The 57,671-nt window shown below is 70.8% G+C and carries 45 protein-coding genes and 1 riboswitch (2 of these 46 cut by a window edge); of the genes, 26 read left to right on the top strand and 19 right to left on the bottom strand.

Going from position 1 to position 57,671, the window contains the following annotated elements; genetic code table 11:
* The 4 genes from ACIPFH_RS38050 to ACIPFH_RS38035 all read left to right on the top strand — a co-directional run.
* On the top strand, positions 1–1,297 hold the 3' portion of the coding sequence (locus ACIPFH_RS38050) for a sensor histidine kinase (RefSeq protein WP_401833889.1). It extends 110 nt beyond the left edge of the window; only the last 1,297 of its 1,407 coding nucleotides appear in the window; the start codon falls outside the window, past its left edge; it ends in the stop codon at positions 1,295–1,297.
* 291 nt (positions 1,298–1,588) lie between these two features.
* Positions 1,589–2,260, top strand: coding sequence for a response regulator transcription factor (locus ACIPFH_RS38045; protein WP_329220140.1), 672 nt, complete (start codon positions 1,589–1,591; stop codon positions 2,258–2,260).
* A gap of 283 nt (positions 2,261–2,543) precedes the next feature.
* The gene (locus ACIPFH_RS38040) at positions 2,544–4,490 is read left to right on the top strand and encodes a 2-oxoacid:acceptor oxidoreductase subunit alpha (RefSeq protein ID WP_401833886.1); all 1,947 of its coding nucleotides are present in this window, start codon (positions 2,544–2,546) and stop codon (positions 4,488–4,490) included.
* The gene (locus tag ACIPFH_RS38035) at positions 4,483–5,562 is read left to right on the top strand and encodes a 2-oxoacid:ferredoxin oxidoreductase subunit beta (RefSeq protein ID WP_401833883.1); all 1,080 of its coding nucleotides are present in this window, start codon (positions 4,483–4,485) and stop codon (positions 5,560–5,562) included. The genes ACIPFH_RS38040 and ACIPFH_RS38035 overlap by 8 nt, the downstream gene beginning before the upstream one ends.
* A 13-nt stretch (positions 5,563–5,575) precedes the next feature.
* Here ACIPFH_RS38035 and ACIPFH_RS38030 read toward each other — a convergent pair whose 3' ends face one another.
* Positions 5,576–5,971 carry a winged helix-turn-helix transcriptional regulator gene (locus ACIPFH_RS38030; RefSeq protein WP_401834019.1) on the bottom strand — a complete coding sequence of 132 codons (396 nt, stop codon included), beginning with the start codon at positions 5,969–5,971 and terminating at the stop codon, positions 5,576–5,578.
* A gap of 195 nt (positions 5,972–6,166) precedes the next feature.
* On the opposite strand from ACIPFH_RS38030, the gene ACIPFH_RS38025 reads away from it, so the two are divergent.
* From ACIPFH_RS38025 to ACIPFH_RS38010, 4 genes are all read left to right on the top strand, one after another.
* On the top strand, positions 6,167–7,021 hold the full coding sequence (locus tag ACIPFH_RS38025) for an SDR family oxidoreductase (protein ID WP_401833881.1): 855 nt from the start codon (positions 6,167–6,169) through the stop codon (positions 7,019–7,021).
* A gap of 203 nt (positions 7,022–7,224) precedes the next feature.
* Positions 7,225–8,340, top strand: coding sequence for an EamA family transporter RarD (rarD, locus tag ACIPFH_RS38020; protein WP_401833878.1), 1,116 nt, complete (start codon positions 7,225–7,227; stop codon positions 8,338–8,340).
* Between the two features lie 70 nt (positions 8,341–8,410).
* On the top strand, positions 8,411–8,896 hold the full coding sequence (locus ACIPFH_RS38015; protein ID WP_356247369.1) for a VOC family protein: 486 nt from the start codon (positions 8,411–8,413) through the stop codon (positions 8,894–8,896).
* 344 nt (positions 8,897–9,240) lie between these two features.
* Complete coding sequence (locus ACIPFH_RS38010; protein WP_401833876.1) at positions 9,241–10,194, top strand: M28 family metallopeptidase; 954 nt, start codon at positions 9,241–9,243, stop codon at positions 10,192–10,194.
* A 12-nt stretch (positions 10,195–10,206) separates the two neighbouring features.
* Here ACIPFH_RS38010 and ACIPFH_RS38005 read toward each other — a convergent pair whose 3' ends face one another.
* Positions 10,207–12,093 (bottom strand): hypothetical protein, encoded by a 1,887-nt coding sequence (locus ACIPFH_RS38005; protein WP_401833873.1) that lies wholly within the window; start codon positions 12,091–12,093, stop codon positions 10,207–10,209.
* Between the two features lie 232 nt (positions 12,094–12,325).
* On the opposite strand from ACIPFH_RS38005, the gene ACIPFH_RS38000 reads away from it, so the two are divergent.
* From ACIPFH_RS38000 to ACIPFH_RS37990, 3 genes are all read left to right on the top strand, one after another.
* Positions 12,326–12,829 (top strand): hypothetical protein, encoded by a 504-nt coding sequence (locus tag ACIPFH_RS38000; protein WP_356247363.1) that lies wholly within the window; start codon positions 12,326–12,328, stop codon positions 12,827–12,829.
* A 107-nt stretch (positions 12,830–12,936) separates the two neighbouring features.
* On the top strand, positions 12,937–14,394 hold the full coding sequence (locus ACIPFH_RS37995) for an amidase family protein (protein WP_401833871.1): 1,458 nt from the start codon (positions 12,937–12,939) through the stop codon (positions 14,392–14,394).
* On the top strand, positions 14,391–14,978 hold the full coding sequence (locus ACIPFH_RS37990) for a flavodoxin family protein (protein WP_401833868.1): 588 nt from the start codon (positions 14,391–14,393) through the stop codon (positions 14,976–14,978). The genes ACIPFH_RS37995 and ACIPFH_RS37990 overlap by 4 nt, the downstream gene beginning before the upstream one ends.
* 33 nt (positions 14,979–15,011) lie before the next feature.
* On the opposite strand, the gene ACIPFH_RS37985 is transcribed toward ACIPFH_RS37990, so the two are convergent.
* The 4 genes from ACIPFH_RS37985 to ACIPFH_RS37970 all read right to left on the bottom strand — a co-directional run bounded on the left by ACIPFH_RS37985 (position 15,012) and on the right by ACIPFH_RS37970 (position 19,774).
* The gene (locus tag ACIPFH_RS37985; RefSeq protein WP_401833865.1) at positions 15,012–15,989 is read right to left on the bottom strand and encodes an ABC transporter permease; all 978 of its coding nucleotides are present in this window, start codon (positions 15,987–15,989) and stop codon (positions 15,012–15,014) included.
* Complete coding sequence (locus ACIPFH_RS37980) at positions 15,976–16,944, bottom strand: ABC transporter ATP-binding protein (protein ID WP_401833864.1); 969 nt, start codon at positions 16,942–16,944, stop codon at positions 15,976–15,978. The genes ACIPFH_RS37985 and ACIPFH_RS37980 overlap by 14 nt, the downstream gene beginning before the upstream one ends.
* 74 nt (positions 16,945–17,018) lie before the next feature.
* Entirely contained in the window at positions 17,019–18,284 is a 1,266-nt protein-coding gene (locus ACIPFH_RS37975; protein WP_401833862.1) for an outer membrane lipoprotein carrier protein LolA, read from the bottom strand.
* 479 nt (positions 18,285–18,763) lie between these two features.
* A complete protein-coding gene (locus tag ACIPFH_RS37970; protein ID WP_401833859.1) occupies positions 18,764–19,774 on the bottom strand; it encodes a polyprenyl synthetase family protein in 1,011 nt (336 codons plus the stop codon).
* A 644-nt stretch (positions 19,775–20,418) separates the two neighbouring features.
* A riboswitch (cyclic di-AMP (ydaO/yuaA leader) is annotated at positions 20,419–20,657 on the top strand.
* A gap of 3 nt (positions 20,658–20,660) precedes the next feature.
* Here ACIPFH_RS37970 and ACIPFH_RS37965 point away from each other — a divergent pair.
* Complete coding sequence (locus ACIPFH_RS37965; protein WP_401833856.1) at positions 20,661–21,134, top strand: transglycosylase SLT domain-containing protein; 474 nt, start codon at positions 20,661–20,663, stop codon at positions 21,132–21,134.
* A gap of 9 nt (positions 21,135–21,143) precedes the next feature.
* On the opposite strand, the gene ACIPFH_RS37960 is transcribed toward ACIPFH_RS37965, so the two are convergent.
* Positions 21,144–21,968, bottom strand: a complete 825-nt coding sequence (locus tag ACIPFH_RS37960; RefSeq protein WP_401833855.1) for an HAD family hydrolase — start codon at positions 21,966–21,968, stop codon at positions 21,144–21,146.
* 404 nt (positions 21,969–22,372) lie between these two features.
* Here ACIPFH_RS37960 and ACIPFH_RS37955 point away from each other — a divergent pair, with 404 nt between their 5' ends.
* The 6 genes from ACIPFH_RS37955 to ACIPFH_RS37930 all read left to right on the top strand — a co-directional run bounded on the left by ACIPFH_RS37955 (position 22,373) and on the right by ACIPFH_RS37930 (position 30,327).
* Positions 22,373–23,437 (top strand): GNAT family N-acetyltransferase, encoded by a 1,065-nt coding sequence (locus tag ACIPFH_RS37955; RefSeq protein WP_401833854.1) that lies wholly within the window; start codon positions 22,373–22,375, stop codon positions 23,435–23,437.
* Positions 23,438–23,598: 161 nt separating this feature from the next.
* Positions 23,599–25,047 carry a glycosyltransferase gene (locus tag ACIPFH_RS37950; RefSeq protein WP_401833852.1) on the top strand — a complete coding sequence of 483 codons (1,449 nt, stop codon included), beginning with the start codon at positions 23,599–23,601 and terminating at the stop codon, positions 25,045–25,047.
* A gap of 230 nt (positions 25,048–25,277) precedes the next feature.
* A complete protein-coding gene (locus tag ACIPFH_RS37945) occupies positions 25,278–26,033 on the top strand; it encodes a polysaccharide deacetylase family protein (protein WP_401834018.1) in 756 nt (251 codons plus the stop codon).
* 189 nt (positions 26,034–26,222) lie between these two features.
* Positions 26,223–28,163, top strand: coding sequence for a hypothetical protein (locus ACIPFH_RS37940; protein WP_401833851.1), 1,941 nt, complete (start codon positions 26,223–26,225; stop codon positions 28,161–28,163).
* A gap of 53 nt (positions 28,164–28,216) precedes the next feature.
* A complete protein-coding gene (locus tag ACIPFH_RS37935) occupies positions 28,217–28,825 on the top strand; it encodes a hypothetical protein (RefSeq protein ID WP_401833848.1) in 609 nt (202 codons plus the stop codon).
* A 431-nt stretch (positions 28,826–29,256) separates the two neighbouring features.
* Complete coding sequence (locus tag ACIPFH_RS37930) at positions 29,257–30,327, top strand: glycoside hydrolase family 26 protein (RefSeq protein ID WP_401833845.1); 1,071 nt, start codon at positions 29,257–29,259, stop codon at positions 30,325–30,327.
* Here the strand turns inward: ACIPFH_RS37930 and ACIPFH_RS37925 are convergent.
* Together ACIPFH_RS37925 and ACIPFH_RS37920 are read right to left on the bottom strand one after the other, a co-directional pair.
* Entirely contained in the window at positions 30,248–32,758 is a 2,511-nt protein-coding gene (locus tag ACIPFH_RS37925) for a lipopolysaccharide biosynthesis protein (RefSeq protein WP_401833843.1), read from the bottom strand. The two genes, ACIPFH_RS37930 and ACIPFH_RS37925, sit on opposite strands and share 80 nt — an antisense overlap.
* Entirely contained in the window at positions 32,751–33,986 is a 1,236-nt protein-coding gene (locus ACIPFH_RS37920) for a DegT/DnrJ/EryC1/StrS family aminotransferase (RefSeq protein WP_401833840.1), read from the bottom strand. The genes ACIPFH_RS37925 and ACIPFH_RS37920 overlap by 8 nt, the downstream gene beginning before the upstream one ends.
* Before the next feature lie 301 nt (positions 33,987–34,287).
* On the opposite strand from ACIPFH_RS37920, the gene fahA reads away from it, so the two are divergent.
* The 8 genes from fahA (at position 34,288) to ACIPFH_RS37880 (ending at position 44,149) form a co-directional block, all read left to right on the top strand.
* Positions 34,288–35,511: a fumarylacetoacetase gene (fahA, locus tag ACIPFH_RS37915; RefSeq protein WP_401834016.1), complete on the top strand. Its 1,224-nt coding sequence runs from the start codon at positions 34,288–34,290 to the stop codon at positions 35,509–35,511.
* A 434-nt stretch (positions 35,512–35,945) separates the two neighbouring features.
* Positions 35,946–36,884 (top strand): M56 family metallopeptidase, encoded by a 939-nt coding sequence (locus ACIPFH_RS37910; protein WP_401833838.1) that lies wholly within the window; start codon positions 35,946–35,948, stop codon positions 36,882–36,884.
* 122 nt (positions 36,885–37,006) lie between these two features.
* Positions 37,007–37,795 (top strand): GntR family transcriptional regulator, encoded by a 789-nt coding sequence (locus tag ACIPFH_RS37905; protein ID WP_401833835.1) that lies wholly within the window; start codon positions 37,007–37,009, stop codon positions 37,793–37,795.
* 157 nt (positions 37,796–37,952) lie between these two features.
* Positions 37,953–38,180 carry a ferredoxin family protein gene (locus tag ACIPFH_RS37900; protein ID WP_020130156.1) on the top strand — a complete coding sequence of 76 codons (228 nt, stop codon included), beginning with the start codon at positions 37,953–37,955 and terminating at the stop codon, positions 38,178–38,180.
* 30 nt (positions 38,181–38,210) lie between these two features.
* Entirely contained in the window at positions 38,211–39,551 is a 1,341-nt protein-coding gene (locus tag ACIPFH_RS37895; protein ID WP_401833831.1) for an ABC transporter substrate-binding protein, read from the top strand.
* Entirely contained in the window at positions 39,548–40,429 is an 882-nt protein-coding gene (locus ACIPFH_RS37890; RefSeq protein ID WP_401833830.1) for an ABC transporter permease, read from the top strand. Before ACIPFH_RS37895 ends, ACIPFH_RS37890 begins: the two co-directional genes overlap by 4 nt.
* A complete protein-coding gene (locus ACIPFH_RS37885; RefSeq protein WP_401833828.1) occupies positions 40,413–41,228 on the top strand; it encodes an ABC transporter ATP-binding protein in 816 nt (271 codons plus the stop codon). The genes ACIPFH_RS37890 and ACIPFH_RS37885 overlap by 17 nt, the downstream gene beginning before the upstream one ends.
* Positions 41,229–41,239: 11 nt before the next feature.
* Positions 41,240–44,149, top strand: a complete 2,910-nt coding sequence (locus tag ACIPFH_RS37880; protein WP_401833825.1) for a fumarate reductase/succinate dehydrogenase flavoprotein subunit — start codon at positions 41,240–41,242, stop codon at positions 44,147–44,149.
* Between the two features lie 98 nt (positions 44,150–44,247).
* Here the strand turns inward: ACIPFH_RS37880 and recQ are convergent, their stop codons facing one another.
* The 10 genes from recQ to nuoF all read right to left on the bottom strand — a co-directional run.
* Positions 44,248–46,293, bottom strand: a complete 2,046-nt coding sequence (recQ, locus tag ACIPFH_RS37875; RefSeq protein WP_401834014.1) for a DNA helicase RecQ — start codon at positions 46,291–46,293, stop codon at positions 44,248–44,250.
* 221 nt (positions 46,294–46,514) lie between these two features.
* Positions 46,515–48,173, bottom strand: a complete 1,659-nt coding sequence (gene nuoN / locus ACIPFH_RS37870; RefSeq protein WP_401833822.1) for an NADH-quinone oxidoreductase subunit NuoN — start codon at positions 48,171–48,173, stop codon at positions 46,515–46,517.
* Positions 48,170–49,741 carry an NADH-quinone oxidoreductase subunit M gene (locus ACIPFH_RS37865; RefSeq protein WP_401833820.1) on the bottom strand — a complete coding sequence of 524 codons (1,572 nt, stop codon included), beginning with the start codon at positions 49,739–49,741 and terminating at the stop codon, positions 48,170–48,172. The genes nuoN and ACIPFH_RS37865 overlap by 4 nt, the downstream gene beginning before the upstream one ends.
* A 5-nt stretch (positions 49,742–49,746) precedes the next feature.
* Positions 49,747–51,711 carry an NADH-quinone oxidoreductase subunit L gene (gene nuoL, locus ACIPFH_RS37860; RefSeq protein WP_401833818.1) on the bottom strand — a complete coding sequence of 655 codons (1,965 nt, stop codon included), beginning with the start codon at positions 51,709–51,711 and terminating at the stop codon, positions 49,747–49,749.
* Between the two features lie 15 nt (positions 51,712–51,726).
* Positions 51,727–52,026, bottom strand: a complete 300-nt coding sequence (gene nuoK / locus ACIPFH_RS37855) for an NADH-quinone oxidoreductase subunit NuoK (protein ID WP_020130147.1) — start codon at positions 52,024–52,026, stop codon at positions 51,727–51,729.
* Entirely contained in the window at positions 52,023–52,865 is an 843-nt protein-coding gene (locus ACIPFH_RS37850; RefSeq protein ID WP_356247315.1) for an NADH-quinone oxidoreductase subunit J, read from the bottom strand. Before ACIPFH_RS37850 ends, nuoK begins: the two co-directional genes overlap by 4 nt.
* Positions 52,862–53,503 (bottom strand): NADH-quinone oxidoreductase subunit NuoI, encoded by a 642-nt coding sequence (nuoI, locus tag ACIPFH_RS37845; protein WP_401833816.1) that lies wholly within the window; start codon positions 53,501–53,503, stop codon positions 52,862–52,864. The genes ACIPFH_RS37850 and nuoI overlap by 4 nt, the downstream gene beginning before the upstream one ends.
* Entirely contained in the window at positions 53,496–54,857 is a 1,362-nt protein-coding gene (nuoH, locus tag ACIPFH_RS37840; protein WP_401833814.1) for an NADH-quinone oxidoreductase subunit NuoH, read from the bottom strand. The genes nuoI and nuoH overlap by 8 nt, the downstream gene beginning before the upstream one ends.
* Complete coding sequence (locus ACIPFH_RS37835) at positions 54,854–57,358, bottom strand: NADH-quinone oxidoreductase subunit G (RefSeq protein WP_401833812.1); 2,505 nt, start codon at positions 57,356–57,358, stop codon at positions 54,854–54,856. Before ACIPFH_RS37835 ends, nuoH begins: the two co-directional genes overlap by 4 nt.
* On the bottom strand, positions 57,355–57,671 hold the end of the coding sequence (nuoF, locus tag ACIPFH_RS37830) for an NADH-quinone oxidoreductase subunit NuoF (RefSeq protein ID WP_401833811.1). The gene runs 1,033 nt beyond the window's last position; 317 of the gene's 1,350 nt are visible here — the last part of the coding sequence; its start codon lies off the right edge, out of view; its stop codon occupies positions 57,355–57,357. The genes ACIPFH_RS37835 and nuoF overlap by 4 nt, the downstream gene beginning before the upstream one ends.

The raw sequence follows: 57,671 nt of genomic DNA, 5'->3' as shown, positions 1-57,671 counted from the left end.
GCGCCGCCATCTGCTGCCGACGGGGTTGCGGGAGCCGCTCACGGCACGCCACTGGCGTGAACTCGTCTATGTCCTGCTCGGGCTGCCGATCGGCATCGTGCTGTTCACCTTTACGATCACGATGCTGTCGCTGGGGGCCGGCCTGCTGGTGACCTTCCTCGGCATCCCGGTGCTGGCGGCGGGACTGGCCGCGGGCCGGGGCTTCGGAGCACTGGAGCGGGCCCGGGCGCGCGGGCTGCTCGGCCTGGAGGTGGCCGATCCCGAGTCGCTGCGGCCGCGGGGCAGGGGCGCGATGGCCTGGATGGCCGCCGTCCTGAAGAGCGGCACGTCGTGGCGGCAGGCGCTGTACGCGGTGGTGCAGTTCCCGTGGGCGGTGTTCTCCTTCGCCGTCGCCGTGACCGTGTGGTCGTTCGGCTGGAGCATGCTGACGTATCCGCTGTGGTTCTGGGTCTTCCCGATGTACGGCGGCCAGGGCGGCCTTCAGCTGTACGGCGACGAGCAGCACAGCGTCTACCTCGACAACCCCTTCGAGATCGCGGTGACGGCGCTGGTGGGCCTGCTGATCACGCTGGCCACGCCGTGGATCGTGCGGGCACTGACGACGGTGGACCGGCTGCTGGTGCACGGGCTGCTCGGGCCGTCGTCGTTGGGGGCGCGGGTGGTGGAGCTGGAGTCGGACCGAGGGGTCGTGGTCGACACGGCGTCCGCCGATCTGCGGCGCATCGAGCGCGATCTGCACGACGGGGCGCAGGCGCGGCTGGTGGCGCTTGCGATGGATCTGGGGCTGGCGAAGGAGAAGCTGCGGGAGGATCCGCGGGCGGCGGCGCGGATGGTGGACGAGGCGCACGGTGAGGTGAAGACGGCCTTGCAGGAGCTGCGGGATCTGGCGCGCGGGATCCATCCGGCGGTGCTGACGGACCGGGGACTGGACGCGGCGCTGTCGGCGGTGGCGTCGCGCTGCACGGTGCCGGTGCGGGTGGATGTGGATCTGGTGGAACGGCCGGCGCCAGCGATCGAGGGGATCGCGTACTTCACCGTCTCGGAGTTGCTTCAGAACATCAGCAAGCACAGTGGGGCGCGGTCCGCCTCGGTCGATGTGTGGCGGGTGGAGGACCGGTTGATGTTGCAGGTGGTGGACGACGGGGTCGGCGGGGCGGACGCGTCCGGCGGGGGGTCGGGGCTGGCCGGGCTCGCGGGGCGGTTGGACGCGGTGGACGGGATTCTGGTGGTGGACTCGCCGGCGGGCGGGCCCACCCGGGTGACCGCGGAGCTGCCCTGGCGGACGGAAATCGTCTGAGGCGCGGCCTTCTCCGCCCCGCCCTTCCGTATCCCCTTCCCCCTTCCCCCTTCCCCCTTCCCCCTTCCGTCTCTCCCCTACCTCCCCTACCTCCCCTTCTCCCCCTCTCGCCCCTTCTCCCCCTCGTCTCCCTCCTCTCGCCCACTCCCCCAGCGGCCGAAAACATGTGGGTCGAGGCCGTGTTCCCGCCGTCCTGGCCGTGGTCGTGCCCCTTTCCGGGTGCAGACGGGCTCGTTGCTGGAATGCTTGACTGGTTCTACCAACGGGTGGACGGCTGGGGGGCCGAGGATCGTGGAGGACAGGGTGCGGGTGGTCATCGCCGAGGATTCGGTGCTGTTGCGGGAGGGACTGACCCGGTTGCTGACGGACCGGGGGCATGACGTGGTGGCCGGGGTCGGGGATGCCGAGGCACTGGTCAAGACCATTACGGAGCTCGACGACGAGGGCGCGCTGCCCGACGTCGTCGTCGCCGACGTGCGGATGCCGCCCACACACACGGACGAAGGGGTGCGTGCCGCCGTGCAGCTGCGCAAGGCGCATCCCGGGCTCGGGGTGCTGGTGTTGTCGCAGTACGTGGAGGAGAGGTACGCCACCGAACTGTTGGCCGGTTCAAGTCGCGGGGTGGGGTATCTGCTCAAGGACCGCGTGGCAGAGGTGCGGGAGTTCGTGGACGCCGTGGTGCGGGTCGCCCAGGGCGGGACCGCGCTCGATCCGGAGGTCGTCGCGCAGCTGCTCGGGCGGAGCAGGAAGCAGGACGTGCTGGCCGGGCTCACCCCGCGGGAGCGGGAGGTCCTCGGGCTGATGGCCGAGGGGCGGACGAACTCCGCGATCGCCCGGCAGCTGGTCGTCAGCGACGGGGCCGTGGAGAAGCACGTCAGCAACATCTTCCTGAAACTCGGCCTGTCGCCGAGTGACGGGGATCACCGCCGAGTACTCGCGGTCCTCACCTACCTCAATTCCTGACGAGATGGCACTGTGCCTTCGTCGAGCGGGGGAACTCGGAGGAGGCGGCGAACAGACAGCGACTGTGGACACGTGCAGAACCGCGGTGTGATTCCGGAGCGTCTACCGGGCCGGCGCCGGGGTGCGGGAAATCATGAAAAGCGGGGGTGCCGGGCCGTCTCGGGACAGCGACCGTCATGCGAATGGCCGAGGTAAGGCGACCCTTACAGACGTAGGGTTGATCCGTGGTGGGCCTTCTCGGGAAGGCTCACCGGGACAGCCACCTCGAGGGAGGTCCAGTTCAGTGACCAGTCAGGTCAGCAGTCCAGCCGAACAGGCCGACGGAACCGACGGGACCGACGGGACCGTCGTGGGAGAGCAGCGCAGATCCGGTGGGACGAAGGACGTCCGTCGTCTCGACCGGGTGATCATCAGGTTCGCGGGCGACTCGGGTGACGGTATGCAGCTCACCGGCGACCGCTTCACCTCGGAGACCGCGTCGTTCGGCAACGACCTCTCCACCCTGCCGAACTTCCCCGCCGAGATCCGCGCACCCGCCGGCACCCTCCCCGGCGTCTCCTCGTTCCAGCTGCACTTCGCCGACCACGACATCCTCACCCCGGGTGACGCGCCCAATGTGCTGGTCGCGATGAATCCGGCGGCGCTGGCGGCCAACATCGGTGATGTGCCGCGCGGTGCGGAGATCATCGTCAACACGGACGAGTTCACCAAACGGGCGATGCAGAAGGTGGGGTACGCGGCCTCGCCGCTGGAGGACGGGTCCCTCGACGGTTACCAGCTCCACCCGGTCCCGCTGACCACCCTGACCGTCGAGGCACTCAAGGAATTCGACCTCACCCGTAAAGAGGCCGAGCGCAGCAAGAACATGTTCGCGCTCGGCCTTTTGTCATGGATGTACCACCGGCCCACCGAGGGCACCGAGAAGTTCCTGAAGTCGAAGTTCGCGAAGAAGCCCGACATCGCGGCCGCCAATATCGCCGCTTTCCGTGCCGGGTGGAACTTCGGTGAGACGACCGAGGACTTCGCCGTCAGTTACGAGGTCGCCCCGGCCACGAAGGCGTTTCCCGTCGGCTCCTACCGGAACATCTCCGGGAATCTCGCTCTGTCGTACGGGCTGATCAGCGCCTCCCGGCAGGCCGATCTGCCGCTGTTCCTGGGGTCGTATCCGATCACGCCGGCCTCCGACATCCTGCACGAGCTCAGCAGACACAAGAACTTCGGCGTGCGTACGTTCCAGGCCGAGGACGAGATCGCGGGGATCGGCGCGGCGCTGGGGGCGGCCTTCGGCGGGTCCCTCGCCGTCACCACCACCTCCGGACCCGGGGTGGCACTGAAGAGCGAGACCATCGGGCTCGCTGTCTCGATGGAGCTGCCGCTGCTGATCGTCGACATCCAGCGGGGCGGGCCGTCGACCGGCCTGCCGACCAAGACCGAGCAGGCCGACCTGTTGCAGGCCATGTACGGGCGCAACGGCGAGGCCCCGGTGCCGATCGTCGCGCCCTGCACGCCCGCCGACTGCTTCGACGCCGCCCTGGAGGCGGCCCGGATCGCGCTCACCTACCGCACGCCGGTGATGCTCCTGTCCGACGGCTACCTGGCCAACGGCTCCGAGCCCTGGCGGATCCCGGAACTGGACGAGCTCCCGGACCTGACCGTGCAGTTCGCCCAGGGCCCCAACCACACGCTGTCCGACGGCACCGAGGTCTTCTGGCCGTACAAGCGCGACCCGCAGACCCTCGCCCGGCCGTGGGCGGTCCCGGGCACCCCGGGGCTGGAGCACCGCATCGGCGGGATCGAGAAGGAGGACGGGACGGGGAACATCTCCTACTCCCCGGCCAACCACGACTTCATGGTCCGCACCCGCCAGGCCAAGATCGACGGCATCGACGTACCCGATCTCGAGGTCGACGACCCGCACGAGGCGGACACCCTGGTACTGGGCTGGGGCTCCACCTACGGGCCGATCACCGCCGCGGTACGGCGGCTGCGCACCGCCGGGGAGGCTGTCGCGCAGGCGCATCTGCGGCATCTGAACCCGTTCCCGCGCAATCTGGGCGCGGTGCTGAAGCGTTACGACAAGGTCGTCATCCCCGAGATGAACCTCGGCCAGCTCGCCACCCTCGTACGGGCGAAGTACCTGGTCGACGCCCATTCGTACAACCAGGTCAACGGCATGCCGTTCAAGGCGGAGCAGCTCGCCGCGGCGCTCAAGGAGGCCATCGATGGCTGACACGGCAACGGAAGGCGCGGGCACGATCGAGGCACTTTCGCTCGTCCCCAAGGCCGAGGCCCGGCAGTCCATGAAGGACTTCAAGTCCGATCAGGAAGTGCGCTGGTGCCCCGGCTGCGGCGACTACGCGATCCTGGCGGCCGTCCAGGGCTTCATGCCCGAACTGGGCCTGGCCAAGGAGAACATCGTCTTCGTGTCGGGCATCGGCTGCTCGTCGCGCTTCCCGTACTACATGAACACCTACGGCATGCACTCCATCCACGGACGCGCGCCGGCGATCGCGACGGGGCTGGCCGCCTCGCGGCGGGACCTGAGCGTGTGGGTGGTCACCGGCGACGGCGACGCGCTGTCCATCGGCGGCAACCATCTGATCCACGCGCTGCGGCGGAACGTGAACCTGAAGATCCTGCTGTTCAACAACCGGATCTACGGGCTGACCAAGGGCCAGTACTCGCCCACCTCCGAGGTCGGCAAGATCACCAAGTCGACGCCGATGGGCTCGCTGGACGCGCCGTTCAACCCGGTGTCACTGGCGATCGGCGCGGAGGCGTCGTTCGTGGCGCGGACCATCGACTCCGACCGCAAGCACCTGACAGAGGTGCTGCGCCAGGCCGCCGCCCACCCCGGCACCGCGCTCGTCGAGATCTACCAGAACTGCAACATCTTCAACGACGGCGCGTTCGAGGCGCTGAAGGACCGGCAGTCGGCCGAGGAGGCGGTGATCCGGCTGGAGCACGGGCAGCCGATCCGGTTCGGCGCGGACCGCGCGCGGGGCGTCGTGCGCGACCCGGCGACCGGTGATCTGCGGGTCGTCACGGTGACCCCGGAGAACGAGGCGGACGTCCTGGTCCACGACGCGCACGCCGCTTCCCCGACCACCGCCTTCGCCCTGTCCCGGCTGGCCGATCCGGACACCCTGCACCACACGCCGATCGGCGTGCTGCGCTCGGTCGAGCGGCAGGTCTACGACACGCAGCTGGCGGACCAGCTGGACGCGGCGGTCGAGCAGCACGGCAAGGGCGATCTGGCGGCGCTGCTGGCGGGCGGGGACACCTGGACGGTCGTCGGCTGAGACGTGCGGCGGTTCACGAGGCCCGGGAGCGGGGTTCCCGGGCCTCGTCGTGTGTCCGGCGGGACTCGTCGTACGCGTCGCGGGCCTTCTCGACGTCCGGCATCCGCGTGTGCGTCCACTTCGCCAGCGCGCGTACCTGCTCGGCCGCCTCCCGGCCGAGGTCGGTCAGGGAGTAGTCGACGCGGGGCGGGATGACGGGCTTGGCGTCGCGGTGCACCAGACCGTCGCGTTCGAGGTTCTGGAGGGTCTGGGTGAGCATTTTCTCGCTGACGGGCCGGCCGGTCCCGCTGACCCCGCCGATCGCCCGGCGCAGTGCGCTGAACCGGTGCGAACGGTCGAGCAGCTCGATCAGCACCAGGACCCCCCACCGGCTGGTGACATGTTCGAGGACGAGCCGGTGGGGGCACATGCCCTCGGCCTCGGAGGGACCGATCCGGCGCACCCGCTCGCCCACCCGCTCGCCCAGCTGCTCGTCTACCAGCTCGCCTACCTGCTTACTTACCGCCATGCCAGTACCTTACTTCAAAGTGGGTACTTTCGCTTGGTTAGTGCACCTCCTAGGGTCGGTACCAGACCCGCAACCCCCACTAGGAGTTTCTGAGCCATGAGCATCGTCGTCACCGGAGCCACCGGAAACCTCGGCCGCCACGTCGTGGAGCAGTTGCTGGAGAAGGTTCCGGCGGAGCAGATAACGGCCGTCGTGCGCGACGAGGCCAAGGCCGCCGACCTCGCGGCCCGCGGCGTGAAGCTGGCCGTCGCCGACTACAACGCCCCCGAGACTTTCGGCAGCCTCTTCGCCTCCGGCGACAAGGTGCTGCTGATCTCGGGCAACGAGTTCGACAAGGGCCGCCCGGCACAGCACCAGGTCGTGATCGACGCCGCGAAGGCGGCCGGGGTGGCGCTCCTCGCGTACACCAGCGCGCCGGGCTCGCTGAGCGCGGCGCTGGCGGACGACCACCGCGCCACCGAGAAGGCCCTGCTCGCCTCCGGTCTGCCGTACGCGCTGCTGCGCAACGGCTGGTACCACGAGAACTACACCGAGCAGCTCGCCCCGGTGCTGGAGCACAACGCCGTCGTCACCGCCGCCGGTGAGGGCCGGGTCTCCTCGGCCTCCCGCGCCGACTACGCGGCCGCCGCCGTCGCCGTGCTGACCGGCGAGGGCCACGAGAACAAGACGTACGAGCTGGGCGGCGACGAGGCGTGGAGCTTCGCCGAGTACGCGGCCGAGCTGAGCAGGCAGACCGGCAAGGAGATCGCCTACAACTCCGTGCCCGGCGAGGTGCTCACCGGCATCCTGACCGGCGCCGGGCTGCCCGAGGGGTTCGCCACGATCCTGGTCGGCGTGGACGCGTCGATCGAGAAGGGCGAGCTGGTCGTCTCCAGCGGCGACCTGTCCCGGCTGGCGGGCCGCCCGACCACCCCGCTCGCCGAGGCGATCACGGCCGCGCTCAAGGGCTGACACCTCTGGCGGGGCCCGACGCTCCTGGTAAGACCCGACGCCTCTGGTCGGGCCGGCGCCCCTCGCCGGGCCTGACGCCGATGGTCGGTCTCACGTCACCCCACCCCTGCCTGTCATGACCGTATGCCGATACGGGCATGACAGACAGGGGTGCCCGGCGTTACCTTCGTCCACGCATGCCTGACGTGAGAAGGAGGGGCCCCGTGGCCGGGACGTCGAAGAGTGAAGGCCGGACAGGCCTGCTGAACGGCCTCGCGGCGTACGGGATGTGGGGGCTCGTGCCCCTCTTCTGGCCCCTGCTCAAGCCGGCCGGAGCGACCGAGATCCTGGCCCATCGCATGGTGTGGTCCCTGGCCTTCGTCGCCGCCGCGCTGCTCGTCGTACGGCGCTGGGCATGGGCCGGTGAGCTGCTGCGGCAGCCGCGCAGGCTGGGACTCGTCGTGATCGCCGCGGCCGTCATCACCGTGAACTGGGGCGTCTACATCTGGGCCGTGAACAGCGGCCACGTCGTCGAGGCCTCCCTGGGCTACTTCATCAACCCGCTGGTCACCATCGCCATGGGCGTGCTGATCCTCAAGGAACGGCTGCGGCCCGTGCAGTGGGCGGCGGTCGGCGTCGGCTTCGCCGCGGTGCTGGTCCTGACCATCGGCTACGGCCGCCCGCCGTGGATCTCCCTCACCCTCGCCTTCTCCTTCGCCGTCTACGGGCTGGTGAAGAAGAAGGTCAACCTCGGCGGGGTCGAGTCGCTCGCCGCCGAAACCGCCGTCCAGTTCCTGCCGGCGCTGGCCTACCTGGTGTGGCTGTCCACGCACGGCGACCTCACCTTCGCGACCGAGGGCGGCGGGCACGCGGCCCTGCTCGCCTCCACCGGCATCGTCACCGCGATCCCCCTCGTCTGCTTCGGCGCGGCGGCGATCCGCGTACCGCTGTCCACGCTGGGCCTGCTCCAGTACCTGGCGCCGGCCTTCCAGTTCCTGCTCGGCGTCCTCTACTTCGGCGAGGCCATGCCGCCGGAGCGCTGGGCCGGGTTCGCGCTGGTGTGGCTGGCGCTGGTGCTGCTCACCGGGGACGCGCTGCGCACCTCGCGCCGGGCGGCCCGGGCACTCGGCTCCGAGACCGCCCGACTCACCGGGCCTCCGAGTGCGTCCCGCCCGAATGCGTCCCGCCCGAGTGCTTCCGGTCCGGGTGCTTCCGGCCCGGGTGCTTCCGCCGCCTCCGCCGACTCCGCTGCCTCCCGCGCGCCGGATGTGGCGGATGTGACGGGTGTGGAGGGTGCCCCCGCTCCGGAGGCGGGAGTGTCTCCCCTCGCCAAGCCGTAGGCCACGGTCACCGTCACGAAGTACGGCGTGCGGGAGGCCGGGCCGGGGCGGGCCTGCTAGAAGTGATCGCATGACCGAGACATCTGGAGTACCCGAGGCACGGCCCACGCCCGTGCACTGGAAACTCGTAGTCGACTCCGCCGACCCGCACGCGCAGGCCGACTTCTGGGCCGGCGCGCTGCACTACGAGGTCGAGGACAACAGCGCCCTCATCGAGCGGCTGCTGGAGCTCGGCGCGCTTCCGGGGGCGGCGACGGTGGAGTTCCACGGCCGGCCGGCCTTCCGCGACCTGATCGCCGTACGCCACCCCGACGACCCGTACGACCCCGACAGCGGGACCGGCCTCGGGCGGCGGCTGTTGTTCCAGCGGGTACCGGAGGCCAAGACGGTGAAGAACCGGCTCCATCTGGACCTGCACCCCGGTGCGGAGTCGCGCGCCGCGGAGGTCGAGCGGCTGACGGCGCTGGGGGCGGGTGTCCTGACGGAGGTGAAGGAGCCGTCCGGACAGTGGGTGGTCATGGCGGACCCGGAGGGCAACGAGTTCTGCGTCCATTGAGAGACGCAGGAGACTTTCGTCAGGCTCCGTGGATCTTGGCGGGGCCTTTCGTACGTCTTGGAGGGGCCTTCGGGGGGCTTGGCGAAGCCTTCATGACTTTCGGATGGGCCTTCATGGGCCTTCGCGGGCCTTCATGAGCCTTCGCGGGCCTTCATCTGTCGTCATGGGCTTCACCGTTTTCGTCTGGCTTCGGTATGTGAACCCGCTGTCCGGATAGCGCTCTTGACGGAGTGTTGACCCCGGCTTCACCATCCAGTCACCCCATTCACTGTGGATTACCTGTGGGCGTCCAGGTGCTCGACGGTCGCCCCCGGGTGTCCCGCTGGAATTCGGAGCCCCCCACCATGAAGCTCCCCGTTTCCGGCCGCGCGACGGCCACCGCCGTGGTCGCGGCCCTCACACTGCTCGCCACCGGATCCATAGCAGGGGCGGCGCCCGCCCCCGAGTCCGGGACGATCGCCGCCGCTCCCGACCTCCCGGTGGCCAACGTCAAGGCCCACCTGGCCCAGCTGCAGTCCATCGCCACCGCCAACGGCGGCAACCGGGCCCACGGCCGCACCGGCTACAAGGCCTCGCTCGACTACGTGAAGGCCAAGCTGGACGCCGCCGGATACACCACCGTCATCCAGCAGTTCACCTCCTCCGGCCGTACCGGCTACAACCTCGTCGCCGACTGGCCCGGCGGCGACACCGGTCAGGTCCTGATGGCGGGGTCCCATCTGGACTCCGTGACGTCCGGGGCCGGGATCAACGACAACGGCTCCGGCTCGGCGGCCGTCCTGGAGACGGCACTGGCGGTGTCCAGAGCCGGCTACCACCCCACCAAACACCTGCGGTTCGCGTGGTGGGGCGCGGAGGAGCTGGGCCTCGTCGGGTCCCGGAACTACGTCAACAGCCTCTCCTCGGCGAACCGGGCCCGCATCAGCGGCTACCTGAACTTCGACATGATCGGCTCGCCGAACCCCGGCTACTTCGTCTACGACGACGACCCGGCCATCGAGAAGACCTTCAAGGACTACTTCGCCGGCCTCGGCGTCCCGACGGAGATCGAGACCGAGGGCGACGGCCGCTCCGACCACGCCCCCTTCAAGAACGCGGGCGTGCCGGTGGGCGGCCTGTTCAGCGGCGCCGACTACGTCAAGACGGCGGCGCAGGCGGCCAAGTGGGGCGGCACGGCCGGGCGGGCCTTCGACCGCTGCTACCACTCCTCCTGCGACACCACGGCCAACATCGACGACACCGCGCTGAACCGCAACGGGGACGCGCTCGCGTACGCGGTCTGGACCCTTTCCTCCTGACCGGCCAGGTCGCTACGCGCCCGACCTACGGGCGCGTTCGGCCAACCTGAGCATGCGCGCGCGGGCCGACTCCAACTCCTCGACGTCGTCGGCGGCCGGACCCTCCTCGGTGGTGAGCTCGGTCCACAGGCCGAGGAGTTCGGTCCCCAGGTTCAGTCCCTGCAAGGGGTCGCGTACGGCACGCCAGGCCGCCGCCGCGCTCTGGACGTTGCCGTACGCGGCCTCCGCGTCCCTGGCCCGGCGGCGGATGCGGGCCAGGTCGAGGGAGACATGGAAGGAACGCAGCGGGTCGCCCCCCAAGTAGGCGATATACGCGGCGAGTTCGCGCAGGGCGAGCACCTCGGGGTGCTCCGGGCCCAGCGTTCCGGACGCCTCCAGCACGGTCCGCTCCGCGAGAGCGGCCGCGGTGTCCGTCCGGCCCGCCCGCACGGCCTCGTTGATCCGCGCGATCGGTTCCGCGAGGAGGGCCGGCGCGCCCCCCTCGCCGTGCAGGGTACGGGGGTCGTCCCCGAGCACCGCCTCGGCGACGGCGTCGAAGCCACGGGCGGGGGTGGGCTTGGGAACGGGATCCGGATCGAAGGCCGAGTCGGAGATGAGGCCTTCGGGGAGGAAAGGGGTGGGCGCGGACCTGCGTGAGGGGGCGGGAGAGGGAGGGGAAGAGACGGTGGAAGCGGGAGTGGGGTTCGAGGTGGAGGCCGGGGTCGGGAGGGGGAGCGGGATGGGGGTGGAGACGGTCTGGGCCGGGGTGGAGACCGGGGCCGGAATCGGGGCCGGGGTCGGGGTGGGGGCCGGGGTCGGGGTGGGGGCCGGGGTCGGGGTTGGAACCGAAGCCTGTGTCGGGGTCGAAACCGGTCCCTGAGTCGGAGTCCGAGTCGGGGCCGGGGGGCTGTACGCCGGGATTGAGGCCGGGGGCGAGGCGAGGGTTGTGTCCGGGTTCGGCTGCTCGTCCATCGTCGGGGGCGGTCCGAACACGCCCGTCGGGGCGGTGACCGTACCCGGGGCCGCGGTGTCCCCCGCGTGCCTGAGTGCCGACCGGGGTTCCTGCTCCGCTTCCGGCTCGGGCACCGCGCGCAGCGGGAAGGTCGGGGCCGACCCCCGCACCGGCTCGGGCACCTGGCGCAGGAGATGCGTGGCCTTGTCACGTCCCGACTGAGCGGACTGCCCGTCGTCGACGGGCGCGGGCCGGCCGGCGGGCGCGATCGGGTCGGTGGGCGCGGGCCTGTCGGCGGGCGCGATCGGGTCGGTGGGCGCGGGCGTGTCGGCAGGCGCCGGGCTGTCGGTCGGCATGGCGGCAGACGAGGGAGCGCCGGCGGGTACGGCCGGGCCGGCAGCCGCGGCCCGGTCGGCGGGTGCGCGCGCGTCGGCAGGTGCGGCCAGGTCGGCATGCTCGGGCGTGTCGGCGGGCGCCGACCCCTCACCTGGCGTGGCGGCAGACGAGGGAGCGCCGGTGGAGACGGCAACGCCGGTGGGCGCGGGCCTGTCGGTGGGCACCGGCATGCCGAGGGGCGCGGGGGCGTCGGTCGGCGCGGGGCTGTGCGCGTTCCGTGCCGCGGTCTCCCCTGCCGTCTCCGCCCTGGCCGCCGCCGGGGTCGCCGGCGTTCGCCGGGGCTCCGCCGTGAAGTGGCTGGAACCGTCCGGGTCGACGCGCAGGGCGACGACGTAGCCGATGCGTTCGTCGTGGACCGTGGCGCGGACCGGGTGACCGGTGGCGAGTGCGATGCGGTGCAGGTGGCTCAGGACGGCGCGCTGGATCTCCTCGCCGTCGACCGCCACGACCGGTACACCGCCTATCGTCGCCGTCCCGCCCTCGCGGACATGGACATCGAGCGGGGCCGCCACGGCGGCCGTACCGCCGGCGTGCTTCTGTTCCCGCTTCTTCTCGCGGCTGAGTCGAGACATCGGTTCCTCACTCGGATGCGTCGTCACGATCCGGTCGTCCAGGTGCGTGTACGTGTACACGTACTGTTGAGTCTCTCCGAGCGCTCCCTGTCCACGCGTCACCACGACGTCACAGCCTCGTTCCAGGAACCCACGCCCCGCTTCCGGGGCGGCTCCGGGACCACCGGGATCGAGGGACCACCAGGATCGGGGCGCCCCGGAGCGACGGCGACGACTGGGAGGAACGCGGGTCATGCGGACGACGGACGGGCAGCGGGGGCCGGAGATCTGGATCCGCGGGCCGGTGGCCGCACCCGATCCGGTGCCGATGCCGTACGCCTCCACCGCCGCGCCCCGGCGCTTCTCCTGGGTCGCCACGCACGGCGGGGCGGGCGGCTCCACGCTCGCCGCGGTCTACGGCGGTCACGACTGCGGACGCGCGTGGCCCGGCGCCGGCGATCCGCCGTCCGTGCTGCTCGTGGCCCGTACCCATGCGGCTGGGCTGGAGTCCGTCCTGCGGACCCTGGAGGTCTTCCGGCGCGGGGAGGCTCCGCACGGGCTCGACCTGGACGCCGTGGTCCTCGTCGCGGACGCACCGGGCCGGCTGCCCCGGCCGCTCGTCCAGCGGGTTCGGGTGATCGAATCGGTCATCGACGTGTACCGCGTCCCGTGGGTGACGAACTGGCGCCTCGGTGACCTGGGCGGGAACCCGCCACGCGAGACGCAACCGCTCTCCCGGCTGACCGGGGCACGCTGACAGGGCGCGGTGGGACGGGGGCGAGAGGTGCGGGGTGAGGGGTGAGGTCCGGGACCACACCAGGACCCGGAGCGGGGCCCCCCGGGTTCCCGGATTGGCCGCCGGCCGTGGACATCGCGGCGGCCGTGCGGGCGGGCCGGCTGCCGGCCGTGGACGTGGTCGGCGAGGCGCTCGGACGGATCGCGCGGATCGACCGTTTCCTGTGCGCCTTCTCCGTGGTGTGGGAGGAGCGGGCCCGGGCATGGGCGCGTGAGGTCGATGCGCGGGTCGCCGCGGGCGAGTGGCTGCCGCTGGCCGGGGTGCCGATCGGTGTGAAAGGGCGTCATGGGTTGCGGGCGGCGGGCCCGCTGGTCGCCGCCGGATGCGTGCCGGTGGGGACGACCGCCGTGCCCGGGCCCGGCACCCCCTGGCAGACCTGGGGTGTCGGCGCCCACGGCCGGACCGTGAACCCCTGGCGCGCCGACCGCACACCCGGCGGTTCCTCGGCCGGGTCCGCGGCGGCGGTGGCCGCCGGTCTGGTCCCCCTGGCGACCGGCAGCGACGGCGCGGGCTCGGTGCGGATCCCGGCCGCGTGGTGCGGCGTGATCGGCCTGAAGACCACGAACCGACCGCCACCGCCCGCGACAGGACGGGCGCCCGCCTCCCGGGACGGTACGGGGCTGGCGGCTCCCGGCGTACTCGTCCGCCACGCGGTGGACGCCGAGGCGTACTGGCGGGCCATGACACCGGCGACAGGCACGACGTCCCGGAACCCGGCACCGGGAACTCCTACTGCGCCGCGAGAGCCGGGGACGGGGACGGGTTCAGGGACGGGGACGGGGCCAGGGATGGGGACGGGGACGGGGACGGAATCCTCGGCAGCGGCTTCACGAATGCCTTCCGTGGTGTCCGCCCCGGAGGCTCACGCGCGCGTGACGGGCCGGGGGGAGGCGCGCGAGGGGGTGGTTCCTGCCGTGGTTCCTGCCGTGGCTGCTGTCCCGCCCCTCGCCGTCTTCTCCGCCGACCTCGGCTTCGCCGATCCCGATCCAGGTCCGCTCGCGCTGGCCCGTGCCGCCGCCGGGCGTCTCGCCGAGGCCGGTGTCGTACGGTTGCTGCCGCCTTCCGGGGCGTCCCCGCGTCTGACGGACCCCGCCCCCGCCTGGCTCGCGCTGCGCACCCCGGGCTCGGACCTCCGCGCGGCTGAACAGGTCCGCGACGTCAACGACCGTCTGCTGGCCGGCTTCTTCGCCCGTGCCGCCCTGTTGCTGACCCCGACGACCCCGAACGCCGCACACGGTCACGAAGGTCCGGGCGACCGGTACTCGACCTCGCTCACCTGGGCGTTCAACCTGAGCGGGCATCCGGCGATCAGCGTCCCGGCGGGGATCGGCGCCGACGGCTGTCCGGTGGGGTTGCAGATCGTCGCGGCACACGGCGGGGAGACGGCGCTGTTGGCAGTCGCCCGAGCCGCTCAGGCTGCTCAGGCCGTCCAGCCGTCTGGGTCAAACCTTCCGATACTTGCGCGCGCATATAATGCAGGTGCAGACTATCGTCGTACGCAGACTATCTGGGGGTTCGGATCATGAGCCGACGCAGTTTCCTGTTCGTGCTGGGCAGCAGCCGCCCGGACGGCAACACCGAGTTGCTGGCCCGCGCCGCCGCCGAGCAGTTGCCCTCCGACGTGGAACAGACGTGGATCAGCCTGGCACAACACCCGCTGCCCGACTTCGAGGACCAGCGGCTCGACGCCGACCACGTCCGCCCCACCGAGGGCAGCGCCGCCCTGCTGCTCGACGCCACCCTCGCCGCGACGGACATAGTGATCGCGTCCCCGCTGTACTGGTATTCGGTGTCCGCCCAGACCAAGCGCTACCTGGACCACTGGTCGGGCTGGCTGCGCACCCCCGGCCTCGACTTCAAGGCGACGCTCGCCGGGCGCACGCTCTGGGGCGTCACCGTGCTCGCGGACGACCAGCCGGTCGTCGCCGATCCGCTGGTCGGCACGCTCAACAACTCGGCCGCCTATCTGCGGATGTCCTTCGGCGGGGTACTGCTCGGCAACGGCAGCAAGCCCGGCGACGTCCTCAAGGACACGGAAGCGCTGACGCGCGCGAAGACGTTCTTCGCCGGGGAGACGCCGGCGGCCCGCTTCCTGTGGGAAACCCGCTGAGGCCTGTGCCGTGCCGTCCTGCGCCGTTCCGTCCTATGCCGTGATGTCCTTGGTGGTGAAGCGCGCCCAGGCCGCCGAGCCGAAGACGGCCGCGTACAGGGCCTGGAGGCCGAGGTTCTTCCGCAGGTCGTCCCAGTAGACGGGTTCTCGCATCAGATCGGCGAAGGACAGCCAGTGATGCGAGAAGAAGTACGGCTGCAGCGCGTGCAGTTGGGGGATCTGGTCGAGGATCTGGACCGTGATCAGCAGGCCCACCGTGGTGGCCATCGCCGCGATGCCGCTGCTGGTGAGCGTGGAGACGAACAGACCGAGCGCCGCCACCCCGATCAGGGAGGTGGCGACGACCAGGGCCATCAGCAGTGCCCGCAGCAGCCCGTCGCCGAAGCCGATCCGGGTGCCGGAGATCGTCGTCAGGTCGCCGAGCGGGAAGAGCAGCGCCCCGACCGTCAGCGCCGAGAGCGCGACCACGAGTGTGGCGACCAGGCAGAAGATCATGACGGTCGCGTACTTGGCCAGCAGCAGGCGGGTGCGGCCTGCGGGGGCGACCAGGAGGTAGCGGAGCGTTCCCGCGTTGGCCTCTCCGGCGATCGAGTCGCCCGCGATGACACCGATCGCCATCGGGAGGAAGAACGGCAGAGTCACTGCCAGCGCGGTGAAGACCAGGAACAGGCCGTTGTTGGTGACCTGCGAGATGAACGCGGGCCCCTCGCCGCCGCCCCCTCCCCCACCACCGCGTCCGCCGGACGAGCCGTCGCCCGTCTCGATCCTCACGGCGATCCCCACCAGGACCGGCACGGCCGCGAGCACGCCCAGCAGCGCGAGGGTGCGCCAGCGCCGGAAGGTGGTCAGCAGTTCACTGCGCAGGAGACCGAAGGTCCAGGTCCAGGACCAGTTCGACGGCGGTGCCGTCGGCGTCCCCGCCGGTTTCCGCGTCCCCGTAGGGGTCGGCTTCTGTGAGGAGTCGGGGCTCGGGGTCCCGTCCCGGTCGTCCACCGTGTCAGCCCGCGACATCGAATCCCTCCCCCGTGAGAGCCACGAACGCGTCCTCCAGAGAGGCCCGCTCGACGGCGAAGCCGCGGACGCGGACGCCCGCCGTGACCAGTGCGGCGTTCAGGTCGGCGAGATCGCGGTCCGGTGGCGGCGCCTCGGCACTCACACGGTCCTCGCCGAGGACGACGTCGTCCGCCCCCTGTTCCTTGAGCACCCGGGCCGCGTCCGCCGGGTCCGGGGTCGTCACGACGAGCCGTCCGCGGGCGCCCGCCGAGAGGTCGGACACCGGACCCTGGACGAGCAGCCGGCCCTGCGCCATCACCGCCGCGTGCGTGCACACCTGCTCGATCTCGTCGAGCAGGTGCGAGGAGAGGAAGACGGTCGTGCCCTCCGCGGCCAGCTCCCGGATCAGCGAGCGGATCTCCCGCATGCCCTGCGGATCCAGACCGTTGGTCGGCTCGTCGAGGACGAGCAGGCGGCGGGGCTGGAGCAGGGCGGCGGCGAGGCCCAGACGCTGCTTCATACCGAGGGAGTAGGCCTTCGCCTTCTTGCCGGCGGCGGCGGTCAGTCCCACCCGCTCCAGTGTCGCCGTGACCCTCGCGCGCCGGGTGCGCGGATCGGCCGTCGGGTCGGCGGCGTCGTAGCGGAGCAGGTTGTCCCGGCCGGAGAGGAAACCGTAGAGGGCGGGACCCTCGATGAGGGTCCCGACGTGGGGAAGTACGGCGCGCGCGGCCCGCGGCATGGGTTGCCCCAGGACGCGGGCCGAGCCGGCCGTGGGCTCGATGAGCCCCATCAGCATGCGGATGGTGGTGGTCTTGCCGGAGCCGTTGGGGCCGAGGAAGCCGAAGACGCTGCCCGCCGGGACGGTCAGGTCGAGACCGTCGACGGCGAGCTGTCCGCCGCGGTAGCGCTTGGTGAGGGCGCGGGTGTGGATGACGGCCTCGTCGTCCACGGGCTCCCTCACTGACTTCCCCATCGGCTTTCCCCTTCGGCCTTACCCTTCGCGTTCCCGTCTCCGGCGCCGCTTCACCGGCTGTGCTCCCGCCGCGCCTACTTCGCCGCGTTCGCCGCCTTCACCAGGGCGTCCTTGGTGACCGCGCCGACGTAGACCTTGCCGTCGTCCGTCATCAGGGCGTTGATCAGGCGAGTGGAGAAGACGGTGCCGGAGCCGAACTTGCCGGTCACCTTGTCGCCGAAGGAGCCGAGGAAGCCACCGAGGTCGCCGCCTCCCTCGGAGCCCGAGGGCATGCCCTCGCCGCCGGTGTCGAAGGTGGCGACGGACGTCCAGCCCTCGCCGAGGACGTTGAGACCCTCGAGGCCGTCCGGGCCCTCGAGTTCCTTCGCGAGGTCGCCGGGCTTGCCGGGCTTGCCGGAGTGCCCCGGCGCCGTCTCGCCGGCCTTCCCCTCGTCCGCCTTGCCGGCCTCGTCGCCCTCGGTGACCTTCGCGCCCTTGGGCGCGGTGAAGTCGAAGGTGGACGCGGCGGGCTTGGCGAAGGTGACCTGGGTGAAGCCCGCGTCCACGACGGCGGCGCCGCCGCTCGCCGGGGTCAGCGTGAACTTCAGCGGCAGGCCCGTCTTCGCGTCCACGGCCACGCTGATCGCGCCGACCGTGGAACCGGACTGCTTCGGCTCGACCAGCAGCTTGTAGGCGTCGCGGCCGGCCACCTGGACGGTGCCGTCGACGGTCACGGAGGTCGTGTCGTCGACCGCCTTCAGGGCGTCCTCGGTGAGGTCCTTGGGCGTGGCGGGGACAGGGGTCTCCGCCTTCCCGGAGCTCTCGTCGACGGTGGAGTGATAGACCTCGTTGGAGGCGCTGTCGTACCCCCACACGTTCTTGCCGTTGTGGATGACGCTGTACTCGGCGGCGTTCTCCAGCAGCGAGAGCTTCTGCCGGTCGGGGCCGTCGGCGGCGACGCGCAGGGTGTGCGTGCCGGCGGCGAGTTCGGTGAGCTTGGTGGACGGATCGGCGGACGAACCGTCGCCGCCCTGCTGGACCGCCCCGGAGAGGAGCCCGCTCTCCAGTCCGCCGAGGTCGGGCAGCCCGAGATCGGTGGTGATCTTCACCGTCCCGGACAGCTGCTGTACGTCCGATGCGGCGATCTTGTCGAGGAGCTGCTGTGCGGTGATCTTCGGCAGGTCGGGGTCGCCGGAGTCGGCCAGCGCCGGGACCAGCCCGATCGTCGCCGCCGCGACACCGATCACGGTGACCGGGACGATGTACCGCGCCGCCTTGCGCCGTCCGAGGCGCAGGTCGTCGGTCTCCCCGCCGGTCGGCTCCCCGCCGGTCGTGGTGTCGTCGGATGCCTTCGGTGCCATGTGTGCCTTACCTCCGTCGTCGGCGGCGGCCGGTCATCTCACGCTGTTAACGTCCCCACCCCAAGCCGCCATTCTCACCCGAATCGGTGAGGAGTGGTGTTTTCCGTGGTTCCCATCTGACCAAATCGGCCACTGGGAAGCGTCAACCCGAGGGCTCAACTCCACTACGTCTGCGGTATGACACGAAGGTGACGAGGCGCCATCCGACCCGTAGGGGTCGTCGGACCCGTAGGGGCCATCCGGCCTATTGGGATCGTCGGAACCGTAGGGACCCGTAGCCGCCATCCGACCCGTAGGGATCGCCGGACCCGTAGGCGCCATCCGACCCGTAAGGATCGGCAGACCCGTAGGCGCCATCCGACCCGTAAGGATCGGCAGACCCGTAGGGATCGTCGGATCGAAGGACCCGAAGGACCCGAAGGACCCGAAGGAGCCGTCGGACCCGATGGGTCATTCGGCCCGTAGAGGTACCCGGGGGGTCAGCCCGCCCGGTGGACCACCGCGTCGCAGAGTTCCATCAGCGACGCCTTCGCGTCGCACTCCCGCAACGGCGCCAGCGCGGACCGCGCTTCCTTCGCGTACCGCACGGTGTCCCGGCGGGCCTGCTCCAGCGCCGGGTGGGCCCGGAGCGCCTCCAGCGCCTCGGTGTGCCGGGCGTCGTCGCTCAGGTCGGAGTCCAGCAGCTCGCACAGTGCGATGTCCTCGGGCAGCGACAGCCGCGCCGCCCGCTCCCGCAGCCGCAGCACGGGCAGCGTGGGAACGCCCTCGCGCAGGTCCGTCCCCGGCGTCTTGCCCGACTCGTGCGAGTCGGACGCGATGTCCAGGACGTCGTCCGCCAGCTGGAAGGCGACGCCGAGCCGCTCCCCGTACTGCGTCAGCACGTCGACGACCGTCTCGTCGGCGCCCGACATCATCGCCCCGAACCGGCAGGCCACGGCCACCAGCGAGCCCGTCTTGCCGCCGAGCACGTCGAGGTAGTGATCGACCGGGTCCCGTCCGTCCGTGGGGCCCGCCGTCTCCAGGATCTGGCCGGTGACCAGCCGCTCGAACGCCTCCGCCTGCACCCGCACGGCCTCCGGCCCGAGGTCGGCCAGGATGTGGGAGGCCCGCGCGAAGAGGAAGTCACCCGTGAGGACGGCGACGGAGTTCCCCCAGCGGCTGTTCGCGCTGGACACCCCGCGCCGCACGGCGGCCTCGTCCATCACGTCGTCGTGGTACAGCGTGGCCAGGTGGGTCAGCTCCACCACCACGGCCGACGGCACGATACCCGGCGCGTAGGGGTCACCGAACTGCGACGCGAGCACGACGAGCAGCGGCCGGAACCGCTTCCCGCCCGCTCGTACGAGGTGCTGGGCGGCCTCCGTGATGAACGGGACCTCACTCTTGGTGGCCTCGAGCAAGCCTTCCTCGACAGCCGCCAATCCGGCCTGGACATCGGCTTCCAGAGCCTGGTCCCGCACGCTCAGCCCGAACGGCCCGACGACGGTCACGAGGGGTCTCCTGTCTGCTGGTGTCTACTGGCGATTACGCGGTTTGTCGATAGGTCTCTGCCATCACTCAAGTCAGCGTATCCGGTCACGTTTCGATCACCGATAGCCCCCACGTCCCCCAGGCTCGAATGGGCTCGCCCGGGAGGGGCCGCGCAGGCCAGGCGGTATCGGATCACGCCCGATATGTTTTTGATCAGCTCAGATGAGCGGACATAAACAAAATTGCCGGGAAACGGTGAATCATGCCTCGCGCCGAGGTTGCCACCGGGCCGGCGAGCTCGCCCAGCCCCTCTCCGCGTGACGACGATCACGCGTCCCGTTCAGGCCTCCCCCGCCCGGAGCCGCCACTGCGGACCCACTCCCGCCATCAGCAAGCGCACGCGACCCACCGGCAGTGCTTTAACGATGAGTTGGGCCTAATGCCCGTTTCGCCGTGCTTGTGAACGCTGGTGAGTTGGCTCACTCCCCGCGGCGATCCGACACGAGTTCACTCTTCACCGATTCTCCGCACTCCTTAAGCAAGTTGAAGCTTTGCACCCACAAAGGATCAAGCGCCCCATAGGTCACAGACCAAGGTCAATAGGGGTGATCTGTGAATCCGCTACTTGTTTCGGACATGTGCTCTCGCATACGTTCCGGGCCTGTCGGGCGGAACGCCGAATCCTGCCGCCGCCCGAACCACCCATCGACAACGCTCGGCAGGAGCGGGGGAACCAGGTAGGTCGCCACACCGGATGTTCCGAATGTCTTGGATGTCTTTGATATTCAAGATGTTCCGGACAGACCGGTACGGCTTGGGGTGAAGTCGCGGCCGTCAGGACGCGACCGGGCAGCTCCCGCCCGAACCCGACAGCTCACCTCGCAGGCGCCGGAGAGGAAATTCGTCATGCCCGCTGCCGCTCAGCCGCGCCGCAACCGTCTCGTCCGCACGCTCACCGTCGCCGTCACCGGCGCGGCCGTGCTCGCCCTCCCGATCATCGGCGCGACCAGCGCCTCCGCGGCCACGCCGACCGTCTCCACCGCCTCCAGCCTCGGCTACGCCAACAACCTCGACGGCTGGATCCGGGCCTCCCTGCAGGTCATGGGGCAGCACGGCATCCCGGGGACGTACAACGGCATCTACCGCAACGTCATCCGCGAGTCCTCGGGCAACCCCAACGCCATCAACCTCTGGGACTCCAACGCGGCCGCGGGCATCCCGTCCAAGGGCCTGCTCCAGGTCATCGACCCGACCTTCCGCGCCTACCACGTCGAGGGCACGTCGTGGGACTCCTACGACCCGGTCGCCAACATCACCGCCGCCTGCAACTACGCGGCCGCGCGGTACGGCTCGATCGACAACGTGTTCGGCGCGTACTGACCGTTCCGTTCAGGGAAACAGTCGTTCGAGGACGACGGCCACGCCGTCGTCCTCGTTCGACGTCGTCACCTCGTCGGCCATCGACTTGAGTTCCGGATGGGCGTTGGCCATGGCGACACCACGAGCCGCCCAGTCGAACATCGGGATGTCGTTGGGCATGTCCCCGAAGGCGATGGTGTCCTCCGGCCGCAGCCCCAGGCGTTCGGCGGCCAGGGCCAGACCCGTCGCCTTGGTGATCCCGCAGGGCTGAAGCTCGACCGTGCCCGGACCCGACATGGTGACGGTGGCCAGCGAGCCGACCACCGAACGGGCCGTCGCCGCCAACTCGTCGTCCGACAGGGTGGGATGGCGCAGCAGCACCTTGCTGACCGGTTCGCACCACAGGTCGTCGCGCCGGCCGACGCGCAGGGCGGGCAGCGTCGGGTGCGGCATGCGGTAGCCCGGCTCGATGAGCGTCAGCCCGTCGACACCGTCCTGGTCGACGGCCGCGTACAGCTGCCCGACCTCCGCCTCGATCTTGCCGAGCGCTGTCTCGGCCAGCTCCCGGTCCAGGGTGACCGACCACAGCAGACGGTCCGCGCCGGCGTCGTACAACTGCGCGCCCTGCCCGCACACCGCGAGCCCCCTCCTGTGCAGCCGTTCGAGCAGCGGGCGCACCCGGGGCGCGGGCCGTCCCGTCACCACCAGGTGGCGTGCGCCGGCGGCCGCCACCCGCGCGAGTGCGTCGAGCGACCGGTCCGAGAAGGTGTCGTCGCCGCGAAGCAGCGTTCCGTCCAGGTCGGTGGCGATGAGGGAGTACGCGGTGCGCGCGGCATATGCGGTAGGTGCGGCCATGATCAGAGAATACGGATCCCACGCCCCTCGGGTTCGACGCGAACCGGACGGCGGTCATGTCCTGTCCTGTTCTGCCAACTCCCCTTGTACCGCTGGCTTTGAACGACTGACTGCCGACTGACTCCCGATTGCCCGCCGACTGCCCGCCGACTGCCCGCCGACTGACTACGGGTCGGCCGCGGCCCGGGTGCGGACCGGCTGCGGACCAGTTGCGGACCGGCTGCGGCTCGCCTCTGCGGAGATGCTTTCTGGCACATCGCCGGGTAGCGGACGGTTAAAGGCCTCTGCACCGATTGGCAACAACATGCGACGCTACCTACCGCGACGAGCAGGTGGAGCGGTACCGTCCAGGTGTCCAGGGGGGACTTGATCGGGGGGTCAGGTTGAGCAGTGGGCGCATTCGTGTGCTGAGGCCACAGGACCTCGGCGAGGGGGAGAGGGAGCGATGGCGCGCGTTGCGTGCCGCGTCGACGCTTCCGCGAAACCCCTTCATGGAACCGGAGTTCACCGACGCCGCGGGCCTGGTAAGGCCGCACGCGCGCGTGGCGGTGGTGTACGAGGGGCGTGAGCCGGTCGGCTTCCTGCCCCACGAGCGGGGCCGGCTCGGCCAGGGCCAGGCCCTCGCGTACGGCGTCTCGGACGCGCAGGGTGCGGTGCTTGCCCCGGGTCTCGGGCTGAACGCCGCCGAACTGATGCGGGCGTGCTCCCTGTCGAGCTTCGCCTTCGACAACCTGGAGGCGGAGCAGGGGCTGTTCACCCCGCACGCGGCCGAGGAGTACGCCTCTTATGTCATCGACGTGGAAAAGGGTTACGAGACCTACGAGTCCGTACTGCGCTCCCAGTCACCGAAGTTCCTGAAGACGACTCTGGCCAAGGAGCGCAGGCTCGGCCGTCAGGTCGGGGAACTGCGGTTCGTGTTCGACGAACGCGATCCGGCCGCGTTGCGCACGCTCATGGCGTGGAAGTCCGCGCAGTACCGAAGGACCGGCCGCCGCGACCGGTTCGCGCAGGAGTGGATCACCCGGCTCGTGTACGCGCTCGCCGAGACGCGTGCGCACGAGTGTTCCGGCACGCTCTCCGTCCTCTACGCCGGCGACCAGCCGATCGCCGCGCACTTCGGGCTGCGCTCGTCGACCGTCCTGGCCTGTTGGTTCCCGTCGTACGAACCGGAGTTCGCGAAGTTCTCACCCGGCCTGGTGCTGCATCTGCGGATGGCCGAGTCGGCCGCCGCCGAGGGCATCGGCCTGCTCGACCTGGGGCGGGGCGCGGCCGAGTACAAGGACTCGCTGAAGACCGGGGAGATTCCCGTGTACGAGGGAGCGTGGTCGCGCCCCGGGGTGGGCGCCGCGCTGTACTGGCTCAGCCGTGAGCCGTCCCGCCGCGCACACCACTTCGTCCGCAACCGGCCGAGGCTCGCCGCGGCGGCCGCACAGACCTTGAAGGGCGCGGGCCGACTGCGCCGATCGTGACGGTCACGACGATCCCGACGATCCCGACGATCACAACGGTCACGACGCCTGGGCTCGGTCGGTGCGATCCGCACGGTCCGCCGTCGGCGCGGTCGGCGCGGTCGGCGCGGTCGGCGCGGTCGGCATGCTCAGGACGGTCATGAGACAAGGGGGGTGGGTTCATGTCCCGCGCAAGAGGGGTGCAGCAGGAGGTACAGAGGTTCCTCGGCATCCGGCCGGTGCAGATCGCCGAGCTGGAACTGGACGGCAGTGGCGTGCTGAGACCCGGTCCCGGCAGCCCGCCCGTCACTCCGGGCGAGGTGTTCGTACTGGTCAGGAGCGGTGGCCGACCGATCGGGACGCTTCTCGGGCAGGTCCCGGAGGGCGCCGATCCGAAGTCGGTCCTCATGGACCTGGCCACTCGGAACCATGGTGCGGCCCAGCCGGCCGGGGCCGGGCGCGCCGGGGTCGGGTCCGGTGGGTCCGATGGATCCGGTGGGACCGGGGCTTCCGGGGCTTCCGGGGCTTCCGGGGCTTCCGGGGCTTCCGGGGCTTCCGGGGCTTCCGGGGCGGAGCCTGCCAGGAGGGGTCACTCTGCGGCAGGGCTCGCTCGTCCGCCCGGTCCGGCGCATGGCCCGGCGCCCGTACCGTTCACCACCGTCGTCATCGCCACCCGTGAACGCGCCGAGAAGCTCGTCCACGCCCTCGACTCGCTGCTCGCCCAGGATCATCCGGACTTCGAGATCGTCGTCGTCGACAACGCGCCCGTGACCCGAGCGACCCGGGATCTGGTGGAACGCAAGTACGCCGAGCGCGTGCGGTACGTGACCGAACCGGTGCCCGGTCTCGCCGTCGCGCACAACAAGGGCGTCGAGGCCGCGCGGGGCGAGGTGACCGCCTTCACCGACGACGACGTCGTGGCGGACCCGCGCTGGCTCACGGAACTCACGGCGCCCTTCGCCGCCGACCCCGGCCTCGGCTGCGCCACCGGCCTGATCCTGCCGGCCCGGCTGGGCACCCCCGCCCAGGTCCTCCTGGAGAGCCACGGCGGCTTCGCCAAGGGCTTCGCGGCCCGCACCTACGACCCGAAGGACCCGCCCGCCGACGAACCGCTGTTCCCCTTCACCGCGGGCCGTTTCGGCTCCGGCGCCAACATGGCCTTCCGGACGGAGGTCCTGCGGGCGGTCGGCGGCTTCGATCCGGCGACCGGCGCGGGTACGCCGGCGCGGGGCGGCGACGACCTCTACGGGTTCGTCCGGGTCCTCGCCGAGGGCCACCGGCTGCACTACACCCCGCAGGCCCTGGTCTGGCACCACCACCGGGAGACCTGGAGGGACCTGGAGACCCAGGCGTACTGCTACGGCGCCGGCCTCACCGCCTACCTCACCGCGATCCTCGTCAACCGTCCCAGCCTGCTGCCCGCCTTCCTGGCCCGGCTGCCCCGGGGGCTCGCCCACGCGCGGACGCTGACGGCCAGCCGGGAGGCCGAGGCGGACGGCGCGCCCGGCGGACACGACGACCGGAGCCATGCCTGGCCCGGACGGCTGTCCCGGCTGCAGCGGCGCGGCATGCTCTACGGGCCGGTGGGCTATCTGCGGGCCCGGCGCGCGCTGCGAGGTGCTGCGCGATGACGGCGTTCGCGCACAGACCCGACGCCGACAACGGTGGCGGCAACCGTGAAGGCGCCCGTGGTGACGGCCGTGAGGATGGCCGTGGTGGTGGCCTTGGCGGTGCCCGTGGTGACGGACATGACGGTTCCCGCAGTGGTGCCCATGGTGACGGACATGACGGTTCCCGCAGTGGTGCCCATGTCGATGGCCGTGGTGTGGGCAGCATTCCGGTGTTCCTGTACCACGCCGTGATGGAGGATCCGCCCGGCTGGATCGCCGAGTTCACCGTCAGCCCACGGCAGTTCTGCGCGCACCTGGACGCCGTCGTCGACAGCGGCCGTACGCCCGTCACGATCAGCGCGCTCGCCGACCATCTCGCCGGGCGGGCGCCGCTGCCGTCCCGGCCGGTGCTGCTCACCTTCGACGACGGCTTCGCCGATCTGCCCGGTGCGACCGCCGAGGCACTGGCCGGGCGGGGGCTGTCCGCCACCGCCTATCTCACCACCGGAGCGATCACGCGGGGCGGGCGCAGCCTGCTGCCGCCCGCGCCGATGATGACGCTGGAGCAGGCGGCCGACCTCGAGCGGTACGGCATGGAGATCGGCAGCCACACCGTCACCCACGCGCAGTTGGACACGCTCGCGCCCCGCGCACTCGCGCAGGAACTGCGGTCGTCACGCTCGGTGTTGGAGGACGCCCTCGGCCACCGCGTCCGTCATCTCGCCTACCCGCACGGCTACAACAGCGGACGGGTACGGCGCATGGCGGCGGCCGCGGGCTACGAGACGGCCACCGCGGTGCGGCACGCGCTCAGTTCCGACCGCGACGAGCACTACCGCATCGCCCGGCTGATCGTGCGCCGCGGCCACACCGTCGCCGATGTCCGAAGCTGGCTGGCGGGATCCGGCGCCCGTGTGGCTCCGTATCGCGACGGACCCAGGACGGTCGGCTGGCGGTGGTACCGGCGCGCCCGCGCCGTCGTGCACGGACCCGAGTTCGCCGGATGAGTCGAGGCCGGGTGAATCGGGCCGGGCGAGTCGGGGCTGGGCGAGTCGAGGCCGGGCGAGCGAGCGAGTGCGTGCGCGAGTGAGTGAGTGCGCGAGTGAGTGCGCGAGTGAGTGAATGCGTGAGCCGGGGCCGGTCAGTCGAGTTCGACGATTTTGGTGTGAAAAGAAGAGAAAATTCCTATAGTTGGCATGAGGGAGGGGGGCCTCGACGTGCACCAAAACGTGCCTGTACCGAGCACGCCTGTGCCGAGCACCGAGAGCAGTGAGCTGCCCACCCCTGATCTCTCCACCGCACCGGGTCGCCCGAGCCCGACCAGCGGCGATGACCGCAGATCCTGGCGGATCCCACGCCGTCCACCGGACGCGAGCCTGCTGACGCTGCTGCTCGCCACCGGGCTGTGGGTGTACGCGCTGCCCCGTATCGGCTTCCGCGAGATGGGCGACTACGGCCTGCTGGACCGACTGCCGGTCACCTACTACCTCTCGCTGCTGGTCCTCACCGCGGGCTTCGTCCTCAGCCTGCGGCGCGCGGGCACCGCACCCTGGTGGCCCGCCGCGCACTGTGCCGCACTGCTCTTCGCGCTGAAGGCGCCGCCGGCGGTGCTGTACGACGCGGTGCGCTATCCGTGGGCCTCCAAGCACGACGCCGTCGTCAACACGCTGCTCGCCAACGGCGAACTGCGTCCGGGCGCGGCGCTGTCGGGCAACATGTCCGCGTACGACCAGTGGCCGGGCTTCTTCACCCTCAACGCCGGTCTGGTCCGCGCCTTCGGCGTCGAGAGCGCCGCCGTGTACGCCAACTGGGCGCCGATCGTCCTGGGCCTGCTCATGATGCCGGTGCTGGTCCTGATCTACCGCACGTTCTGCGAGGACTGGCGGCTGGTGTGGACCGCCGTGTGGATCTTCCAGCTCGCCAACTGGGTGGGCCAGGACTACTTCGCCCCGCAGGCGCTCGCGTACCTGCTGCATCTGACGGTCCTCGCGGTGGTGCTGCGGCACTTCGTGCGGCCCGGGTCCGCCGGACGGCTGCGGGACCGCACCTTCCTCGACCCTGTGGCCGCCCCGGTCCCGCCGCCCACAGGACGCAGGCAGCGCGCGGTGTGCGTGGTGATCCTCGCCCCGCTGATCGCCGCCATCAACGCCACGCACCAGCTCACACCGGTGATGCTCACCATCTGTCTGGTCGCGCTCAGCCTCACCCGCCGCTACCGCAACTACGGGCTGCTGGTCGTCGCCGCGCTGCTGATGCTCACCTGGGACCTGACCATGGGGCGTCCGCTGTTCGTCGAGACGCTCTCCACCATCAGGAAGTCGATCGGCGAGCTGACGGAGAACTCCCGCGCGGGATACGCGGGACAGCTCACCGGGCCCGGGCCCGAACTCGCCGGCACTGCCAACGTGGTGATGGTGCTCGCGATCGCCGTCCTCGCCGGGACCGCCGTCGTGCTGCGGCGCAGACTGACCCGCAGCGCACTGCCGCTGCTGCTGGTGTCCGTCGCCCCGGTACCGCTGTTCGCCGTCAACGACTACGGCGGCGAAATGCTCTTCCGCGTCTATCTCTTCGCCCTGCCGGGAGCGGCCTTCTTCGCCGCCGCCGCGCTCGTGCCGGCCGTCGTGGGGACTCACCGCAGCAGGGCGAAGGCACTGCGGCGCAGGGTCGCGGCGGTCGCGCTGCCGGCCGTTCTGCTGATGCTGCTGGCCGGCTTCATGCCGTCGTACTACGGCAAGGAGAAGATGTTCTACACGCCGCCGGAGGAGACGGCCCTGGTCACCAGGGCCCTCGACAACGCCCCCGACGGCTCGCTGATCCTCGCCACCAGCGGCTCCTTCCCGCAGGCGCTCCACCACTACGACCGCCTCGAACACTGGTTCTTCGCCGAACAGGCGCTGCCCGAGAACGCGAAGATGCTGAGGGATCCGGCCAGGTACCTCGCGGACGGGATCCCACCGGGCGAGAAGGCGTACGTCGTCCTCACCCGCACCCAGGACATCTACGCCGCCGGCGAGGGCCTGCTGCCGCCCGGCGGCTTCGAGACCCTGCGTTCGAAGCTGTCCGCCTCACCCCTCTTCCGGACCATCGAAAGCCATCCGTACGGGATCGTCCTCGAGTACCGCCCCGCCACTCCCTGATCACCACCGCGACGACCACGATGACCATGACGAATGACCACAAGGTGATCGAATTGACGACCGCAGACTCCGCGGGCATCGGCAACAGGGACGTCGACAACGAGGTCTTCCACAACGAGGTGGGCGAGGGCGGCGAGATGGACGAGGCCATGGACGACGGGGTCATCAATCACGCGGGCGTAAACCACGGGGGCGTAAACCACGGGGGCGTGGACGGCGAGGTCATGGACGACTCCGAAGCTGCCAAGGGCATCAGGGTCTCCGCCACTCACCTGAGAGTCCTCGTCGCCGCCTCGGGCTGGCTTGCACTGGCCGCCACCGCCGTACCCGGTCCCTCTCCGCTGCGCTGGATTCCGGTACTGCTGTTCGTCCTGTTCGGTCCGGGCTGCGCTGCGCTCTATCCACAGCCGGGCGGCCTGGCCTCCGGCGCCAGGCTGGAGGCGGTCGCACTCGCCGCGCCCGTCAGCCTCTCGCTCGAAGTACTCACCGCCACATCGTTGTTCCTGGTGGAAGCCTTCTCGATGACCGCCTTCCTCGTCTCGCTCGCCTGCTTCACCACGGTCACCGCGGCCCTGCCGGGGCTGCCACTGCCCGCCGCGCGGCGCGGCGCGGTCGAACGCGCCAAGGTCAGGCGCGGGCCCTCCGGCGGCAGTGACACATGACGAGCCGGCATCGGCGACGCGGCCCACGCAAGCCGACCGATCCGCGCGGGGACAGGAGCATGGAGGACCACATGGGGGACGACGTGGCAGGCGACTTGGGGGGCGACCTGGGGGCCGGATCCGAGGCCGGATCCGAGGCCGGATCCAAGGCCGGGTTCAAGGACCCTTCGGGGGCGGGTTCGGAAAGTACGTCGGGGGACGACCCGGTGGGCCGCTCGGGAAATGACACGGTGGGTCGCTCGGACAAGCGCTCAGGGAACGACCCGAGGGATACCTCGGGGGGCGCCCCGGAGGACGACTCGCGGCCTGAATCGGAGGACGGCCCAGGGCCCAAGTCGGGGCCCGGCTCAGGGCCCGGCTCAGGGCCCGGCCCAGGGCTGCGTGCCCCGGGTGGCTACCCGGGAAGCGCGCGGCGCGTCTACAAGGCCGTCGTGCTGGTGGCGGTGTCCGCGCTGCTCGCCGGGATCGGCATCTGGGCCGGCCGAGCCGAGGACCCGGGCTCCGCCGCGGACGCCCTGCCCGACAACGCGGCCTCGGGCGAGCTGCCCACCGGTACCTGCGCCCCCACCGACACGCTGATCCCGCGCTGCGGTGCCTGGTGGGGCGCCGCCGTGCCGTACGCCGAAGACGGCTCGCTCAAGGACGCCGTGCACGGCTTCGAGAAGAGGATCGGCCGCAAGCTGGACCTCGTCTACAACTACCACGACATGTCGGGCACCGAGCTCGACGGCGAACTGCTCACCCCCGACGAACAGGAACTCGGCAGGGACAGGCTGCTCATGCTGGCCTGGGAGTCCACCGTCTGGACCGAGCCGCACCACGAGAACTGGACGGAGAGCCAGCTCGGCTGGAAGAACATCGCCTCCGGCAGGCTCGACAAGAAGATCCTCGATCCGCAGATTCGCCGCATCAAGGCCTACGGCAAACGCGTCTTCCTCTCCTTCGACCAGGAGACCGACGCCCGCATCAAGGAAGGCGCGGGCACCCCGAAGGAGTTCGTCGCCGCGTACCGCCATGTCCGCGACCGGTTCCGGGAACTGGGCGCCGACAACGTCGTGTGGGTATGGACCGTCTCCGGCTACCTCGGCAGCGCCGCCGACATGAAGGCGCTCTACCCCGGGGACGAGTACGTCGACTGGATCGCCATGGACCAGTACAACTACTACCAGTGTCACGGCACCACGGACTGGAAGGACTTCCTGCGCAGCCAACGCCCCGGCTACGACTGGCTGCGCGAGGACATCAGCGCCGACAAGCCGGTGATGCTCGCGGAGTTCGCCACCGCGCCCGACGCCGACGCTCCGCAGCGTCAGCGCGACTGGTACACCCAGATCCCCGCCGCCGTGAAGAAGCTCCCGGAGGTGAAGGCACTGGTGCACTGGAACCGGCCGACCTCCGAGAAACCCGAGTGCGATCTGACCGTCAACGAGGGTCCGGGTCTCGAGGGCTACCGGGAGGCGGGGAGGAACAGCTACTTCCACCAGCCCGTGCCGTCCCGCTGACCACGCCCCGAAGCCGTGCCGCCTTCGCGCGGCGACGGTGGGAGAGCGACAGGATCACGGTGGCGAGGACGAGGACGACGAACAGGGGCAGGGCCGCCGGCGCGAGTTCCAGCCGCCACACCCAGCCGCCCAGCCCGACCATGTACAGGACCCCCCAGCGCCCCGGCCGGGTCAGCCACCGGTCCGCGCCCGCGAGCAGCAGCCACAGCGGTATGAGACACAGCAGCTGCGCGGCCGGCGGTGTCCACCGCAGCAGCGGCCCGGGGCCGTCGAGCCCCAGCCCGTCCGCCAGGAGACCGGCCGCTTTCGCGTACAGCGCTCCACCGACGGGTGACGGCTCCCAGCCGAAGGCGAGGGGTACGGCGTACAGGGCGAGCAACACGGAACCCAGCGCCGCCCCCGGCAGCAGTGCGCCGCGTGTCGCGCGCAGCGTCACCGCGCCGACGAACACCACAAGCAGCAGGCCCCCCGCGACGGTCGCCGTGAGCGGCAGCGCCGCCAGCTGCTGACGTCCGGTCAGTACGTCCTCGGACGGGCCGTCGAGCCACGGAAGCTCGCGCAGCGCCGTCCAGAAGGCCACGGTCGCCACGCCGAGTAGACCCCACAGACCGCCCGCGACCCACCGATCCCGGCCCCCACCCGCGTCCCACCGCTCCCGGCTCCGTGCCGCGTTCCATCGATCCCGGCTCCCTACCGCGCCCCGCCGCTTCCCGCTCCCGCCACCGTTCCACCGCTCCGGGCTCCCGGCCGCGGCGGAGCGGTCGGGCGCGACCGCACGGGCCGACTCCTCACGCCGCCCCTCGCCGACCGCGGCCCCCTCGCCGACAGTGCCGCCCCCCGCACCTCCCTTGTCGTACGGGCCGTTCTCCCTGTTCGCGTCGGACTCGTGCGGCCGCACTATCAGCGCCAGCGTGTCCGCCTGCAGCGCCTCGCGTTCGTACCCGGGACGCCCGATGAACAGGGTGACCGTGTCCTCGTCCACGCCCTCGCGTTCGTAGGCCGCCCGGCGCGCCCAGTTCGTGCCGTACCCGGCGGTGGCGTTCAGCCGTGCCCAATGGGTTCCGTAGGCCGGCGCGGTGGAGGACCGGCCGACGGGCCGACGGACGTTGCGGCGCAGAGCGGAGCGCAGACCGACCGCGGAGACGGCGGCGATCAGGGTCATGCTGAGCAGGACCGCCCAGCCGGCGCCCGCGATCCCGGCCGGTGCGAACAGTACGGCCGCGCTGCCCAGCACCAGCACGCACATGGCGCCCTGGAGCGCGGCGAGCACTCCGGTACGGCCCTGCACCCTCAGCACGCCGATGTACAGCTCGACCACGACCCGGGGCAGCGCCCCGGCGGCCAGCAGCCGCAGCACGGTGGTGCCGTGCTCGGCGTAGTCCTCGTTGAACGGCAACAGGATCTGCGGGGCGAACACCACCAGGAACAGCACCACCGGCACCAGCAGCAGCGTCATACGGCGCAGGGCCCCTCGTACGCCCTCGGCGAGCTGCCGCGGGTCGTGCGAGGCGTGCGCGGTGAGGGAGGAGGCCATGTTGATGGCCATGAACTCCATCGTGCCGCCGACGGTGTACGCCACGTAGAAGTAGCCGTTCTCCGCCGCGCTGAAGCGGACCGCGACCATCACCGGCAGCAGGTTGATCATCGCCAGGCTGAACAGCGCGCCCAGCGAGTCCCCGGCCAGGAAGCGGCCCATCTCACGCAGCTGGGGTGGCTCCAGATCGCGGTCGGCGGCGGCCTGGCGCGGGATCAGCCGGCGGAAGATCAACCAGCCCAGCGGCAGCGTCGAGAACGCGATCGCGACGGCCCAGGACACGAAGATGCCGAGCACCGGCAGCGCGGCCGCGAACCCGGCCAGCAGGATCAGCTTGCCGACGGAGAACACCGCGTTGCCGATGGGCACCCACCCCGACCTGCGCAGGCCGGTGAGAACCCCGTCCTGGAGCGTGAGCAGGGCCCACGCCACACACGCGACGACGAAGGTCGCCCCCGCGGCGGCCGTGCCGAGCGGCGCGTACGTCGCCCCCCACAGGTCGAGGGTGAGCAGGAACACGAAGGCGGCGACGGCGACCACCACCGAACTGGCCGCGTACGCCCGCCACACGAGCGAGCCCGTGGCCCGCCCCGCGCGCGGCACGAAGCGGACGACGGCCCCGATCATCGTCGTCGCCGTGATGCTGGCCAGCAGCCGCATCGCGGCGATCGCGGCCGAGCCCTGCCCGACGGCCTCCTCCGAGTAGTAGCGCGCGGCCACCAGCCAGAAGCCCAGGCCCAGCACGGCGGAGACGCCCGTGCTGAGCATCAGGAAGTAGGCGTTCTTGAACAAGGACTCGGAGCCGCGAGTGTCGTCGGCCGGTGTCCTGCCCGCCTCCTTGCCGACGGGCGGCGCCGAGGGCTCGGGTACCTGGATCTCGGCCTGCGTCTCAGCCACCGGTCGGCTCCAGCCCTCCCGGCGCCTCGGCCGGCCGAACGCCGGACTCCTGAAGCACCTGGACGACCTGCCGGGCCCGCAGCGGATCCACGGGCAACGCGTGCCGTGCGAACCAGCGGGCCCCGGCGGGATCGGGCGACAGGTCGGTGAAGGCGGCACCCGCGTAGTCGTCCAGGGGCGGGTCATAGAGGTACCCGACGACGATGCCCCGCCGCGCGAGCGCCGCCCTCGCGGTCTCCCGGTCGGCGACGAACAGGGGTACCCGGAAAAGGGGTTGGACCCGATCGGCGCGAGGCACGCCGGGCCTGGCCCAGGGTGTGGCAAGAAGCAGCTCCGTGCCCGCCCGGCAGGCCGCGAGCACCTCGTCCAGGTGGTCGAGCCTGCGCCCGATACGGCCCGCTCTCAGCGGCCCCGAACGCAACCGGTAGTCGTGCATGTCGACGCGGACCCAGGGGTCGTGCGCGGTGAGGTCCGGCGCCGCCTCGACGGCGCGGGCCAACTCGGCCGGCCGCAGCGGCATCCGGATCTCCTCCCGCTCCATCAGTCCGAGCAGCCGCATCGTGGCCCAGGCGGCCCGCCGCAACCCCAGCCCCCGCACGGTCGCCTCCGCGAACGGCCGGGCGGCGTACGCGAGTTCCGCCGTGAGCCGTCCCGGAAGCAGCAGGTCCTCGCAGGTCTTCTCCAGGGCCTCGCGCAGTCCCGGGTCGGCGCAGGCAAGGAATCCGCCGGCTTTGGCGCCGACATGCTTGGAGAGGCTGAAAACGGAGGCGTCCCCCCAGGCCCCGACCGGTCTGCCCCCCACTTCGCTGCCGATGGCGTGCGCCCCGTCCTCGAACAACGGGATGCCCAGCGCGTCGCACTTCTCCCGCAGCCGCGGCGTGTCGTCCGGGTTGCCGTACAGATTCGTCGTGAGAACGCCGGACAGCGAGTCCCACATCTCGTCGGGCACGGCGGCGACGTCGATCGACGCGTCCAGCGGGTTCAACGGCGCCTGCACGGGCCGCAGCCCGGCCGCGAGCACGACGAAGAAGATCACGTCGTCGTTGACCGGCGACATCAGCACGCGTCCGCCGGGCGGGCACCAGTGGCGCAATGCCACGTACAGCCCGAATCTGCACGACGGTACGTACACGCATTCCCGGCCGAGTCTGTCGCGCATGGTCGCTTCCAGCCGCTTCGGCCGTGAGCCACGCCGCGCCGACCCGAGGCCGGCCTCCCCTATGGCCATCCGCCCCCCAGTTGTGCCAGGGGAAGACCCCCTCCCCGAGGCCTTCCAGCACCCGCCCAGAGTCTCCCCTTTCGCACCGCTCCGTCAAGATTACGGACCTGCCGGTGGTCGACCTCGGGTGAGCAACCGGTAGCGGAGAGCTGCCGGCCGGAGGGTCTCGCCGGTCCCGCCCCCGTGTCACTTCCGCGGCGTCGGCCGTAACGTGTGGCGCGGCTCGGCGCACCCGCGCGATCTCCGCTCGGGGTCCGGCGAGCCCGACATGGCGAGCACCAAAGAGCGCACGAAAGAGAGGCAGTACCCGATGCCCCCCTTCGACCTTCCCGAGGGCGACCCCTTCGGTCCGCACAACCTCCCCTACGGCGTCTTCTCCCTCCCGGGCTCCACGGGTCGGACCGTCGGCGTCCGGCTCGGCGACCACGTCCTCGACGCGGGCGCGGCGGCCCGCGCGCTCGGCTCGCCGCACGCGGACCTGCTCGCCGCGCCGACGCTCGACCCGCTGCTGGAGGCGGGACGCCCGACCTGGTCGCAGGTACGCCGTGCCCTGACGGAATGGGTGACCGATCCCGCACACCGCCCGACCGTGGAACCGCTCTTCCATCCCCTTTCCGGCGTCACGCTGCACCTCCCCTTCCAGGTCGCCGACTACGTCGACTTCTACTCTTCCGAGCACCACGCCCGGAACGCGGGAGCGATCTTCCGCCCGGACGCCGGGGACGTCCTCCTGCCCAACTGGAAGCACCTGCCGATCGGCTACCACGGCCGGGCCGGCACGGTCGTGGTGTCCGGCACCGACGTCGTCCGCCCGTCGGGCCAGCGCAAGACGCCCGACGACCCGGCCCCCGTCTTCGGCCCGTCCGTGCGGCTCGACATCGAGGCCGAGGTCGGCTTCGTGGTCGGCGTGCCCTCGCGGCAGGGCAGCCCGGTCGCGCTGGCCGACTTCCGCGAGCACGTCTTCGGCCTGTGCCTGCTCAACGACTGGTCCGCCCGTGACCTCCAGGCCTGGGAGTACGTCCCTCTCGGCCCGTTCCTCGCCAAGTCGTTCGCCACGTCGGTGTCGGCGTGGATCACCCCGCTGGAGGCTTTGGAGAGCGCGCGGGTGACACCCCCGGAGCGGACCCACCCCCTCCTCCCCTACCTGGACGACTCGGCCACCGAACCCGGCGGTTACGACCTGCGCATCTCCGTCGCGCTCAACGGTCACGTGGTCTCCGATCCCCCCTTCTCCACCATGTACTGGACGGCCGCCCAGCAGCTCGCCCACCTCACGGTCAACGGCGCCTCCCTGCGCACCGGCGACCTGTACGGCTCGGGCACGGTGAGCGGCCCGAACCCGCACGAGCGCGGCTCCCTGCTGGAACTGACCTGGAACGGCCGTGACCCGCTGGAACTCCCCGATGGAAAGCGCACGTTCCTGGAGGACGACGACGTGGTCACCCTGTCGGCGTGGGCTCCCGGCCCCGACGGCTTGCGGGTGGGACTGGGAGAGGTGAGCGGCCGGGTGGTCGCCGGACGAACCGAGCGCTGAGGCGACTGTTGGCATGGCCGACGACAGAACGGGTGACCGAGCCGGCGGCGGCCGACCGAACCGTGGACCGGGTGACCGGCCCAACCGAGAACGGAGTGACCGGCCGAGGCTGGGGCAGGACCGCTGGCCTGGCCGAGGAAGGAGCGGGTGCCCGAGCCTGGGGCGGAGCCGCTGACGGCGCCGCAGGCAGGGCGGCCGACGGTGCCGCGGGCAGGGCCGCTGACGGCGCCGGGGCGTAGGGGGGACGGCCGGGGCCGAATCGGGGTGTCGTCGTGGGCTGACTCCCGGAGTAACCGCCGTCATACTGGCGGCGGGCACGGTCCTCGTGCCGAGCCCGCCGCCCGTGGCAGGCCGCACGCACGCGGGTACGCGGTACGCACCCCGCGCGCACGTGGCGCACGCCCCCGTCCCGACCAGGATCCGGAGCCCATGGCATGGCCCTCTGCCTGCTCCTGCTGAGCGTCGTCGCTCTGTCGGCCGCCGTGCCGGTTCCGCGTGTGCTCACCCGGTCCGCATGGCCCGAGCGGGAGCCGGTGATCGGGCTGTGGGTGTGGCAGTGCCTGGTCGCCACGGTCCTGCTGTGCTGCCTGACCGCCCTGACGCTGGGTGCCGCCGCCGTGTTCCACACCGTCCGCGCCCGGGTCTTCGCTCCCGCACCACCCCGGGTCTCCCAGGCGTACGACCTCTCCGCCGCCCCGCTGTGGGCCACGGCCCTCACTCTGCTGCTGGCCTGCGGCGCCGCCTGGACCGCCGCGATGCTGGCCCGCGAGCTGGTCGACGCGCGCCGACACCGCGGCCAGGCCAGGGCGCACCTGCGTGAACGCGCCCCCGACCTGCCCGCCGGCCTGCCGTCCGCCCGGGGTCCGCTGCTGGTGCTGGAGGACGAGTACCCCGACGCGTGGTGGATGCCGGGCAACCCACCGCAGCTGATCGTGACGACCGGCGCCCTGCACCGCCTCACCTCCCACCAGCTGGACGCCGTCCTCACCCACGAGCGCGGCCATGCCCGCGCCCACCATGACTGGCTGCTCCACCTGTCGACCGCCCTTGCCACCGGCTTCCCCCGCATTCCGCTCTTCTCCCACTTCTGCGACCAGACCCATCGCCTGGTCGAACTCGCCGCCGACGACACGGCGTCGCGCCGCTGCGGTCACCTGACCACGGCGCTGGCCCTGATCGAGCTGAACCAGCACCGGGGCGTCCTGTCCTGCGCCTCCAGCCGCCGTCTCCTGGGCGAGCGCGTCGACCGCCTGCTCCAGCCGCCCCCGCGCCTGCTTCGCCGACACCGGGCGCTGACGACCACGGTGGCCACGCTCGTGCCTCTGCTGCCCCTGCTGATCACCTTCGCCCCAGGACTGACGGCGTTGTCCTGACCTGGCAGATCTTGTGTAGGCCGGTCCTGTTTCCGCAGGTCAGAGCTCTGTCTGACGCTCCCACAGGTGGCGCAACACTCCGGCAACACTGCTTTTCCTACTGGCTCGCTATGGTTCGAAACATGCCACCCACCGACCGCATCCGAGACCACGCCGGCCAGGGCGCGACCACCGTCGCCGCCCACCGTGCACGTCGTCGGCTGCGTGCGGACCAGGCCCGTCAGCTCGCCGACCTGCTGCGCCGCCAGCTGCTCACCGACGGCTTCCCGGACGGCACGCTTCCCCACGAGTCGGTCCTCGCCACGGACTACCGCGCCTCCCGCAACACCGTCCGCCAGGCCCTGGATCTCCTCCGGGCGGAGGGGTTGGTGGAGCGCCTGCCCGGCGTCGGCACGGTCGTCGTGGCACAGAAGTTCCCCCACGGCCTGGACCGCCTGATGGGCCTCGCGGAAACCCTGCACGAGCACGGCCACGTCACCAACGAGGTCCGCACGATGGGCCCCGTCGCCGCACCCGCCCCGGTGGCCGACCGCCTCCGGGTCCCGCGCGGCACCGACGTGCTCTACATCGAACGTCTGCGCCGTCTGGGCGGCCTCCCGCTCTCCCTGGACCTCACCTACATCCCGCTCGACATCGGCACCGCCCTGCTCGGCGCCGACCTGGAGAACACCGACGTCTTCCGCCTCCTGGAGGCCGTCACCGGGCAGCGCCTCGGCCACGCCGAGATCACTCTGGAGGCGGTGACCGCGGACACCCACTCCGCCGCCGTACTGGAGGCACCGCGCGGCGCGGCCGTCCTGATGCTCGAACGCCTCACCCATCTCGCCGACGGCCGCCCGGTGGACCTCGAGTTCATCCGCTTCCGCGGCGACCGCATCTCGATGAGCGGCCTGCTGCACCGCTCCCTCTGACACCCCCCGGCCTCGCCACCACCCTCATCCCCGCCCTCACTTCCGCTCTTCCCCGTCCTCTTCCGTGCTCTCACCCCTTCATCGTTCGGCACGGCCTCACCGGTTCACCGCCGCTCGGGATTTCTCAGAATTTCTCGGGACTTTTCTGGAGACAGCCATGACCCTGGCACCCCAGCGGGCCGACGTGCCCGTGACCATCGACGAGTCGAAGTGCATCGACGGCTGCACGCTCTGCGTGGACATGTGCCCGCTGGACTCCCTCGCCATCGACGAGAGCAACGGCAAGGCCTACATGCACGTGGACGAGTGCTGGTACTGCGGCCCGTGCGCGGCCCGCTGTCCCACCGGAGCCGTCACGGTCAACATGCCCTACCTGCTCCGGTGAAAGGCCCGAACCTCCATGGAACCCAAAGCGATGAAAGCCCGGGCGACCGCCGCGTCCGCCGCCCTCCTGCTGCTCCCCCTCACCGGGTGCGGCAGCGCCGAAGCCGGTAGCGGTTCGACAGTCACCGTCACCGTCGGCTACCAATCCAAGACCATCAACACCGTCACGGCAGGCACCCTGCTGCGCTCACTCGGCTACTTCGAGAAGCAGCTGAACGCCCTCGGCGACGGCACGACCTACAAGGTGGACTGGCAGGACTACGCCACCGGCGCCCCCATCACCGCGCAGATGACCGCCGGAAAGATCGACATCGGCTCGATGGGCGACTTCCCGCTGCTCATCAACGCGGCCCGCGGCAAACAGCTCGGCAAGCCCACCCACCTCGTCTCGGTCACCGGCTACAACCTCCGTGGCGGCCTCAACACCATCGTCACGGCACCCGGCTCCAAGCTCGCGTCCATCGAGGACCTCAAGGGCAGGAAGGTCTCCACCAGCATCGGTTCCGCCGCCGACGGCACCCTCGTACGGGCCTTGCAGCGTGCCGGCATCGACCCGGACAAGGGCATCGAGAAGCTCAACCAGCAGCCGGCCGTGGGTGCGTCGGCCCTCTCCGCGGGCAGCGCCGACGCGCTCTCGCAGTTCGTCGCCTGGCCCGGCCTGCTCGCCTACCAGGGCAAGGCCAAGGCCCTGTACGACGGCGCCCAGCTGGACCTGCCCACCTTCCACGGCGTCACCGCCCGAGAGGACTTCGCCAAGAAGCGCCCGGCCGTGCTGGAGGCGTTCCTGAAGGCACAGTCGGAAGCAAGCGACTACCTCAACACGCACCCGGTGGCCGCCGCCGAGAAGGTCGCCGAGGCCACCGGCCTGCCGGCCGAGGTCGTCTATCTCTACAACGGCGCCCACGGCATCTCCACCTTCGATCCGGCCGTCAAGCCCCAGCTCGTCTCCGCGCTCAAGGAGGACGTCTCGATCCTGAAGGCGGCGAAGCTGACCGGGGACGTCGACGTGGACTCCTTCGTCGACGACCAGTACGTGAAGAAGGCCCTCGGCTCGTCGTACGCGAAGCAGCTCGCCGCCGCGCCCGCACCGGCCACGAGCGAGGTATGGCCCAAGGACGCCACAAAGACCCGTACCTTCAAGACGCCCGCCGAACTTCTGACCTACGTCGCGCAGCACAGGGACGGCATCCGCGCCGCCTACGTCCCCGACGCCACCACCGGCACCCTGTGGTTCGCCGACAAGGCCGTCTGGGTGGCCGACGGCGGGACACTTCTGCCGTTCGTCGCCCCGGCGACCGCGCAGGCCTACGTCGGCGCCCATGGCGGCGCCCGGGTCGTCACGTACGCCGACGCGCTGGGACGGGCGTCGTGACCCGGTACGTGCTGCGGGTGGCCTCGGTGGCGGCCGCCCTCGGCCTGTGGCAGCTGCTGACCAGCCTGAACGTCGACCTGTGGCTTCGTTTCTCGCAGTTCCCCACGGTCGCCGACGTGGCCCGCGCCTTCGCCGACCGCCTGGCCGGCGACGACTACTGGACCGACCTCACCGACAGCCTCACCCGCATCGTCACCGGATTCCTTCTGGCCGCCGTCCTCGGCGTGGCCACGGGCGTGCTCGTGGCGCGCTCGCGCCTCGCCGAGGACCTGCTCGGACCGGTCCTCGAAATCGTCCGCCCGATCCCCGCGATCGCCCTGGTGCCTGTCGCGATCCTGCTCTTCCCCTCCAACGAACAGGGCATCGTCTTCATCACCTTCACCGCCGCCTTCTTCCCGGTCCTGGTATCCACCCGTCACGCGGTCCGCGCGCTGGCCCCCGGGTGGGAGGAGGCGGTACGCACCATGGGCGGCGGCCGGTGGCGGATCCTCGGCTCGGTCGTGCTGCCCGGGGCGCTGCCCGGCATTTTCGGCGGGTTGTCGGTCGGCATCGGTGTGTCGTGGATCTGTGTGATCTCCGCCGAGATGATCTCCGGTCAGTACGGCGTCGGCTACCGGACCTGGCAGGACTACACGGTCGTCGACTACCCGGGAGTGTTCGTCGGCATGGTCACGATCGGCGTGCTCGGCTGGGCCACGTCCACGGCCGTGGAACTCCTCGGACGCCGCCTCACCCGCTGGCTGCCCCGCACGTCGTACGTCCCGACAGGCCGGCCCCGGCCGGGCAGCGTCCGGTCGGCCTCTCCCGCACCGGCGGCCTCTCCCGCCACTCCCACCGGCCCCGAACCCGAGGAGGCGCGCGATGAGCACCTCGTCTGAGACCCGCGAGACCACCCGTACGGACACCGCCGACGCGGCCACCGGTACGGCCTCCGGCACAGGGGCACGCGGCACCCGGCTCACCCTCCGCGCGGCCACTCTCGGCCGCCCCGACGCCACCGCCCTGGCCGACGTCGACCTGGACGTCCGGCCGGGCGAGATCCTGACCGTCGTCGGGCCCTCGGGCTGCGGCAAGTCGACGCTGCTGCGCACACTGTCCGGGCTGCTGCCCGCGCTGACCGGTGCCGTGGAGCAGGACGGCCGGCCGATCGGCGGGCCGGCGGCGGACCGCGCGCTGGTCTTCCAGGAGGACGCCCTTCTCCCCTGGCGCACCCTGCTGTCCAACGTCGAACTCCCCCTCGCCATCCAGGGCTCACCGCGCGCGGAGCGCAGGACGCAGGCCGCGGCCTGGCTCGAGCGGGTCGGACTCGCCGACCGCGCACGGCAGTTGCCGCACCGCGTCTCCGGAGGCCAGCGCCAGCGGGCGCAACTGGCCCGGGCCCTCGCCGCGGGCCCGCGCGCCGTCCTCATGGACGAACCCTTCGGCGCCCTCGACGCCCAGACCCGGGCGGGCATGCAGGACCTGCTGGTGGAGGTGCTGCAGGGCACGGGCGCGACCGTCGTCTTCGTCACCCATGACGTGGACGAGGCCCTGTTCCTCGGCGACCGCGTCGCCCTCCTGGGCGCGGGCCGCCTCGTCGCCGTACGGGACGTACCGCGCCCGCGCGAGCGCGCCGCCCACGACGACCCGGCACGCGTGGCCCTGCGACGCGACGTCCTGACCTCACTGAGCATCTGAAAGGCACCCCGGTGGACACCCTTCTGCAGATCCCCGCGCTCGGCGACGCCGAGGAGCTGACCTGCGACGTCCTCGTCATCGGTGGCGGCACCGCCGGCACCATGGCGGCCCTGACGGCCGCCGAGCGCGGCGCGGACGTCCTGCTCCTGGAGAAGGCCCACGTCCGCCACTCCGGGGCACTCGCGATGGGCATGGACGGTGTCAACAACGCGGTCATCCCCGGCCGCGCCGAGCCCGACGACTACGTCGCCGAGATCACCCGCGCCAACGACGGCATCGTCGACCAGTCCACCGTCCGCCAGACCGCCACCCGCGGCTTCGCCATGGTGCAGCGCCTGGAGTCGTACGGCGTGAAGTTCGAGAAGGACGAGCACGGCGACTACGCGGTCCGCCAGGTCCACCGTTCCGGCTCCTATGTGCTGCCCATGCCGGAGGGCAAGGACGTCAAGAAGGTCCTGTACCGGCAGCTTCGACGGCGCGAGATGCGGGAGCGGATCCGGATCGAAAACCGGGTGATGCCGGTGCGCGTGCTGACGTCTCCGGAGGACGGGCGGGCCATCGGTGCGGTCGGCTTCAACACCCGCACCGGGCAGTTCGTCACCGTCCGCGCGGGCGGGGTCGTCCTCGCGACCGGCGCCTGCGGCCGCCTCGGCCTGCCCGCCTCCGGCTACCTGTACGGCACCTACGAGAACCCCACCAACGCGGGCGACGGCTACGCCATGGCCTACCACGCGGGCGCCGAGCTGACCGGCATCGAGTGCTTCCAGATCAACCCGTTGATCAAGGACTACAACGGCCCGGCCTGCGCCTACGTCGCCAACCCCTTCGGTGGTTACCAGGTCAACCGGCACGGCGAACGCTTCGTCGACTCCGACTACTGGTCGGGCCAGATGATGGCCGAGTTCGCGGCGGAGGTCGCGAGCGACCGGGGCCCGGTGTACCTGAAGCTGAGCCACCTCCCGGAGGAGTCGATCTCGGCCCTGGAGTCGATCCTGCACTCCACCGAGCGTCCCACCCGGGGCACCTTCCACTCCGGCCGCGGACACGACTACCGCACGCACGACATCGAGATGCACATCTCGGAGATCGGCCTGTGCGGCGGCCATTCGGCCTCGGGTGTAAGGGTGGACGACCACGCCCGTACGACCGTCCCCCGCCTGTACGCCGCCGGTGACCTGGCCTGCGTCCCGCACAACTACATGATCGGCGCGTTCGTCTTCGGCGACCTGGCCGGCTCGGACGCGGCCCAGTACCGGGCGTACGACGGTGAGCTGCCCACTGACCAACTGCGCGAGGCGCACGAACTGATCTACCGCCCGCTGCGCAGTCCGCAGGGCCCGCCGCAGCCCCAGGTCGAGTACAAGCTCCGCCGGTTCGTGAACGACTACGTCACCCCGCCGAAGTCGGGCGCGCGGCTGTCGTTGGCCCTGGAGGCCTTCGAGCGGATGCGCGACGACATCGCCGAGATGGGCGCCCGTACCCCGCACGAGCTGATGCGGTGCGCCGAGGTCAGCTTCATCCGTGACTGCGCGGAGATGGCCGCGCGCGCCTCCCTTGCCCGTACCGAATCCCGCTGGGGCCTCTATCACGAGCGCCTCGACCACCCCCTCCGCGACGACGCCTCCTGGTTCCATCACCTCGATCTGCACAAGTCCCCCTCCGGTGCGATGGAGTTCACGGCCCGTCCCGTGGCTCCCTATCTGGTTCCGGTCGACGAGTTCACCCCCGTCGGCGGCCCTTCCCGTCATCTCGGCGAGATCCACCCCGAGGAGGTGGCCACGGCCGGTTCACGGGACGTGGCGCCCGTCGCCACCGGGGCCGGAGAAGCCGTCTCCGGGTCGAGCGACACCTCGGCGCTTTCGGAATCCGGATCCGGTTCCGCCCCCGAGCACTCCTCCTCCCTCCGGTCCTCCTCCCGTCTCCTCGAACTCGTCGCCCTCGCCGAGGAGGAGCCCGAACTCACGGCCCTTCTGCCCTACTTGACCGACCCGGTGCCCGCCGTCCGGCGCGAGGCCGTCGCCGTCCTCACCGAGACCGTGCCGTCGGGCACCGGCCCCGCCCTCGCCGAGGCGCTGCGTGATCCGTCCGCGGAGGTACGCGCCGCGGCCGCGGCCTCGCTGCGCGAGCTCGTCGAGACCCTGCCGCCGGAACCCGCCCTGCGCGACGGCCTCGCCGCCGCCCTGGCCGAGTCCGACCCCGTCGTCCGCGCGGCGGCCCTGGACGTGCTGCGGGCGCTGCGCCTCGGCGACGCCGACCTGTTCGCGGGCTCTCTCACCGACGTCGACATCGCCGTCCGGATCGAGGCCGTCCGCGCCCTGGTGTCCGTCGACGCCGCCGACGAACTGGCCCGCGCGGCGACCGCCGACCCGTCCCGCGAGGTCCGCGTCACGATCGCCAAGTCCCTCGCCACGGTGGCGGCCGGCCGCCTGGACAACGCCCCGCCGTCCGGCCCTGGCGCCGGCACCGGCACAGTCCCGGGCCCCGGCACCCTTCACGGCTCCGCGTCCGGCTCCGGCTCCGGCTCCGGCTCCGGTACAGGCCTCGCCCCCGAGCACGACGCCGTCCACGCGGCCCTCCTCGGGCTCGTCGACGACCCCGATGCCTTGGTGCGTGCCGCCGCTTACGGGGCGTTGGGCACCACGGGATGCCCGGTGCCGCTCGCCGCCCGGGCCGTGACCGCCCTGGCCGACCCCGCCTGGCAGGTCCGGGCCGGCGCGGCCACCGCGCTGTCCGTGGCCCACCCCGACACGGCCGTCTCCGTCCTCGCCAAGACCCTGGCCGATCCGAACGCCGACGTCCGCAAGGCCGCCGTCCTGGCTCTGACCCGCCACCGCGTCTCGGAGGCCGCCCGCGCGGCCCTCGCCACGGCGACGACGGACTCCGACGCGGACGTCAGGGCGTACGCGACGCGCGCCCTGTGAGGCACCGGTCCGCCTGAAGCCGGCCCCATGCCCTTCCCGCCCCGACGGCCGGCCGGCCAGTCCTCGGTATCCAGTCCCCGGTACCCAGCCCTCCCTCTCTACATCCAGTCCTCGGGCTCCGGCTCCGCGTCCATCTCGGGCCAGTAGTCCGGAGCTCCGGGGTCTGTTCCGGCGCCCGGAGCGGTGCCGGGGGCGGAGCTCTCAGCAGGTCCCGAAGCGGCGGCGCCCGAAGCGGCGCTCCGTGCGTCGCCGAGTGACGCCAGCACCGCGATCACACCCTCCCCGTATGTCACCAGCTTCTTCTCGCCTACACCGCCGATGCCGCCGAGCTGCTGCACCGAGGTCGGCCATGCCGTGGCGATCTCCCGGAGCGTGGCGTCGTGGAAGATGACGTACGCGGGGACGCCCTGCTCACGGGCCTGTTCGGCGCGCCAGGCCCGCAGGGCCTCGAAGGCGGGCAACAGCTCCTCGGGCAGCTCGGCCGCGGCGGCCTTGGACTTGCTCCTGCCGGAGGAGGAAGAACCCGACGCCTTCGACGTCGCCGCCCTCTTCGGCTCCTTGCGCAGCGGGACGTCCCGCTCGCGGCGCAGCACCACCCCGCTGGCCTCCGTCAGCACCAGCGTGCCGTACTCCCCCTCGACCGCGAGCAGCCCCTGCGCCAACAACTGCCGTACGACGCCGCGCCATTCGCCCTCGGAGAGCTCCTCGCCGATGCCGAACACCGACAGCTGATCGTGGTCGAACTGGATCACCTTGGCCGTGCGCTTGCCCATCAGGATGTCGACGATCTGCACCGCGCCGAACTTCTGCCCGCGCTCCCGCTGAAGCCGCACGATCGTCGACAGCACCTTCTGGGCCGCGACGGTGCCGTCCCAGGTCTCCGGAGGGGTGAGGCAGGTGTCGCAGTTGCCGCAGCCGGTCGGCTCCGGTTCCTGACCGAAGTAGGCGAGGAGCTGTCCGCGGCGGCACCGAGCGGTCTCGCACAGCGCCAGCATCGAGTCCAGGTGTGCGCCGGCCCGCCGCCGGAAGGCCTCGTCGCCCTCCCCGGACTGGATCAGCTTGCGCTGTTGTATGACGTCGTTGAGCCCGTAGGCCATCCATGCCGTGGAGGGGAGTCCGTCGCGGCCGCCACGACCCGTCTCCTGGTAGTAGCCCTCGATCGACTTGGGCAGGTCGAGGTGGGCGACGAACCGTACGTCCGGCTTGTCGATGCCCATACCGAAGGCGATGGTCGCGCACACGACCAGGCCGTCCTCCCGCAGGAACCGGGACTGGTGCGCCGCGCGCGTGCCCGCGTCCAGACCGGCGTGGTAGGGCACGGCCTCGACGCCGTTGCGGGACAGGAACTCGGCTGTCTTCTCGACGGAGTTGCGCGAGAGGCAGTACACGATGCCCGCGTCGCCCGCGTGCTCCTCGCGCAGGAAGCTCAGCAGCTGCTTCTTGGGATCGGCCTTCGGCACGATCCGGTACTGGATGTTGGGCCGGTCGAAGCTCGCCACGAAGTGCCGGGCCGACGGCATGTGCAGCCGCTGGGTGATCTCCTGGTGCGTCGCGTGTGTGGCCGTCGCCGTGAGCGCGATGCGCGGGACGTCCGGCCAGCGCTCGCCGAGCAGGGAGAGGGACAGGTAGTCGGGGCGGAAGTCGTGGCCCCACTGGGAGACGCAGTGCGCCTCGTCGATCGCGAAGACCGCGATCTTGCCGCGCGAGAGGAGGTCCAGGGTGGACTCCAGGCGCAGCCGTTCCGGTGCCAGGTACAGCAGGTCCAGCTCACCGGCGAGGAACTCGGCCTCGACCACGCGCCGCTCGTCGAAGTCCTGGGTGGAGTTGACGAAGCCGGCGCGCACGCCGAGCGCCCGCAGCGCGTCGACCTGGTCCTGCATCAGTGCGATCAGTGGCGAGACGACGATGCCCGTACCTGGTCTGACCAGGGAGGGGATCTGGTAGCACAGCGACTTGCCGCCGCCGGTCGGCATGAGGACGACCGCGTCCCCGCCGGCCACCACGTGCTCGATGACCGCTTCCTGCTCGCCGCGGAAGGCGTCGTATCCGAAGACCCGGTTCAGCGTGGCCAGCGCCTCGCTCTCGGTCCGCTCCGTTGTCCCGGTGATACCTGTCATCTCGCTGATCCCGCCCGTCCCGCCCATCGACTGGTCCCCCGTACGTCGTCTCTCGACCACTGCCTCCACGATAGGGGTCCGGACTGACAGTGCCGGAGTTATCCACAGGCTCTTTCCGGTGACTCTCCGTGCCGGGGGTGAGGAGCCGGCCGCCGGGCTGAGCCGACGAACACGTCGGTGGGCCCGGTTCCCTCTCAAGGAAACCGGGCCCACCGCACGAACCCGCCGCAGTTCAGCGGCACCGCGGGTCAGCGCACGAACACTCCCGCCTGGTTCGCCAGGTCCAGGAAGTACTGCGGCGCCACACCGAGCACCAGGGTGACCGCCACGCCCACCGCGATCGCCGTCATCGTCAGCGGCGACGGAACGGCGACGGTCGGCCCGTCCGGCCGCGGCTCGCTGAAGAACATCAGCACGATCACGCGGATGTAGAAGAACGCCGCGATCGCCGACGAGATCACGCCGACCACGACCAGCGGGGCCGCGCCACCTTCCGCCGCTGCCTTGAACACAGCGAACTTCCCGGCGAATCCGCTGGTCAGCGGGATACCGGCGAAGGCCAGCAGGAACACCGCGAACACGGCCGCCACCAGCGGCGACCTGCGCCCGAGCCCGGCCCACTTGGACAGGTGGGTCGCCTCGCCACCGGCGTCGCGGACAAGCGTGACCACCGCGAAGGCGCCGATCGTCACGAACGAGTACGCGGCCAGGTAGAAGAGGACCGACGAGACGCCGTCCGGGGTGGTCGCGATGACACCCGCCAGGATGAATCCGGCGTGCGCGATGGACGAGTACGCCAGCAGCCGCTTGATGTCGGTCTGCGTGATCGCGACGATCGCGCCGCCCAGCATGGTGACGATCGCGACGCCCCACATGACCGGACGCCAGTCCCAGCGCAGCCCGGGCAGAACCACGTAGAGGAGGCGCAGCAGCGCGCCGAAGGCGGCCACCTTGGTCGCCGCGGCCATGAAGCCGGTGACCGGGGTCGGCGCACCTTGGTACACGTCGGGTGTCCACATGTGGAACGGCACCGCGCCCACCTTGAACAGCAGCCCCATGACGATCATCGCCGCGCCGACGAGGAGCAGCGCGTCATTGCCCATGGTGTCGGCGAGCGCCGGGTTCACGTTCTGGACGGTGCCGTCGACGACCTGCGCGATCGTGCCGTACGACACCGAGCCGGCGTACCCGTACAGCAGGGCGATGCCGAAGAGGGTGAACGCGGAGGCGAACGCGCCGAGGAGGAAGTACTTGACCGCGGCCTCCTGCGACATGAGCCGCTTGCGGCGGGCCAGTGCGCACAGGAGGTACAGGGGCAGCGAGAAGACTTCCAGGGCGATGAAGAGGGTCAGCAGGTCGTTGGCCGACGGGAAGACCAGCATTCCGGCGACTGCGAACAGCAGCAGCGGGAAGACCTCGGTCGTCGTGAACCCGGCCTTGACCGCGGCCTGTTCACTCTCGCTGCCGGGCACGGAGGCCGCCTGGGCGGCGAAGGAGTCGACCCTGTTGCCGTGCGTCTCGGGGTCGAGGCGCCGTTCGGCGAAGGTGAACAGGCCGACCAGGGCGGCCAGCAGGATCGTGCCCTGGAGGAAGAGGGCCGGTCCGTCGACCGCGATCGCGCCCATGGCGGCGATACGCGCCTTCGTGGTGCCGTACCCGCCCTCCGCCAGCGCCACCACCGCGGCGAAGGCGGAGACCAGCGCCACGACAGATACGAATACTTGTGCGTAATAGCGGTGCTTGCGCGGCACGAACGCCTCGACCAGCACCCCGATGATCGCCGCGCCGACGACGATCAAGGTGGGCGACAATTGCCCGTATTCGATCTTCGGCGTGTCGATCTTCGAGATCGGTTCGGCCGCGGTTGCCGCCGTTGTCCACAGGCTGTGGACGGCTGATGCGCTCACTTGGCCGCCTCCACCTCGGGCTGGGGGTCCTTCTTGTGTACGTCGGACAGGGTCTGCTTGACCGCCGGATTCACGATCTCCGTGACGGGCTTCGGGTAGACGCCCAGGAAGATCAGCAGCACGATCAGCGGAGTGACGACCACGAGCTCACGCGCGCGTAGGTCGGGCATCGCCGAGACCTCGGGCTTCACCGGGCCGGTCATCGTCCGTTGGTAGAGGACGAGGGTGTAGAGCGCGGCGAGGACGATGCCCAAGGTGGCGACGATGCCGATCGCCGGGTAGCGCGCGAACGTGCCGACCAGGACCAGGAACTCGCTCACGAAGGGCGCGAGTCCCGGCAGCGACAGCGTCGCCAGGCCGCCGATCAGGAAGGTTCCGGCGAGCACCGGGGCGACCTTCTGGACACCGCCGTAGTCGGCGATGAGCCGCGAGCCGCGCCGGGAGATCAGGAATCCGGCGACCAGCATCAGCGCCGCCGTCGAGATGCCGTGGTTGACCATGTAGAGCGTCGCGCCGGACTGGCCCTGGCTCGTCATCGCGAAGATGCCCAGGATGATGAACCCGAAGTGCGAGATCGACGCGTAGGCCACCAGCCGCTTGATGTCCCGCTGGCCCACGGCGAGCAGCGCCCCGTAGATGATGCTGATCACCGCGAGGACGAGGATGACGGGTGTCGCCCACTTGCTCGCCTCCGGGAACAGCTGGAGACAGAACCGGAGCATCGCGAAAGTGCCCACCTTGTCGACGACCGCCGTGATGAGCACGGCGACCGGGGTGGTCGCCTCACCCATGGCGTTGGGCAGCCAGGTGTGCAGCGGCCACAGGGGCGCCTTCACCGCGAAGGCGAAGAAGAAGCCCAGGAACAGCCAGCGTTCGGTGTTCGTCGCCATGTCGAGTGTTCCGTTGGCACGGGCCTCGGCGATCTCGGTGAGCGAGAAGTTCCCGGCGACCACATAGAGGCCGATCACCGCGGCCAGCATGATCAGGCCGCCGACCAGGTTGTACAGAAGGAACTTCACGGCCGCGTACGACCGTTGCGTGGACGCCACCTCCTCACCGTGCTCATGGGCACGGTCCCCGAAGCCACCGATGAGGAAGTACATCGGGATCAGCATGGCTTCGAAGAAGATGTAGAAGAGGAAGACGTCGGTCGCCTCGAAGGAGAGGATCACCATCGCCTCGACGGCCAGGATCAGGGCGAAGAAGCCCTGCGTCGGCCGCCAGCGCTTGTTGCCCGTCTCCAGCGGGTCGGCGTCGTGCCAGCCCGCGAGGATGATGAACGGGATCAGCAGCGCGGTCAGCGCGACGAGCGCGACCCCGATACCGTCCACTCCCAGCTCGTACCTGACCCCGAAGTCCGCGATCCAGGAGTGGGACTCGGTGAGCTGGTAGCGGCCGCCGTCCGGGTCGAAGCGGACCAGGACGACGATCGCCAGGGCGAGGGTCGCGAGGGAGAACAGCAAGGCCAGCGATTTGGCGGCGTTGCGCCGGGCGGCCGGTACGGCGGCCGTGACGACCGCCCCGATCGCCGGGAGCGCCGCCGTCGCTGTCAGCAGAGGAAAGGACATCGGTATCAGACCGCCCTCATCAGCAGGGTCGCGGCGATGAGGACCGCCGCACCGCCGAACATCGAGACCGCGTACGACCGCGCGAATCCGTTCTGGAGTCGGCGCAGCCGCCCGGAGAGACCGCCGACCGAGGCCGCCGTGCCGTTGACGACTCCGTCGACCAGGGTGTGGTCGACGTAGACCAGGGAGCGCGTGAGGTGCTCGCCGCCCCGGACCAGGACGACGTGGTTGAAGTCGTCCTGGAGGAGGTCGCGCCGGGCGGCCCGGGTGAGCAGCGACCCGCGCGGGGCGACGATCGGGACGGGGCGGCGGCCGTACTGGGCGTAGGCGATCGCCACGCCGATCACCAGGACCACCATCGTGGCGAGGGTGACGGTGAGGGCGCTGACCGGCGAGTCGCCGTGGGAGTGGCCGGTGACGGGCTCCAGCCAGTGCAGGAAGCGGTCGCCGATGCTGAAGAACCCGCCGGCGAAGACGGACCCGACGGCCAGCACGATCATGGGGATCGTCATGACCTTGGGAGACTCGTGCGGGTGCGGCTCCGCGTGCTCGCCGTGGTGCGCGGCCGCGGGCTCCGCGCTGGGCGCCTCGGGAGAGCGGGTGGGTTGGTTCTTCCAACGCTCCTCTCCGAAGAACGTCATCAGCATCACGCGCGTCATGTAGTACGCGGTGATGGCCGCGCCGAGCAGGGCACAACCGCCTAGGATCCAGCCCTCGGTGCCGCCCTTGGCGAACGCCGCCTCGATGATCTTGTCCTTGGAGAAGAACCCGGACAGACCGGGGAAGCCGATGATGGCGAGGTAGCCGAGACCGAAGGTGACGAAGGTGATCGGCATGTACTTGCGCAGGCCGCCGTACTTGCGCATGTCGACCTCGTCGTTCATGCCGTGCATGACCGAGCCCGCGCCGAGGAACAGCCCGGCCTTGAAGAAGCCGTGCGTCACCAGGTGCATGATCGCGAAGACGTAGCCGATGGGGCCGAGACCCGCGGCCAGCACCATGTAGCCGATCTGCGACATGGTCGAGCCGGCCAGCGCCTTCTTGATGTCGTCCTTCGCGCAACCGACGATCGCACCGAACAGGAGCGTGACGGCACCGACGACGGTGACGACGAGTTGCGCGTCTGGTGCGCCGTTGAAGATGGCCGCCGAGCGGACGATCAGGTACACGCCCGCCGTCACCATCGTCGCCGCGTGGATGAGGGCCGAGACCGGAGTCGGGCCCTCCATCGCGTCCCCGAGCCAGGACTGCAACGGCACCTGGGCGGATTTGCCGCAGGCGGCGAGCAGCAGCATCAGGGCGATCGCGGTGAGCTTGCCCTCCGTCGCGTCACCGGCGATGCCGGGCTCTCCCTCCGCCCCGAGCAGCGGGCCGAAGGCGAAGGTCCCGAAGGTGGTGAACATCAGCATGATGGCGATCGACAGGCCCACGTCACCGACGCGGTTGACCAGGAAGGCCTTCTTCGCGGCGGTGGCGGCGCTGGGCTTGTGCTGCCAGAAGCCGATGAGCAGGTAGGACGCGAGACCGACGCCCTCCCAGCCGACGTACAGCAGCAGGTAGTTGTCGGCGAGGACGAGCAGCAGCATCGCCGCCAGGAACAGGTTCAGATAGCCGAAGAAGCGGCGGCGCCGCTCGTCGTGCTCCATGTACCCGATCGAGTACAGGTGGATCAGTGAGCCGACGCCCGTGATCAGCAGCACGAACGTCATCGACAGCTGGTCGAGGCGGAAGGCGACGTCCGCCTGGAAGCCCTCGACGGGGATCCAGCTGAACAAGTGCTGCGTCAGCGTCCGGTGTTCTGCGTCCTTGCTCAGCAGGTCGCTGAAGAGGACGACGCCGAACACGAAGGAGACGGACGACAGGAGCGTGCCGACCCAGTGGCCGACGGCGTCGAGCCGACGGCCGCCGACCAGAAGGACGGCCGCTCCGAGCAGGGGCGCCGCGATCAGCAGCGCAATCAGGTTCTCCACGTTTCTTCCGACCCCTTACAGCTTCATCAGGCTGGCGTCGTCGACCGAGGCCGAGTGGCGGGAACGGAACAGCGACACGATGATCGCGAGTCCGACCACGACCTCCGCGGCGGCGACGACCATCGTGAAGAAGGCGATGATCTGGCCGTCGAGATTGCCGTGCATCCGGGAGAAGGTGACGAACGCGAGGTTGCAGGCGTTGAGCATGAGCTCGATGCACATGAAGACGACGATCGCGTTGCGCCTGATCAGCACGCCCGTCGCACCGATCGTGAACAACAGGGCAGCGAGGTAGAGGTAGTTGACGGGGTTCACTTCGACGCCTCCTCGGTCCGCTTCAGGTGCGGCGGCTCGATCGCGGCCCGCTCCAGGCGCTCCTCGGCGCGCCGCTCCAGGGCCTTGAGGTCGTTCAGCGCCTCGGCGGACACGTCCCGGATCTGACCGCGCTCGCGCAGCGTCTTGCTGACCGTGAGCTCCGACGGGGTGCCGTCGGGCAGCATGCCCTGCACGTCGACGGCGTTGTGCCGGGCGTACACGCCCGGCGCGGGCAGCGGCGGAAGGTGCTTGCCCTCGCGGACGCGCTCTTCGGCCAGTTCCCGCTGGGTCTTGGCACGCTCGGTGCGCTCACGGTGGGTGAGCACCATGGCGCCGACGGCGGCCGTGATGAGCAGGGCGCCGGTGATTTCGAACGCGAAGACGTACTTGGTGAAGATGAGGGCCGCGAGGCCCTCCACGTTGCCGTTCGCGTTCGCCTCGGCGAGACCGTTGAACTCCGTCAGCGAGGCGTTGCCGATGCCGGCGATCAACAGGATGCCGAAGCCCAGGCCGCTGACGAGGGCCAGCCAGCGCTGGCCCTTGATGGTCTCCTTCAGGGAGTCCGCCGCGGTGACGCCGACCAGCATCACCACGAACAGGAACAACATCATGATCGCGCCGGTGTAGACGACGATCTGCACGATGCCCAGGAAGTACGCGCCGTTGGCGAGGTAGAACACCGCGAGGATGATCATGGTGCCGGCGAGACAGAGCGCGCTGTGCACGGCCCTCTTCATGAAGACGGTGCACAGGGCGCCGATCACCGCGACCGTGCCGAGCATCCAGAACTGGAAGGCCTCACCGGTCGAGGTGGAGTAGGCGGCGAGCTGTGCGCTCATCGGCCGACCACCTCCTCCGACGTCGGCTCGCCGTCACCGGACGTGGCGGCGGCCTCCTGCGGAACCTCGCCCTTGGAGAGGGCCGGCTGCCGTTCCGTACCCGGCGCGGCCTCGGTCACCAGGCCCCGGTAGTAGTCCTGCTCGTCCGTCCCCGGGTAGATCGCGTGGGGCGAGTCGACCATGCCCTCCTCGAGACCGGCGAGCAGTTGTTCCTTCGTGAAGATCAGGTTGGCGCGACTGGTGTCGGCGAGCTCGAACTCGTTGGTCATCGTCAGCGCGCGCGTGGGGCATGCCTCGATGCACAGGCCGCACAGGATGCAGCGGGCGTAGTTGATCTGATACACGCGCCCGTACCGCTCGCCCGGCGAGTAGCGCTCCTCGTCGGTGTTGTCCGCGCCCTCGACGTAAATGGCGTCGGCGGGGCAGGCCCAGGCGCACAGTTCGCAGCCGACGCACTTCTCCAGGCCGTCCGGATGGCGGTTGAGCTGGTGCCGTCCGTGGAACCGGGGAGCTGTGGTCTTCTCCTGCTCCGGGTACTGCTCGGTCAGCCGCTTCTTGAACATGGCCTTGAAGGTCACGCCGAAGCCGGCCACGGGGTTCTGGAAACCGGGTTTGGTCTCCTTGGGCTCCTCAGCCATCGGACGCCTCCTTTCCATCCTGCGATCCGTCACTCACAGTGTCCACCCCACCACTGACAATGAGCTCCCGTTCCCGGTTCGGCCGGCGCCTGGGCACCGGCGGCAGCTCCTGCCCCGGCAGCGGCGGCACGGGGAACCCGCCGGCCATCGGGTCGAAGCCGGCCGGCTCGGTGGGGGCCTGCGTCTCCTTCCGCGCGTTGCGGAACATGTCCGCGACGAAGGAGAGCAACAGCAGGACCAGGACACCACCGCACACATAGAGGGCGATGTCGGCGAAGTCGTAGTTCTCGTTGCGCAGGGTCCGTACGGTCGCGACGAGCATCAGCCACGTCACCGAGACCGGGATCAGGACCTTCCAGCCGAGCTTCATCAGCTGGTCGTAGCGGACGCGGGGAAGCGTGCCGCGCAGCCAGATGAAGAAGAACAGCAGCAGCTGCACCTTGACGACGAACCAGAGCATCGGCCACCAGCCGTGGTTCGCGCCCTCCCAGAAGGTGCTGATCGGCCAAGGGGCCCGCCAGCCGCCGAGGAAGAGCGTGGTCGACACGGCGGAGACCGTCACCATGTTCACGTACTCGGCGAGCATGAACAGCGCGAACTTGATCGACGAGTACTCGGTGTTGAAGCCGCCGACCAGGTCACCCTCGGACTCGGGCATGTCGAAGGGAGCACGGTTGGTCTCGCCGACCATCGTGATGACGTAAAGGATGAAGGAGACCGGCAGCAGCAGGATGTACCAGCGGTCCTGCTGCTGCTCGACGATGGTCGACGTCGACATCGACCCCGAGTAGAGGAACACCGAGGCGAACGCGGCGCCCATGGCGATCTCGTAGGAGATCATCTGCGCGCAGGACCGCAGACCGCCCAGCAGCGGGTAGGTGGAACCGGAGCTCCAACCCGCCAGCACGATGCCGTAGATGCCGACCGAGGCCACCGCCAGGACGTAGAGCATCGCGATCGGCAGATCGGTCAGCTGCATCGTGGTGCGCTGGCCGAAGATCGAGATCTCGTTGTCGGCCGGACCGAAGGGAATCACCGCGATCGCCATGAAGGCCGGGATGGCCGCGACGATCGGTGCGAGGACGTACACCACCTTGTCCGCGCGTTTGACGATGAGGTCTTCCTTCAGCATCAGCTTCACGCCGTCGGCGAGCGACTGGAGCATGCCCCAGGGGCCATGGCGGTTGGGGCCGATGCGCAGCTGCATCCAGGCGACGACCTTGCGCTCCCAGACGATGGAGAACAGCACGGTCACCATCAGGAAGGCGAAGCAGAAGACGGCCTTCACGACGACCAGCCACCAGGGGTCGTGGCCGAACATCGAGAGGTCTTCAGCGGCGAGGTACGGGCTCATGCCTCCACCTCCTTGGGGGCGTCGGCGGCGAGCGTCGCCGGGCCGATACGGACGAGGGTGCCGGGCGTGGCCCCGGAGTCGGATGCGACGCCCCTGCCGGTGGAGTTCAGCGGGAGCCAGACCACTCGGTCGGGCATCTCGGTGATCGACAGCGGAAGTTCGACCACTCCGGCGGGTCCGGTCACGGCGAGCACGTCGCCGTCCTTGACGCCCGCCTCGGCGGCCGTGGCGGCCGACACACGCGCGCGTGCGGCGTGCCGGGTTCCGGCGAGCGCCTCGTCACCCTGCTGGAGGACGCCCTGGTCGAGGAGCAGCCGGTGCCCCGCGAGGACGGCCTCCCCGGCGGCGGGGCGCGGCAACTGGGCACCCGTCTCCAGGGGGTCGGTCGCCCGGGGACCGTCCCAGGCGCCGAGCCGGTCCAGCTCCGCGCGCGCGGTGCGCAGATCCGGCAGCCCGAGGTGGACGTCCATGGCGTCGGCGAGCATCTGGAGCACGCGCGCGTCGGCGGGAGCCGGGCGGCGTGTCATCTGTTCGGGCTTCAGCGCCGACTCGAAGGAGCGGACCCGGCCTTCCCAGTTGAGGAAGGCGCCCGCCTTCTCGGCGACCGCGGCCACCGGAAGAACCACATCGGCGTGCTCGGTGACCTCGCCGGGGCGCACCTCCAGTGACACCACGAAGCCGGCCTCCGCGAGCGCCGCACGCGCGCGTGCCGGGTCGGGCAGGTCCGCGACCTCGACGCCCGCGACGAGCAGCGCCTGGAGCTCGCCGGACGCGGCGGCCTCGACGATCTGCCCGGTGTCACGGCCGTAGCGGTGCGGAAGTTCGGAGAGTCCCCAGACCGCGGCGACCTCCTCACGCGCGCGTGGGTCGGTGGCCGGGCGACCGCCCGGCAACAGCGACGGCAGCGCGCCCGCCTCGATCGCACCCCGCTCCCCCGCCCGGCGCGGAATCCACACCAGTCGGGCGCCGGTCGCCGAGGCGGCCCGCACGGCGGCGGTGAGACCACCGGCCACACCGGCCAGCCGCTCGCCGACGACGATCACGGCACCCTCGGCCCGCAGCGCCTCGGCGGCCTTGGCGCCCGCGTCCTCCAGACCGACGTTGCCCGCGAGCGCGTCCAGCCACTCCGTCTCGGTGCCCGGCGCGGCCGACAGCAGCGTGCCGCCCGCCTTCTCCAGGCCCCGGGTGACGTGCGTGGCCAGCGAGAACACTTGTTGCCCGTGCTTGCGCCAGGCCTTGCGCAGCCGCAGGAAGACGCCGGGGGCCTCCTCCTCCGACTCGAACCCGACCAGCAGGACCGCGGGCGCCTTCTCCAGGAAGGTGTACGTGACGCCCGTACTGTCGAGGTCCCGTCCGCGGCCGGCCACGTGGGCGGCCAGGAAGTCGGCCTCCTCGCCGCTGTGCACGCGCGCGCGGAAGTCGATGTCATTGGTGTCGAGCGCCACGCGCGCGAACTTGCTGTACGCGTAGGCGTCCTCGATGGTGAGGCGGCCGCCGGTCAGGACACCGGTCCTGCCCCGCGACGCCAGCAGGCCCTGAGCCGCGATCTGCAACGCGTCCGGCCAGGAAGCCGTTACGAGGTCTCCCTCGGCGTTGCGCACCAGAGGCGTTTCGAGCCGGTCCCGCTGCTGTGCGTACCGGAACGCGAACCGTCCCTTGTCGCAGATCCACTCCTCGTTGACCTCGGGGTCGTTGGCGGCCAGTCGCCGCATGACCTTGCCGCGCCGGTGGTCGGTGCGCGTGGCGCAGCCGCCGGAGCAGTGCTCGCAGACCGACGGCGAGGAGACCAGGTCGAAGGGCCGGGAGCGGAATCGGTACGCCGCGGAGGTCAGCGCGCCGACCGGGCAGATCTGGATGGTGTTGCCGGAGAAGTACGACTCGAAGGGGTCGCCCTCACCCGTACCGACCTGCTGGAGCGCCCCCCGCTCGATCAGCTCGATCATCGGGTCGCCCGCCACCTGGTTGGAGAACCGGGTGCACCGGGCGCACAGCACACACCGCTCGCGGTCGAGCAGCACCTGCGTGGAGATCGGGAGGGGCTTCTCGTACGTCCGCTTCCTGCCCTCGAAGCGCGACTCGGCCTGGCCGTGCGACATGGCCTGGTTCTGCAGGGGACACTCGCCGCCCTTGTCGCAGACCGGGCAGTCCAGCGGGTGGTTGATGAGGAGCAGCTCCATCACACCGTGCTGCGCCTTCTCGGCGACCGGTGAGCTGAGGTGGGTCTTCACCACCATTCCGTCCGTGCACGTGATCGTGCAGGACGCCATGGGCTTGCGCTGGCCCTCGACCTCGACGATGCACTGGCGGCACGCGCCGGCCGGGTCGAGGAGGGGATGGTCGCAGAAGCGGGGGATCTCGATGCCGAGTTGCTCGGCGGCCCGGATGACCAGGGTGCCCTTGGGCACGCTGATCTCGGCGCCGTCGACCGTCAGCGTGACGAGATCTTCCGGCGGGACCGCCGCCTCGCCGCCTCCGGAGGGAGCGCTGGTGGTCACCGTCATGCGTTCACCTCCGTGTGCTTGTCCGCCCAGACCGTCGACTTGGCCGGGTCGAAGGGGCAGCCGCGGCCCGTGATGTGCTGCTCGTACTCGTCGCGGAAGTACTTGAGCGAGGAGAAGATCGGCGAGGCGGCGCCGTCGCCGAGGGCGCAGAAGGACTTGCCGTTGATGTTGTCGGCGATGTCGTTGAGCTTGTCGAGGTCGGAGAGGACTCCCTTGCCGGCCTCGATGTCCCGCAGCAACTGCACGAGCCAGTAAGTGCCTTCGCGGCACGGGGTGCACTTGCCGCAGGACTCGTGGGCGTAGAACTCGGTCC

Origin of the sequence: Streptomyces sp. NPDC088157, assembly GCF_044741545.1 — a bacterium.
Taxonomy (GTDB): domain Bacteria; phylum Actinomycetota; class Actinomycetes; order Streptomycetales; family Streptomycetaceae; genus Streptomyces.
This window is presented reverse-complemented; position numbering and strand designations above follow the sequence as displayed.

Bases quoted from the DNA above. Each gene is read 5' to 3' on its own strand.
- ACIPFH_RS38035 (WP_401833883.1), top strand. From the start codon at position 4,483: ATGGCTGACACGGCAACGGAAGGCGCGGGCACGATCGAGGCACTTTCG.
- ACIPFH_RS38030 (WP_401834019.1), bottom strand. From the start codon at position 5,971: ATGTGCCCCCACCGGCTCGTCCTCGAACATGTCACCAGCCGGTGGGGG.
- ACIPFH_RS38025 (WP_401833881.1), top strand. From the start codon at position 6,167: ATGAGCATCGTCGTCACCGGAGCCACCGGAAACCTCGGCCGCCACGTC.
- ACIPFH_RS38015 (WP_356247369.1), top strand. From the start codon at position 8,411: ATGACCGAGACATCTGGAGTACCCGAGGCACGGCCCACGCCCGTGCAC.
- ACIPFH_RS38010 (WP_401833876.1), top strand. From the start codon at position 9,241: ATGAAGCTCCCCGTTTCCGGCCGCGCGACGGCCACCGCCGTGGTCGCG.
- ACIPFH_RS38005 (WP_401833873.1), bottom strand. From the start codon at position 12,093: ATGTCTCGACTCAGCCGCGAGAAGAAGCGGGAACAGAAGCACGCCGGC.
- ACIPFH_RS38000 (WP_356247363.1), top strand. From the start codon at position 12,326: ATGCGGACGACGGACGGGCAGCGGGGGCCGGAGATCTGGATCCGCGGG.
- ACIPFH_RS37990 (WP_401833868.1), top strand. From the start codon at position 14,391: ATGAGCCGACGCAGTTTCCTGTTCGTGCTGGGCAGCAGCCGCCCGGAC.
- ACIPFH_RS37985 (WP_401833865.1), bottom strand. From the start codon at position 15,989: ATGTCGCGGGCTGACACGGTGGACGACCGGGACGGGACCCCGAGCCCC.
- ACIPFH_RS37980 (WP_401833864.1), bottom strand. From the start codon at position 16,944: ATGGGGAAGTCAGTGAGGGAGCCCGTGGACGACGAGGCCGTCATCCAC.
- ACIPFH_RS37975 (WP_401833862.1), bottom strand. From the start codon at position 18,284: ATGGCACCGAAGGCATCCGACGACACCACGACCGGCGGGGAGCCGACC.
- ACIPFH_RS37965 (WP_401833856.1), top strand. From the start codon at position 20,661: ATGCCCGCTGCCGCTCAGCCGCGCCGCAACCGTCTCGTCCGCACGCTC.
- ACIPFH_RS37960 (WP_401833855.1), bottom strand. From the start codon at position 21,968: ATGGCCGCACCTACCGCATATGCCGCGCGCACCGCGTACTCCCTCATC.
- ACIPFH_RS37950 (WP_401833852.1), top strand. From the start codon at position 23,599: ATGTCCCGCGCAAGAGGGGTGCAGCAGGAGGTACAGAGGTTCCTCGGC.
- ACIPFH_RS37945 (WP_401834018.1), top strand. From the start codon at position 25,278: ATGGAGGATCCGCCCGGCTGGATCGCCGAGTTCACCGTCAGCCCACGG.
- ACIPFH_RS37940 (WP_401833851.1), top strand. From the start codon at position 26,223: ATGAGGGAGGGGGGCCTCGACGTGCACCAAAACGTGCCTGTACCGAGC.
- ACIPFH_RS37920 (WP_401833840.1), bottom strand. From the start codon at position 33,986: ATGGCCATAGGGGAGGCCGGCCTCGGGTCGGCGCGGCGTGGCTCACGG.
- fahA (WP_401834016.1), top strand. From the start codon at position 34,288: ATGCCCCCCTTCGACCTTCCCGAGGGCGACCCCTTCGGTCCGCACAAC.
- ACIPFH_RS37910 (WP_401833838.1), top strand. From the start codon at position 35,946: ATGGCCCTCTGCCTGCTCCTGCTGAGCGTCGTCGCTCTGTCGGCCGCC.
- ACIPFH_RS37905 (WP_401833835.1), top strand. From the start codon at position 37,007: ATGCCACCCACCGACCGCATCCGAGACCACGCCGGCCAGGGCGCGACC.
- ACIPFH_RS37900 (WP_020130156.1), top strand. From the start codon at position 37,953: ATGACCCTGGCACCCCAGCGGGCCGACGTGCCCGTGACCATCGACGAG.
- ACIPFH_RS37895 (WP_401833831.1), top strand. From the start codon at position 38,211: ATGAAAGCCCGGGCGACCGCCGCGTCCGCCGCCCTCCTGCTGCTCCCC.
- ACIPFH_RS37885 (WP_401833828.1), top strand. From the start codon at position 40,413: ATGAGCACCTCGTCTGAGACCCGCGAGACCACCCGTACGGACACCGCC.
- recQ (WP_401834014.1), bottom strand. From the start codon at position 46,293: ATGGGCGGGACGGGCGGGATCAGCGAGATGACAGGTATCACCGGGACA.
- ACIPFH_RS37865 (WP_401833820.1), bottom strand. From the start codon at position 49,741: ATGTCCTTTCCTCTGCTGACAGCGACGGCGGCGCTCCCGGCGATCGGG.
- ACIPFH_RS37850 (WP_356247315.1), bottom strand. From the start codon at position 52,865: ATGAGCGCACAGCTCGCCGCCTACTCCACCTCGACCGGTGAGGCCTTC.
- nuoI (WP_401833816.1), bottom strand. From the start codon at position 53,503: ATGGCTGAGGAGCCCAAGGAGACCAAACCCGGTTTCCAGAACCCCGTG.
- nuoH (WP_401833814.1), bottom strand. From the start codon at position 54,857: ATGAGCCCGTACCTCGCCGCTGAAGACCTCTCGATGTTCGGCCACGAC.
- ACIPFH_RS37835 (WP_401833812.1), bottom strand. From the start codon at position 57,358: ATGACGGTGACCACCAGCGCTCCCTCCGGAGGCGGCGAGGCGGCGGTC.